Source organism: Kitasatospora sp. NPDC043950 (genome assembly GCF_056435345.1).
In genome coordinates this window covers 194,767-240,066 of the sequence record NZ_JBWKER010000001.1, presented here as the reverse complement: position 1 = coordinate 240,066, position 45,300 = coordinate 194,767, and the positions used below count along the sequence as shown (strand labels likewise).

The window sequence follows — 45,300 nt, the reverse complement described above, 5'->3', positions numbered from 1 at the left end:
ACGACGGGGTGGGGCGGGGGGAACCCGCCCCTTCCTCCTGTGGGTGGCGGGTGGGGCGGGCCCCCCTGGAACCCCACAGACTGTCCCGGGCCCGGGGAGGCGGCGTCGCCCCCCCGGCCCCGGGCTGCTCAGTCCCTGACCCCGGACAGCGCGAGCGGCAGGTGCCGGGGCCCGCGCAGGACGGGGCTGCGCCGGTACTCGGGCGGGTCCTGGAGCAGCCGGGGGCCGTCCAGGCGGTGGATGAGCGCGGTGAGCGCGAGCTGCGCCTCGACCCTGGCGAGCGGTGCGCCGAAGCAGCTGTGCACGCCGCTGCCGAAGCCGAGGTGCTGGTTGTCCTGGCGGTTCGGGTCGAAGCGGTCGGGCTCCTGGAACCGCAGAGGGTCCCGGTTGGCGGCGGCGAGCACCAGGATCAGCGGCGCGCCCTTGAGGACGGTGACCCCGGCGACGTCGATGTCGGTGAGCGCGGTGCGCTGCGGCAACAGCTGGACCGGGGGTTCGTAGCGCAGCAGTTCCTCCACCGCGCGCGGCATCAACTCCGGCTTGTCGCGCAGCAGTTCCAGGCTTTCCGGCTGGCGCAGCAGGGTGAGCACGCCGTTGGTGATCAGGTTGACGGTCGTCTCGTGCCCGGCGATGAGCAGCAGGACCGCGGTGGCCATCAGCTCCGTCTGGGTGAAGCCGCCCGACGGGCCGGGGTCGTTGACGAAGGCGGAGAGCATGTCGTCGGACGGCTTGCCCCGGCGGCTCTCGGCGAGTTCGCCGAGGTACAGCCCCATCTCCATCCGGGCCTGCGTGGCCGCGCGCTGGCGCTCGGTCGGATCGCTGTCGGGAGTGGGGTCGAAGCCCGCGATCAGCGTCTCGGACCAGGCGTGGAACCGCGGCTCGTCCTCGCGCGGCACGCCGAGCAGCCGGCAGATGACGGTGACCGGCAGCGGGTAGGCGAAGTCCTCGACCAGGTCGATCCGGTCGCGGCCCCGGAGCCCGTCGACCAGTTCCCCGGTGATCCGCGCGATCTCGTCGTGCATGGCGTCGACCCGGTCGGGCGCGTGGGGCGGGCCGAAGGGCCGCATGGCGATGTTGCGCAGCCGTTCGTGCTCGGGGTCGTCCCGGCCGATGAAGGCGACCGGGACGCTGCCCTGCATCTCGTCCGGGACGGTGCGGTTGCGGCGGTCCGAGCTGATCCGCGGGTCGTGCAGCAGCGCGGCGACCTCGTGGTAGGTGCCGACCAGGTAGCTGCCGTCGTCCTGGCGGGCCACGCCGTGGTCGCGGAGCTCGGCGTACAGGGGGTAGGGGTCGGCGCGGTTGGCGTAGTCGGTGATCCGGCGGAACAGGGTGTCGGCGGCGGCCATGCGCGGTGGCTCCTCGGAGGTGGCGGAGGTGGTGGTCCTCGACGGGCGGCGGGGCCCGGTGGGCGTGCGCCCGTCGAGCGGTGGCGGGTGGGCTCAGCCGCCCCAGCGCCGCAGGGTCAGCCGCCGGTCGGGCAGGTGGCCGGTGAGGGCGACGGTCGGGCCGTGCGAGAGCACCTTCGGGTCGGGCACGTCGGAGGGGACCGGGATGCGGGAGGCGGGCGGCTCCACGCCGGCCCAGTCGGGCGGGAACGGCGCGGCGGCCTCGATCAGCCGCTGGTAGTGCTCCAGCCACTTGGCCCGGTTCACGCTGACGGCGGCCGTGATCCGGCCCCGGTACCCGTAGACCGCGACGAGCCGGCGCTCCTCGACCGAGCCCTGGGCGAGGACCACGTGGTCGGAGAAGGTGGGCACGCCGACGGACTTGATGTTGAGCCCGAACTGGCTGGACCAGAAGGAGGGGACGCTCAGGTGCGGCCGCCGTTGCGGCCCCGGGCTGACCATGTTGTGCGCCGCCACCTCGGCCTGCGCGACCGCGTTGCCCCAGTGTTCGAGGGAGAGCAGCTGGTACTCGAAGAGGGGGTGCGGGAAGCGGGCGACGTCGCCCGCGACGAAGACGTCGTCGGTGACGATCCCGTACATGTTGAAGGCGCGGCAGCCCGCGTCGCAGGCCACCCCGCGCGGACCGGCGGCGAGCCCCGACTCGGCCAGCCATTCGGTGTTGCGGACGGCGCCCAGGGCGACCACGGCGACGTCCGCCTCGATCCGGGTGCCGTCGGAGAGCTCGGCGCCGGTGAGCCGGCCCGCTCGGCCGGTCAGCGCGGAGACGGTCACCCCGCAGCGCAGGTCGACGCCGTGGGCGAGCTGGACCTTGGCCGCGAGGGCGCCGAAGGCCCCGCCGAGGGCCCCGACCAGCGGGGCGGGGCCGCGCTCGGCGACGGTCACCGCCAGGCCGCGCTCCCGGCAGGCGGAGGCGATCTCGGAGCCGGTGAACCCGGCGCCGATCACCAGCACCCGCTTCGGGCCGGCGTCCAGCCGCTCGGCCAGGCCGGCCGCGTCCTCGGCGGTGCGCAGGGTGAACACCCCGTCGAGTGCGGCCTGCTCGGCCTTCGGCCAGGGCCTGGCCCGGGTGCCGGTGGCGATCAGCAGCCGGTCGTAGGGCAGCTGCTCGCCGTTCGCGAGCAGGACCTGCCTGCCGGCCCCGTCCACACCGGTGGCGCGGACGCCGAGCTTCCACTGCGCGTCCACTTCGCGGCGCCGGGGCAGCGCGGTCTCCTCGGCGCGCACCCGCCCGAGCAGCACCTGTTTGGACAGGGGCGGCCGGTCGTACGGGGGAAGGCGTTCCTCGCCGACCACGGTCAGCTGCCCGGCGAAGCCCTCGTCCCGTAGCGTCTCGGCGGCGCGCAGGCCGGCCAGCGAGGCGCCGACGATGACGATCCGGCCGTTCTTGAGGTCATCGGACATCGGACCGGCCCTCCTCCTCGACCAGGATGGCCTGCACCGGGCAGGCCGCGACGGCCCGTCGGACGCGGTCACGCTGGTCCTCGGCGGCCTGCGGGGTGTAGAGCAGGGCCTCCTCCCCGTGCAGCTCGAACACTCGGGGAGCGAGGAACGCGCATTGCGCGTAGCCCTGGCAGCGGTTGAGGTCGACGACGATCTTCACGGTCTCTCCTCCCGGGCACGTCTGTGTCCGTCCTACCGCCGCCGGAGCGGCCGCGCGCCCGGTACTGCTCCGTGGGAGCGGTCGCGGAGAGTGGCCGCCGGGGAACGCCGGGGGCCAGGAGAGCAGTTCGCCCGGCCGGACACGGCCTAGTTCGGCGACTCCAGCCCGAGGGCCCAGCGGTGGGTGGTGTAGCCGCCCATCCGGGTCGGGTGGCGCTCCACGAGCGTCACGGTCAGGCCGTCGGCCGTGCGGCGCAGCGTGCCGGTGAACCGGCGCAGGTCGTCGCCGGACAGCGGGAGCAACTCGGCGAGCACGGTGGCGTCGAGGTCGCGCCCGACGGCGCGCAGCACCCCCGCGTCCAGCACCAGGACGGTGCCGTCGGCCAGCACCACCGGCGCGGGGGCCTGCGGGTCGGCGAGCAGCGGGCCGTTCTCGATCCCCCCGCCGGGCAGCAGCCGCACCACCCGGCTCCCGGTCGGCCGGCGGCGGTCGGTCTCGACGACGCGCAGGCCGCCGCCGACCACGTAGTGGCCGTAGCTGCGCCAGGAGTCGACCAGGGTGGCGTCCCGGTCGTAGGCCCAGGTGTCGAAGGCGCCGTAGCCCTCCAGGCCGAGCACGAAGCGGCCGCCGCCCAGGGCCGTGCCGCGCTCGCCGCGCAGTTCGGCGACCAGGGCGCCGTCGTCGAGGTCCAGCAGCAGGGCCGGGCCGAGGTGGCCCCAGGCGGTGTACTCGAAGGAGTCGGTGGTGACCAGCGCCCGGCCGCCGGAGAGGTGGGCCGCGTTCGGGCGCCCCGCGCAGGGGCGGCGCCAGCGGACCAGGCCCTCGGCGTCGACGCAGCTGATCTCGCCGTCCCGCCCGTACAGCGCCAGGCCGCCGTGGCGGGCCAGCGGCCCCTGCGGGCGCCCCTGCGGCCGCCCGCCGCTGCGGCGGTGGTGGTCCTGGACGGTGACACGCCAACTCCCCATGATCCGGATGCTAACGGACCCCAGCGGGCCGTGGAGGGCGTTTGCGGAGGGTGCCCGGACGGCCGGGACGGCGGACAATCTCCCCAGGCGCAGAGGAGGAGGCCGCGGTGGAGTTCGAGGTGTTGATCGAGACCCCGCAGGGGTCGCGGAACAAGTACGTGATGGACTTCGCGGCGGGCCGGATCCGCCTCGACCGCACCCTGTTCACCGCCACCCGCTACCCCGCGGACTACGGCTACGTCGAGGGCACCCTCGGCGGCGACGCGGAGCCGCTGGACGCGCTGGTGCTCGGCGGCGAACCGGCCGTGCCGGGGTGCGTGATCACCTGCCGGGCGGTCGGCATGTGGGTGATGCGGGACGAACGCGGGCCGGACCAGAAGGTGCTGTGCGTCCCCGCCCACGACCCGCGCTACGGAGACCTGCGCGACATCGGCGACCTGCGCGAGTTCGACCTGCTGGAGATCACCCACTTCTTCCAGGTCTACAAGGACCTGGAGCGCGGCAAGTCGGTCGAGGGCTCGCACTGGGCGGACCGGGAGGCCGCGTACGCGCAGATCGCCGAGTCCCGGGCGCGCGCGGCGGGGACGCGCTTCGCCCGGCCGGTGTAGTAGCCGTCCCCGCCGTGCCCGGGGCTCAAGAACCGGGCGCGGCACCGGGGCTCAGAACCGGGCGTGGCGCAGGATCTCGCGGACCTGGTCGGCGATGGCGGCCTCGTTCTGCTCGAACTCCGGGGCGGTGAGGCGGTCCTGCTGGGCGGGCAGGCCGGTGAGCACGGGGGTGTGCAGGTGGCCGCCGGGGAGGTCGGGGGCGAGGTCGAGGCGCAGGCGGTTGGAGCGGTAGGCGACCTCGTTGGAGAGGTACCCGCCGCCGCCACCGGCGACGGCGCGGGAGCCGGGGGTGGGGCCGTCCGCGCGGTCGACGGGGTCGACGCCGCCCTCGGGGATCTCGGTGACGGTGGTGTTGAGGCGGACGGGGTAGGGCTGCTGGACGGCCGTCATGGCGTCGGTGGGCAGGGTGGTGCGGATGAACTCCGGGCCGTCGTCCAGGCCCGGGGCGGTGACCGGGTGCTGCCGGGTGCCGCCGGAGAGGGTGCCGGTGTTGTCGGTGGCGGGATCGGCGGAGCGGGCCCGCCCGGCCCAGGCCTCCAGGGTGAACAGGCCCGGGTAGCCCTGGCTGATGCTGGTGATCAGGTCGGCGGCCTGCGGGCCGGGGGTGAGGTGCGGGCCGAAGGCGCGCTCGACGACGCCGTCGTCGAAGTCGCCGTAGCGGACCGGCAGCAGGACGGCCCGGACTTCGGCGGGGCTGCCGTCGGCGAGGGTGATCCGCCGTCCGTGCAGTTGCAGCACGGCCGCGCCGGAGGGGTTGGCGCGGCGCGGCTCGGTGTCGAGGCCGTACGGGTCGAAGCCGCTGACGAAGATCCGCCGGACGCCGGGGGCGGCGGTGAAGCCGTCGTCGAGGCCCCGGGAGGCGTCCTCGAAGCGGGCTCGGAGGTCGGCCGGGTCGACGTCGAACCCGGGCTGCCAGCGGGCCAGTTGGACGGTCATCGCGAGCCTGGTCCAGTACAGCGGGCGGTCGTCGCGGGCGGGGAGTTCGCCGCTGGGCCGCCGGCCCTGGGCCCGGTCCACCCCGGCCTGCCAGAGCGCCCGGCCCCAGGCGCCCGCCACCCGTTCCGCCTGCCGGGTGTTCCGGGCGGCGCACAGGGCGGCGGGGAAGCCCCGGAGCAGGTCGCGCAGGCCGGAGCGCTCGGTGAAGGCGGTCGTCCGCTGGTCCTGGAGCCGGGCCTGTTCGGTGTCCACCGCGGCGGTGCCGACGACCTGGCAGGCGGCCGGGCCGGCCTGGGCGGCGGCCGGGGCGAGCAGGGCGGCGAGGGTGCCGGTGAGGGCGGCGGCCAGGGTGGCGGCGCGACGAAGGCGTGTCATGTTACCTGACAATAGGTCGGGAGCCGACACCCCGCCAGGGCACCCCGCCCGAGCGCCCCGGCCGGCAAGGCCGCGCCGCGGGCCTGTGGCCTGCTGGAACGTCCCGTCCAGTACTGACGGGAAGTCGGGAACCGGCGCGAGCTCTACAGCGTTGTCGTGGTCGAACAGCGGAAACAGCGGTAATTCGAACGGTTGCGGAGGAGTCCCATGAGTGTGGCCCTGACGAAGGGCGGCAACGTCTCCCTGGGCAAGCAGGCCCCCGGGCTGCGGGTCGTACGGGTCGGCCTCGGCTGGACGGCCGGCGCCGGGTACGACCTGGACGCCAGCGCCCTGCTCTGTGACGCCTCCGGGAAGGTCGTCTCGGACCAGCACTTCGTCTTCTTCAACAACCTGCAGAGCCCGGACGGTTCGGTCCGCCACCAGGGCGGCGCCGGTGGCGGCGACGACCAGGAGCGGATCGACGTCCGGCTCGCGGACGTCCCGGCCGGGGTGGAGAAGATCGTCTTCGCGGTCGCGGTCTACGACGCGGTGCAGCGGCGCCAGAGCTTCGGCCAGGTCCGCGGCGCGTACATCCGGCTCACCGACCCGGAGGGCGGCGCCGAGACGGCCCGCTACGACGTGGCGGCCGAGGCGGGCAGCGAGACGGCGATGGTGTTCGGCGAGCTGTACCGGCACGGTGCGGACTGGAAGTTCCGGGCCGTCGGGCAGGGGTACGCGTCGGGGCTCGCGGGCATCGCCGCCGACTTCGGGGTGGACGTCCTGCAACCGGCGCCCGCCGCCCCCGCGCCCGCCGCGCCCCCGCCGGCTCCGGTCGTGCCCGCCGCGCCGGCCATGGCGCCCGCCGTGCCTGCCGCGCCCGCCGTGCCCGCCGTGCCCGCCGTGGCGCCCGCTGTCCCGATGACCCAGCCAGGACCAGGAAGTTCCCCCGTGACGTGTTTCTTCGACCCCTCGCACGGCCTCGGCTCGACGGCGGTGCTGTGGTCGCCGCAGTGGGGCGTGCCGCGCCAGATCGAGACCTGCGCCGCCTGCGCCCAGCGGGTGCAGACCACCGTGCCGCCGTTCTACACCCCGCAGCAGGGCTACCCGCAGCCGGTCCAGCAGGGCTATCCGCAGCCGGTCCAGGGCCAGCCCGCTCAGGGCCAGCCGGGCCAGGGCGGGCGCCGCTTCGGCACCGGCGCGCTGATCGGCGCGGGCGCGGCCGGCCTGGTCGGCGGCGCGCTGCTCAACGAGGCGTTCAGCGACGACACGCCCGAGGTGGTTGTGAACAACTACTACGAGGGCGACGACGACAGCTTCTTCTAGGCCGCTCCCCGGGTCGCCCCCCGGACCGCCCGCCCTCCCGCCGGCCGCGCAGTTCGTCGAACTGCGCGGCCGGCGGCGTTCCCGGACGTTCTCGGGCGCCGTCAGACGCTCTCCCGCCGGTGCGCCCCCGCCCGGGCGGCCGCCTCGGCGGCGGCCGCGGCGCGGTCGGCGGCGGCCTCGTCGAGCGGCTCGGCGGTGGTGAGCATCCGGTAGTAGAGCGGCGCGGAGACGGCCCGGACCACCTCGAACGCGTCGGTGTCCGGCGGGAGTTCGCCGCGTTCGACGGCCTCGGCGACGCACGGCGCCCACTCCTCGACCCGGCGCAGGTAGAAGTGCCGCAGCGCCTCGGCGGCGTCAGGGTCGCAGGTGGCGGCGACGATCACCGCACGGAACAGCGCTCCCTGCCGGGGGTCGGCCAGCGTGCGCTGGACCAGCCGGGCGTTGGCCCGCAGGTCCTCGGCGAGGGAGCCGCTGCGGGTGCGCGGCAGTGACTGCTCGGCCATGTCCGCGAGCAGGTCGGCGACCAGCGCGCTGGTGGTGCCCCAGCGCCGGTAGACGGTGGTCCGGCCGACCTCGGCCCGCTGGGCGACGTCGCCGAGGTCGAGCCCGCTGAAGCCGCGCTCGACCAGGGCGTCCTCGGCGGCCCGCAGGACGGCGGTGCGGACCCGGGCGGTGCGGCCGCCGGGGCGCCGCGTCCCGGGCGTGGGGGTCTCCGGCGCGTCCGGAGTGTCCGGTGCGTCCGGTGCGTCCGGTGCGGAGGGCTCGGCAGTCATTAACGGGATTCCTGTTCCATTAGGTCGATGGGCCCTGCTAAGGTCGAACCATCCTAACGGAATGGGAGTCCCGTTAAGGGCTCCGAGGGGAGAACTGCCATGGAAAGCAGCACGACAACCAGCACGGCAACCAGCACGGCAACCGCCATGGAATACCGCCGACTCGGCTCGTCCGGCCTCAAGGTCCCCGCGCTCAGCCTCGGCACCGGCACCTTCGGCGGCCGTGGACCGCTGTTCGGCGCCTGGGGCACCACCGACGTCCAGGAGGCCCGCCGCCTGCTCGACATCGCCATCGACGCCGGAGTCACCCTCTTCGACACCGCCGACGTCTACTCCGACGGCGCCTCCGAAGAGGTCCTCGGCCAGGCCATCCGCGGCCGCCGCGACCAGGTGCTCGTCTCCACCAAGGCCGGCCTGCCGACCGGCGACGGCCCGCAGGACGCCGGCACCTCCCGGGCCCGCCTCACCAAGGCCGTGGACGACGCGCTGCGCCGCCTCGGCACCGACTACCTCGACCTCTTCCAACTGCACGCCTACGACGCCGGCACCCCGATCGAGGAGGTACTGGCCACCCTCGACGACCTCGTCCGGGCCGGCAAGCTCCGCTACACCGGCGTCTCCAACTTCTCCGGCTGGCAGCTGATGAAGTCCCTCGCCGTCGCCGAGCGCTACGGCCGCCCCCGCTACGCCGCCCACCAGGTTTACTACTCGCTGGTCGGCCGCGACTACGAGTGGGAGCTGATGCCGCTCGCCCAGGAGGAGGGCGTCGGCGCCCTGGTGTGGAGCCCGCTCGGCTGGGGCCGCCTCACCGGCCGGATCCGGCGCGGCCGGCCGCTCCCGGCCGACAGCCGGCTGCACGACACTGCCGACTACGGCCCGCCGGTCGAGGACGAACTGCTGTATCGGGTGGTCGACGCGCTCGACGGGATCGCCGCCGAGACCGGTCGCACCGTCCCGCAGATCGCCATCAACTGGCTGCTGCGCCGCCCGACCGTCTCCTCGGTCATCATCGGCGCCCGCAACGAGGAGCAGCTGCGGCAGAACCTCGGCGCGGTCGGCTGGTCGCTGACCGACGAGCAGGTCGCCCGGCTCGACGCGGCCAGCGCCCGCACCGCGCCGTACCCGTACTTCCCCTACCGCCGGCAGGAGGCCTTCGCCCGCCTCAACCCGCCGCTCGTGGGCTGAACCGGGTAATCCGCTTGCCGTGCCGCCCGGCCTGCGGCAAGGTCCGCACCATGTCCGAACTGCACGAACCCGAACTGCACGAACCCGAACTGCACGAACCCGAACTGCACGAACCCGAACTGCACGAACCCGAACTGCACGAACCCGAACTGCGCCGGCTCGGCTCCGACGACTGGGTGCTCTGGCGCGAGCTGCGCCTGGCCGCGCTGACCGAGGCGCCGTACGCCTTCGGCTCCACCCTGGCGGACTGGCAGGGCGCCGGCGACCACGAGGCCCGCTGGCGCTCCCGCCTGGAGATCCCCGGCGCCCTCGACCTGGTCGCGGTGCTGGACGGCCGCCCGGTCGCGATGGCCAGCGGAGTCCCGGCCGACGAGGGCGGGGCGGTCGCCGAGCTGATCTCCCTGTGGGTCGGCCCGGCGGCGCGCGGCCGGGGCGTGGGGGACCGGCTGATCGGCGCGATCGCCCGCTGGGCCGCCGAGCAGGGGTTCACCACCCTCAAGCTGGCGGTGAACCCCGACAACGACGCGGCCATCGCCCTCTACCACCGCAACGGGTTCGCCGAGACCGGCGAGCCCGGCGACCTGATGGCCGACGGCGTGCGGCGCGAACTGATCCTGGCGAGGAAGCCCTAGGTCCTGGCGGCGGCCTAGGTTCGCGCCGCGTCCTTCGAACGCGCGTGGGCCGGAAGGCCGTTGGCGAGGTCCTCGACCATCAGGCGCCAGGCGATGGCGGTCGCCGCGGTGCGCAGCTGGGGGCTGCGCGGGCGGCCGGCGTCGGCGTCCAGCCGGGCGTTGAGCCAGTCCGACCAGGCCTGGGCGAGGACGCGAACCTCCTGGGAGCCGGTCTCGGTGGGGGAGAGTCGGTCGCCGTCGCGGGTGAGGTAGCCCTCGGCGGCCATCCGGTCGAAGACCGGCTCCAGGACCTCGGGCGGCACCCGCTTGCGGGCGGCGATGAGGTCCAGGGAGGCCTGGCCGACGGCCTTGGTGTGGCCGGCGACCTCCATCAGCGCCCAGGCCCCGGCCAGGTCGACCCGGGTGTCGGCGTCGTCGACGATCGAGCGGACGGTGTCGAGGTCCACGCCGCGCACGAGCTTGCCGACGGCGTACTCCAGGTGCGGGTCGGAGTCGCTGGTGGTCGGCTGGGCGAAGCCCTCGCCCATGTCGGTGGAGCCGGCCCGGGCGGTGTCCCGCAGCTGCACCTGCTTGAGGAAGAGCGCGACCACGAACCCGACCAGGGCGACCGGCACCGTCCACAGGAACACGGTGTGCAGGGCGTCGGAGTAGGCCTGGACGATCGGGGCCGCCTGCGCGGCGGGCAGCCGGTGCAGGCCCTGCGGGCTCTCGGCGGCCCGGGTGAGCAGCGCCGGGTCCGCGCCGGTGAGGCGGGCCGAGGAGGCCACGCCCTGGGCGAGTTCGGTCTTGAGGCTGTTGGCGTAGATGGTGCCGAACACGGCGGTGCCGAAGGAGCTGCCGATGGTGCGGAAGAAGGTCACCCCGGAGGTGGCGGTGCCGAGGTCCGCGTAGTCGACGGTGTTCTGCACGGCGATGGTGAGCACCTGCATGCTCAGCCCGATGCCGACGCCGAGCACGAACATGTAGAGGGAGGCGAGCGCGGTGCCCGTGCCGGGTTCGAGCCGGGAGAGCAGGTAGAGGCCGACGGCCATCACCAGGGTGCCGACGATCGGGAACACCCGGTACCTGCCGGTCTTGCTGACGGCGTTGCCGCTGGCGATCGAGGCGAGCAGCAGCCCGATCACCATCGGCAGCGTCCGCACGCCGGAGACGGTCGCCGAGTCGCCGTCGACGTACTGCAGGAAGGTCGGCAGGAAGGTCAGCGCGCCGAGCATCGCGAAGCCGACGATGAAGCTGAGCACCGAGCAGACCGCGAACACCGGGTTCCGGAACAGCCGCATCGGCAGCATCGGTTCGACGGCCCTGCTCTCCACCCAGCAGAACAGCCCGAGGGCGACGGCGCCGCCGGCGAACAGGGTGATGATCACCCCGGAGCCCCAGGCGTACTCGTTGCCGCCCCAACTGGTCGCCAGGATCAGTGCGCTGGCGCCGATCGCGACCAGTGCGATCCCCAGGTAGTCGATCACCGGGCGCACTGCCGAGCGCACCGAGGGGATGGTCCGGGCGGCCGCGATCACCACCAGGATCGCGATCGGCACGTTGACGTAGAACGCCCAGCGCCAGGACAGGTGGTCGGTGAACAGCCCGCCCAGCAGCGGCCCGATCACCGTCGCCACGCCGAACACCGCGCCGATCGCGCCCTGGTACTTGCCGCGCTCGCGCAGCGGGATGACGTCCGCGATCAGCGCCATGGCCGTCACCATCAGGCCGCCCGCGCCGATGCCCTGGAGCGCCCGCCAGGCGATCAGCAGCGTCATGTTGGTCGCCAGGCCGCAGAAGAACGAGCCGGTGATGAAGACGACCGCCGAGATCTGGAAGAGCAGCTTGCGCCCGTACAGGTCACCGAACTTGCCGGCCAGCACGGTGGCCACCGTCTCGGCCAGCAGGTAGGCCGTCACCACCCACGACATGTGCGCGGCCCCGCCGAGGTCCGCGACGATGGTGGGCAGCGCGGTGCCGACGATGGTCTGGTCGAGCGCGGCCAGCAGCATGCCGAGCACGATGGTGCCGAAGACGACGTTGCGCTGCCGGGCGTCCAGCACCGGCGGGGCGGTCGGCGGGGTTTCGGTGGCGGCGTTCATGTCCTCAGCCTCCGGGGCGCCGGGGGAGGCCGCGATCGGGTTCGGCCGTCCGGGTGAGCGGCGGCGCGGGCGGCGCAGCCCGGCTGGCGGCTCCGGGGCCGCGCCGTCCACGATGGCCGTTCGGAGGGGGGCCGCGCGCGGCGGGCGGGCAGCCGGACCGGGATGCCGGACGACGGCCGGCCGCCGGACGCGAAGCCAGACGACCGCCGGACGCCCGGAAGGTGCTCCCATGACGGCCCAACCCCCGTGCAGCACCCCGGAACAGCAGCCCGGCGCCTCCGCCGCGGGCCGGCGGGCCGAGGCGCGGCGCTGGCGGGCGCTGACGGTCTGCCTGGTCGCCGGGTTCATGACGCTGCTGGACGTCAGCATCGTCAACGTCGCCCTGCCGACCGTGCGGGCCGGGCTGCACATGTCCGACAGCGGCCTGCAGTGGGTGCTCAGCGGCTACGCGCTCGCCTTCGGCCTGGTGCTGGTCCCGTCCGGGAGGCTCGGCGACGCCCGCAGCCGCCGGGCCGTCTTCCTCACCGGGCTCGCCCTGTTCACCGCGGCCAGCGCGCTGGCCGGGGCGGCGCAGAACCAGGAGTGGCTGGTGCTGGCCCGGCTGTTCCAGGGCGCGGCCGGCGGGGTGCTGGTGCCGCAGGTCTCCGGCTTCATCCAGGTCCTGTTCCAGGGGGCCGAACGCGGCCGGGCCTTCGGCGCGCTCGGCGCCACCATCGGTCTGTCCACCGCCGTCGGCCCGCTGCTGGGCGGCCTGCTGATCCACCTGTTCGGCCCGCAGAACGGCTGGCGCTGGGTGTTCCTGGTCAACCTGCCGATCGGCGTGGCCGCCCTGCCCATCGCCTACCGGCTGCTCCCGCCGCCCCCGCCGGCGGCCTCGCGGGCCGGGCACCGGGACTTCGACCCGGTCGGGGTGCTGCTGCTCGGTGCCGGGACGGTCGCGCTGCTGCTGCCGTTCGTCCAGGCGCAGCAGTGGCACGGCTCGACGCGCTGGCTGCTGCTGCCGCTGGCGGCGGTGCTGCTGGGGGCCTTCGTGGGCTGGGAGCGGTACTACGCGCGGGGCCGGGAGCCGCTGGTGAGCATGGCGCTGTTCGCGGTGCGCCCGTACGCGGCGGGAGTGGCGCTGTCGCTGGTGTACTTCGCCGGGTTCACCGCGATCTTCTTCATCTTCACGCTCTACCTCCAAGCGGGCCTGCACTACTCGGCGCTGACGGCGGGCCTGGCGGTCACGCCGTTCGCGGTGGGCTCGGGCGTGTCCGCGGCGATCGGCGGACGGCTGGTGCACCGGCTCGGCCGCCGGCTGGTGCTGCTCGGCCTGGTGCTGGTGCTGGTCGGCCTGCTGGCCTCGGCCCTGGCGGTGCAGCTGTGGTCGGGGTCGGCGATCGGCTGGGCGACGGTGGCGCCGCTGCTGGTCGCCGGGGTGGGCAGCGGGCTGGTGATCGCCCCGAACCAGACCCTGACCCTCCAGCGGGTGCCGATCGCCCGGGCGGGCAGCGCCGGCGGCGTCCTGCAGACCGCCCAGCGGGTCGGCTCGGCGGTCGGCATCGCCATCGTCGGCTCGGTCTTCTTCGCCCACGCCCAGGGCCCGCACCCGGACTGGGCGCTGGCCTTCCAGCTGGGCGTGACGGTCGCGGCGGGCCTGGTCCTGGCGGCGCTGCTGGTGGCGCTGGCGGATGTGGCGGCGGGCCGCCGCGACGGGTGAGCACCGCTCCCGGCGCCGGACGGCGGGTCAGTGGTCGCGGCGCTGGACGACGGCCACGGCGACCACCACCGAGGCGAGCGCCCAGAGCGCGAACGTGGCCCAGGATCCGGCGACGGTGGCCGGGTGCGCCGAGGGCAGCGAGTGGGTCAGGTCGACCTGGGCCAGCCGGCGCCAGGCCTGGAGCGGCATGGCGTGCAGGAGGTCGGCCGACCAGCGGTAGCGCTCGTTGAAGAACGCCGGCAGGAAGAACAGCACCAGGACGGTGCCCACCACGGCTCCGGCGGTGTGCCGGATCAGCGCGCCGAGGGCGAATCCGGCGAGGGCGCAGACCGGGGCGAACAGGGCGGCGGCCGCGACGAAGCGCAGCGCGGCGGGGTCGGTGACGGAGACGCCGATGTGCGTGTCGGCGAGGACCGCCTGGCAGGCGCCGAAGGAGACGCCCGCGGTGACGGCGCCGTAGCCGAGCATGACCGCGGTCAGTACGCAGGCCTTGGCGGCGATCACGGCCCGGCGGTCCGGGACGGCCACCAGCGTGGTGCGGATCAGCCCGCTCGCGTACTCGCCGACCAGGACGAGCGCGCCGACGCTGCCCGCGACGATCATCACGACGTCGGCGGCGATCATGGTGAAGGAGTCGCCGAGCGCGACCTGCAGCATGGTCGCCGGATCGCCGTCGCCGACGGTGTAGTGGTCGTAGGTGTACCGGGCCGCCTTGAGGTTGGCGGCGATGACGAACAGGGCGCTCAGGCCCAGCACCCAGACGGTCGAACGCAGGGACCAGAACTTGATCCACTCGGCGGCGAGCAGGTCGCCGAAGCGGGCGCGCGGCCGGGGGAGGGGCCGGGGACGGGACTGGGGGTGGGGGCGGGACTGGGGGGCGGTGGTCGCGGTGCTCATCGGGGCTCTCCGGCCTGGTAGTCGACGCTGTCGGCGGTCAGTTCCATGAACGCCTCCTCCAGGGAGGCGGCACGGGTGGTCAGGGTGTGCAGCAACAGGCGCTGCTCCAGGGCGAGTTCGCCGATCCGGGTGGCGTCCAGGCCGGTCACGGCGAGCGCGCCGTCCGGGCCGGGGCGGACGGTGGCGCCCGCGGCGGTCAACACGGCCGCCAGCCGGTCGGGTTCGGCCGCCCGGACGGTGACGCCGGTGCGGTCGGCCCGGGCGGAGAACTCCGCCAGGCTCTCGTCCGCGATCAGCCGGCCCCGGCCGATCACCACCAGCCGGTCGGCGGTGTGCTCCATCTCGGCCATCATGTGGCTGGAGACGAAGACCGTCCGTCCCTCCTCGGCGAGGCGGCGGAACAGGCCGCGCACCCACAGCACGCCCTCCGGGTCGAGGCCGTTGAGCGGCTCGTCGAACAGCAGCACCGGCGGGTCGCCGAGCAGCGCGCCGGCGATGCCGAGCCGCTGCTTCATGCCCAGCGAGTAGCCGCCGATCCGGCGCCCGGCGGCCTTGGTGAGCCCGACTTCGTGCAGCACCTCCTCGACCCGCGCGGCCGGGATCGCGTTGGCGCGGGCCAGCGCCCGCAGGTGGGCCGCGCCGGTGCGCCCGCCGTGGACGTCGCCCGCGTCGAGCAGGGCGCCGACGTCGCGCAGGCCGCGCGTCCGCGCCCGGAACGGGCGGCCGTCGACGGTGGCGGTGCCGCCGGTCGGGTCGTTGAGGCCGAGGATCAGCCGCAGGGTGGTGGACTTGCCCGCGCCGTTCGGGCCCAGGAAGCCGGTCACATGGCCGGGCCGGACGGTGAAGGTGAGGCGTTCGACGGCGGTGGTGCGGCCGTAGCGCTTGGTCAGCTCGGTGACTTCGATCATGGGCTCCACGGTGCCGGGCGGGGCCGGGCCGCCGCATCGGACCGGCGCTGACACCGCGGGCCCCGGCTGTCACCCCCGGTCGTACAACCACGGTCCGATGACGGCGATTCAGGCCGCCGATACGATCTTCGTATGCTTGCGACGCCCTCTCCGCCCCTGTTCCGGCGCATTCCGCCCGAGGTCTGGGTCGGGCTCGCCTGGTGCGTGGCCGCCGCCTACCCCGCCGTCCTGCTCGGCGGCAACGCCCGGTACCACGGCGGGGCCGCCGCCCACGGCGGACTGGCCTTCACCCTGGCCACCACGGTGGTGGCCTTCGCCGGCGCCGCGCTGGTGCGCCGCCTTCCGGTGCTCGCGGTCGCCCTGCTGTTCGTCGCCGCCTTCACGGAGACCGACGGCTGGGCCGCCGACACCCAGGTGCCGCCGGCCTCCCTGCTGGCCGTGGACGTCGCGCTCTGCCTGATCACCGCCACCCGGCCGCGCCGCAGCTCGCGGACCGCGTTCGCGCTGGTGATGAGCCTGCTCGTGCTGCACATCGGCCTGGTGCACGGCAACACCGTCGGCATCTTCACCGGCACCCACATCGGCTCCGCCGACGGCGCCGCGCTGCTCGCCCTGGTCGCCTGGCTGGTCGGCCGCTCGATGCGGCAGAACCGCGAGCACGCCCGGGCGTTGAGCACCCGGGCGGCCACCGAGGCCGTCACCGCCGAACGGCTGCGGATCGCCCGCGAGATGCACGACACCGTCGCCCACACCATCGGCATCGTCGCGCTCCAGGCCGGCGCCGCCCGCCGGGTCATCGACACCCGCCCGGAACGGGCCAAGCAGGCGCTCGGCGAGATCGAGAACGCCGGCCGGGACACCCTGGCCGGGCTGCGCCGGATGCTCGTCGTGCTGCGCCAGGCCGACGGCGAGACGTCGGCGACCACCCCTCAAGGTCTGGCGAACCTCGACCGGCTGGCCGCCGCGACCACCGCCGCCGGCGTCCGGGTCGAGGTCCGGCGGCGGGGCGAACAGGGCCCGCTGCCACCGGAGATCGACCTCTCGGCGTTCCGCGTCATCCAGGAGTCCGTCACCAACGTGGTGCGGCACGCGGACACCCGCTCCTGCGAGGTCCTGGTCGACCGCCGCACAGCGGGTGAGGTGGCCGTGGAGATCACCGACCGGGGCCGCGGCACCGGCACCGACCGGGGCGGGGGCTTCGGCCTGGCCGGGCTGCGCGAACGGGTCGGCCTGCTGGACGGCGAGTTCGAGGCCGGGCCGCGCCCCGAGGGCGGCTTCCGGGTCGCCGTCCGACTGCCGATCCCCGGGGAGGTGACCGCATGACCCGCGTCCTGCTGGTCGACGACCAGCCGCTGGTCCGGGCCGCGCTGGAGATGGTCATCACCGAGACCGCCGACGTCGAGGTGGTCGGCGAGGCCGGCACCGGTGCCGAGGCCGTCCGGCTGGCCGGTGAACTGCGGCCCGACGTCGTCGTGATGGACCTGCGGATGCCCGGTATGGACGGCATCGAGGCCACCCGCCTGATCACCGGCGGCGGTGGGCCGACCAGGGTCGTCGTGCTCACCACCTTCGACGACGACGACCACGTGTACGCGGCGCTGCGCGCCGGGGCGTCCGGCTTCCTGGTCAAGGACATGGCGCTGGACGACATCCTCGCCGCCGTCCGGGTGGTGGCCGCCGGGGACGCCCTGATCGCACCGAGCGTCACCCGCCGGCTGATCTCCTCCTTCGCGGACCAGCGGCCGGCCCCGGGCCCGGCGGCGGCTTCGGGCCCGGCCGCCGCGTCACCGACCGCCGCGTCACCGACCGGTGCGCCGGTGCAGGCCCCCGCGCCGACACCGGCCGCCCGGCGGCTGGGCGCGATCACCGGCCGGGAGCGGGAGATCCTCACCCTGGTCGGCCGGGGCCTGTCCAACACCGAGATCGCCGCCGAACTGGTCCTCAGCATCGCGACCGTGAAGACCTACATGACCCGGCTGCTCGCCAAGCTCGACGCCCGCGACCGGGTCCACCTCGTCATCCTGGCCTACGAGGCGGGCCTGGTCGTCGTCCCCGGCTGACGTCGGCAGGCTCAGCGCTTGATCGCCACGCCCGCGTACATCGCGATGTCCTGGTCGCGGATCGGCGCGGCCCCGGCGTCCGGGCGCCAGTGGTGGACCAGGGTGACGCCGGGGTCGAGGAGGTCGTAGCCGTCGAAGAAGGCCGCGGTCTCCTTCTGGTCGCGGATCTGCAGCGGGATGCCGCGCGCGTTGTACTCCCGGCCGACGCCGCCCACGCCCACCGGGTCGGTGTCCCCGGTGAACACGGTCAGGGCGAGGAAGCTGCCCGGTGCCAGGGCGTCCATGAAGCGGCGCACGATGCCCTGCGGGTCGTCCTCGTCGAGCACGAAGTGGACGATGGCGATCAGCGACAGCGCCACCGGCTGGGAGAAGTCGAGGACCTCGCGCAGCCGGGGGTTCTGGATGATCGACTCCGGGTCGCGGAAGTCGGCGTCCACGTAACAGGTGCGGCCCTGCGACGTGCTGGACATCAGGGCCCGCGCGTGGGTGAGCACGATCGGGTCGTTGTCGACGTAGGCGACCCGCGCGTCCGGGGCGATCGACTGGGCGATCTCGTGGACGTTGGGCGAGGTGGGGATGCCGGTGCCGATGTCCAGGAACTGCCGGACGCCGTACTCCTCGGTGAGGTGGCGGACGGCGCGCTGCATGAAGTCGCGGGTGGTGCGCATGGAGATCGGCAGCGACGGCCAGGCCTGCACCGAGGCGTGCGCGGCGACGCGGTCCGCCTCGAAGTTGGTCTTGCCGCCGATGAGGTAGTCGTAGACCCGCGCCGAGTGCGGTACGTCCATCCGCAGATCCACCGACGGGTACTCCTCCTGCGGACCGCGCCCTGCCCGGACCTCGTTCGACATGCTCGTCCTCCCGTTGCTGGGGTTCCGTCACCGGCCGCCCTGGTGGCGGGCCTTGGTGCGCATGGTAACGGTGTTTCGGGACGACAAGATGACTATCTCTTGGGGTTAAGGTCCCCTTGAGGACGCATCCTAGGGCTGGGCCGCCGGGCTGCCGGTGGCCGGGGAGCCGCTCTGCCCCGGGAGGAGCGGATGGTGTCCGTACGATCGACCGGCGGCGGCGAGTTCGAGCGCGGCGCCGGTCCAGGCGGCACCGAAGGCCCAGGTCGAGAACCACTCGCACAGGTACAGCGGGCGGACGGCCCAGTCCGTGCCGACGCCGGCCACCCCGGCGACGACGGCGAGCAGCAGGAGCACCAGGATCAGCACCCCGGCCGCCAGGTAGGCCCGGCTGACCCAGGACGGCTGGGTGGAGCGCGGGTTGCGGAAGGAGTAGACGCAGAACATCGCCAGCACGAAGAGCAGCAGTCCGGCGAAGGCGTAGTGCAGCAGGCCGACCGCGCTCTGGAACGCGGTGGCGCCCTGCGGCGCGGTCGGGCACAGGGCGACCCCGAGCGCGAACACGCCGGCGGCGGTGCTCCAGCGGTCGTCCCGGCGGTCGAAGCGGTAGCAGATCAGGAACACCCCGAGCGCGCACAGGCCGCCCACGAAGAGGTTCCGGGTGCTGGTGTAGTACGAGCCGCTCATCGAGGCCGGCCAGAATCCCGCCGTGCTCTGGCCCCTGAGCTCGGCGAACAGCCAGTTCCCCAGGGGTAGTGCGAGCGGCAGCAGGATGCCGATCAGTCCGACGCCGAGTCGTAGGAAGGTGATGGTCCGTTCGTCCTGGTTGGTGCCTCCCCGGGCGTCGACCGCGTCGCGCTCCGGGTCTTCCGCCGTCCGCCGTTCGTGGGTCACGGACGCCTCCTTGCCCTCTGCACTTATGAGCAGCTGTCAGCTGGTGTACCCACGGTGCGGCCCCTGTCCACACCACCGGAACGGGCGGTTTGAAGACGGGCCCCAGCGGCGTGACGGGGGTCAGCCGGTGGGACTGGCGGACCTGGCGATGAGGGAGTTGAGCAGGGCCGCGCCGCGCTCGGCGTCGTCGACGCTCACGGCGAACTCGCGCCCGCGCCGGGTGCGGACCACCAGGCAGACGCCGCGGCGCAGCATCACGGTGGTGCCGAGGCCGTTGACGCGGTAGCCCCAGCCACCGGCCTGGGCGGGGGTGCGCAGCTCGGCGCGGGCCGAGTCGAGGTCGGCGGGGGACCAGCGCCGGCTGGGCCAGCCGAACGGGCCGAAGCCGACGGACAGGCCCTGCGCGGTCACCCGGGCCTTGACCGAGGCCGAGCACAGGACGATGGGGGAGGTGGTGACGAACGGCACGACCGTCGCCCAGCTGAACCCCATCAGCCCGCTGGCCGGGGCCAGCACGCCGACCAGCGCGCCCAGGGCGAGGACGGAGGCGCCCAGTTGCAGCCACGGGTTGGCGGCCTGGGAGAGCCAGACCAGCTGCTCGCCCGGCGCGGTCGCCGGCGCCGGGATCCGGGCCGCCGGGCTCGCCCCGGTCGGGGAGTCGATGCGCGGGCGGACGGCCAGCCAGGTCAGCAGGCCGGCCAGGCCCGCCGCCACGACCAGGACGACCACCTCGAAGCCCATCGGCGCGGCCTCCTGCCAGCGCGTGCGGTCCAGGTTGGCGTGCACGATGGAGGTCTGTGCCCCCGTCAGGAGCACCCCGACGGCCGCCAGTGCCGCCCCGGTGGCGCCGCCCGCCGTCCCGGCCCGGAACCGGCGGGCGGCCGCGGCGGCCAGCACCAGCACCAGCCAGACCCCCGCCGGGAACAGCGCGGACGCCGTCAACGACATGGAGCCGTCCGGGTCCTGTCCGCTCCAGTGGGTGGCGAGCGGGTCCGGCAGCCGGTGGCGCGCGGCCCACGGCAGCGCGATCAGCAGGGCCAGGACGCCCGCCGACCAGGCCACCGCGCCCCAGAGCGCGCCGCGCCCCGCCCCGGGCTCCCGGCGCTCCTTCGCTATGAGCTTCCCGTCCGTCACGACATCCCCCTGATCATGTCCACGAGATCGTTCCTGCTGTAGCCGGCCCGGGCGGCATCGGCGACCAACTGCCTTACCCGATCGGCGAGTTCGGAGCGCGCGTCGGCGCCTTCGGCGACCGTGACGCCACGGCCCCGGCGGAACTCCAGCACGCCCTCGTCGCGCAGCGTGCGCAGCCCGCGCAGGACGGTGTTGGTGTTCACGCCCAGTGCCCGGGAGAGCTCTCGGGCCGGTGGCAGCCTGTCGCCGGGGGCGCACTCGCCCTCGGCGACGGCCCGCCTGATCGCGCCCGCCACCTGCTCGTGCAGGGGGCGGGCGTCGCCGGTGTCCAGCTTCAGCAACATGGTGCTAATGACGATAGCACCATCCGGATCTTGCGGCGGTCCCCTCGTGCCCCCCGGCACCCGCCGGAGCGCCCGTCCCCTCGCGCACCCCGGCGTCCCGGCGGAGCATGGACACCGAGGAGGTGGCGGCACGGCGGTGAGCGGACGACTGCGGGTGTTCCTGGGGGCTGCGCCGGGGGTCGGCAAGACGTGCGCCATGCTCGCCGAGGGCCGGCGGCTGCGCGACGACGAAGCCCTCGACGTCGTCGTCGGACTGGTCGAGACCTACGGCCGCCGGGGCACCGAGCACCAGCTCGGGGACCTGCCCGTGCTGCCCCGCCGCACCGTCGGCCACCGCGGCACCACCCTCACCGAACTCGACGTCGACGCCCTGCTCGCCCGCCGCCCGCAGCTCGCGCTCGTCGACGAACTCGCCCACACCAACGCCCCCGGCGGCCGCCACCCCAAACGCTGGCAGGACGTCCGGGAACTCCTCGACGCCGGCGTCGACGTGGCGACCACCGTCAACATCCAGCACCTGGAGAGCCTCAACGACGTCGTCGAACAGATCACCGGCGTCGCCCAGCGCGAGCGGATCCCCGACGAGGTGGTCCGCGCCGCCGACCGGATCGAACTCGTCGACCTCAGCCCGCAGGCCCTGCGCACCCGGATGGCCCAGGGCGCGATCTACCCGCCCGACCGGATCGACATCGCCCTGGACCACTACTTCCGGGCCGGCAACCTCGGCGCCCTGCGCGAACTCGCCCTGCTCTGGCTGGCCGACCGGGTCGAGGAGGAACTCGCCGACTACCGCGCCCGGCACGGCATCCGGGCGCCCTGGGAGACCAAGGAACGCATCGTCGTCGCCCTCAACGGGGCCCCGCAGGGAGAGCACCTGATCCGCCGCGGCGCCCGCACCGCCACCCGGGTGCACGGCGACCTGATCGGCGTGCACGTCCGGCCCGACGACGGCGCCACCGTCCACGAACCGCCCGCCCTCGCCGGCCAGCGCGCACTGCTGCACGAACTCCACGGCGGCTACATCGAGGTCGACGGCAACGACGCCGCCCGCGCCCTGGTGGACTTCGCCCACGCCGAGAGCGCCACCCAGATCCTGCTCGGCCCGACCAGCCGCAGCCGCCTGCGCGAACTGGTCTCCGGCTCGGTGATCAACCGCGTCATCCGGATGGCCGGCCCGATCGACGTCCGGGTCGTCCCCCCGCCCCAACCCGGCCTGCTGGCCGTCCCGCCCGCACCCCGGCGCCGCCGCCCGGCCGCCGTCCCGCCGCGCCGCCGGCGCCTGGCCTGGCTGGCCGGCCCGGCCGCAACGGCCGCCCTGGCCTGGGCGCTCTCCCCGCTGCGCGACTCGCTCGCCCTCCCCGGCGCCCTGCTCTGCCTGCTGCTGGCCGTCGCCGCCACCGCCCGGCTCGGCGGCCTGCCGCCCGCCGCCGCCAGCACCGCCGCCGGGGCGCTCGCCGCCGACTACTTCTTCACCGCGCCCTGGCACAGCCTCGCCGTCACCCGGGGCGCCGACCTCGCCGCGCTGCTGCTCTTCCTCGCCGTCGCCGGGATCATCGCCCACCTCATCGACGGCCTCACCCGCCGCTCCCAGCAGGCCGACCGGGCCCGCGCCGAAGCGGCGGTGCTGGCCCGGCTGGCCGGGGCGGCGGTCGAATCCGGCGCCCGCGCAGTGCCCGACCTGGTCGCCGACCTGCGCCAGGTGTTCGGCCTGGAGGGCGCCGTCGTCCTGGTCCGCACCGGCCAGCTGTGGCGCCCCGCCGCCGCGTCCGGCACCGCCCTCCCGCAGCGCCCCGAAGAGGCCTCGCTCGCCGTCGACCTCGGCCCGGACGCCGTCCTGGCCCTGCGCGGACCGGCGCTCACCGAGCAGGACACCCGACTGCTCGGCCCCTACGTCACGCAGCTGCGACTGGCCCGGGAACGCGAACGGCTGGCCGCCCAGGCCGCCGCCGCCGAGACCCTCGCCCACACCGACGCCCTGCACACCGCGCTGCTGGAGGCCGTCGGACAGGACCTGCGCGCCCCGCTCGCCGCGCTGCGTCGCGAGGCCGCCGACCTGCCGGGGCCGCCGGGGCGGCGGATCGCCGCCGAGGTGCGGCGGATGGAAGGCCTGGTCGCCGACCTGCTGGACCTCGACCGGCTGCGGGCCGGCGAGCAACCGGTGCTGCTGCGTCCGACCGCGCTGGCCCCGGTGCTCGCCGCCGCGCTGGCCGCCCTGCCCGCCGAGCAGAGCGGCGAGCAGCGCGACGTGCGCCTCGCCCTCCCGGACGGCCTGCCGCCCGTGCTCGCCGACGCCGGCCTGCTGGAACGCGCCCTCGCGGACGTCCTGGCGGGGGCCGCCGGGCCCGCCCTGGTGGACGCGGGCGCGGTGGGCGGGCGGATCCACCTCCGGGTGAGGGCCCCGGGCCCGGCCGCCGACGGCACCGGCCTCACCGTGGCGCGGGGCTTCGTCGAGGCGATGAACGGCGAGCTCACCGTCGAACCGTCTCCCGCCGGCGGCACCGCCTACACCCTCGACCTCGCCCGCGCCCCGGCCTGACGTTACGGCTGATCGCCCGTGATCCGGTATCCGGGGTACCGCGTCGCCTCCCGGTTCCTGTCTCCTGCCTCCCGGCTCCCGTCCGCCGAACGGGTGAAACCAGGTGCCGGCGGGAGGCAGGCGTATGGAGCGCGTTGGGAAGGCGGCCCGGCGCGTCAGGAAGGCGTCAAGGGCGGGCGGCGGCCGGCCGGCGCGGCGGTTGGGTGGAGGACGACACACCAGGTGACGCGCCAGGTGACACACCGGGCGACACGCCGGGTACCGGAACGACGACGCGAGGACGGACCATGCACGGCAACGGGCGGCACCAGGGCAGCGGCACCGGCAGGGTGGTGGTCGGGGTCAGCGGATCGCTCGGCAGCCTCGCGGCCCTGCACCGCGGCGTGGCGGAAGCCCGCGGCCGTGGCGCCGAACTCGTCCCGGTACTCGCCTGGGAGCCGCCCGGCGGTGAGTTCGGGTATCGCCGGTCGCCGTGCCCGCCGCTGCTCGCGGCGGTGCGGGAGGCGGCCGAACAGCGGCTGCGGGACGCCCTCGACGCGGCGTTCGGCGGCGCCGACCCCGGCGTGCCGCTGCGCCCGCTGGTGATCAGGGGCGAGACCGGGCCCGCCCTCGTCCAGGCCGCCGGCCGGCCGGACGACCTGCTGGTCCTCGGCCGGAGCGGCGGCCTGCTGCGCCGCCGGCTGCGGCGCTCGGTCACGGCGCACTGCGCGCGCGAGGCGGGCTGCCCGGTGCTGACCGTCCCGGTGCCCGAGCTGCTGCACGAGCTGGAGGCGCTGCACCGGCGCACCCGGTGGCACCTGCCGGTCGGCCCGGCGCCCGAACTCGTCGCCGCGAAGGGGTAGGGCGTGCGGATGTACGCGGCCCGGCCGGGCGGACGGCGCTACCACCCGGTCCTGGAGCGGCTCTCCGCCCCGACCTCGGGCACGGTGGCGCTGCTCGCCGGCGGCGTCCTGGCGATGGGCCTCGGCGGGCTCGGCGAACTGCACTCCGGCGGACTCGCCTACGTCGCCTACCTCGGCCTGTGCGCGATGCTCGGCGCCTTCTCCCGGCCCCGGGCGGCGCCGCTGATCGGACTGGCGGCCTGGCTGTGCTGCAACGCTTTCGCCGAGCACCGGCACGGCGAACTGGGCTGGGCCGGGACCTGGCCGGAGGGCTCGCACTTCGCGATGTTCACCGCCACCGCCCTGCTGGTGGCCCTGCCCACCACCCTGCCGCGCCGGACGGTCCGGGTGGCGCGGCTGCGCCTCGACCAACTCGGGTGAAACCCCACAGACGGTCCCTCACCGGCCTTCGGGTCGGCGGGCGGACCACGCCGAGACCAGGGCTCCGGCCGGTACTCCGGAGCCCTCGGCAACCGGTGGAAAACAGGTAGGAGGCGCGCGGCGCCGTGGCGGCGGAGCGGTCGCCGTTCGGACAGCGGGCCCGCCGAGCCAGGCGGGCACCGCCGCGACCGCACCACGGCCCGCGCCGCGCGTCGTCCGTCCAGCCCAGCAGCCCAGCAGCCCAGCAGCCCGGCAGCCCGGCAGCCCGGCAGCCCGGCAGCCCGGCAGCCCAGCGGCCCAGCGGCCCGGAAGTCCTGCCCCCGGGCCGCCCGCCGAGGGCGGCGTTACGCTGAGACGACCAGATCCGTCCTCGCGGCCCCCGCTGCGCACTCAAGGGGGTGGGGCCAGTGCCGGCGTCCCCGACCAGCCCCCCGACCGGCGGTCCCCGTGACCGTCCGACGGGTTCCGGGGCGGGCGAGAAGGGCCTGAAGAGCGGCGCCCTGGGCCTGCTGTCCTCGGTGTGCATCGGCCTCGCCTCCACCGCCCCCGCCTACAGCCTCGCCGCGACCCTCGGCATCGTCGTGGTCGGGGTCGGCCTCCAGGCACCCGTCGTCACCGTCCTGGCGTTCATCCCGATGCTGCTGATCGCCTACGCCTACAAGGAGCTCAACGCCGCCGACCCGGACTGCGGCACCACCTTCACCTGGGCCGCCCGGGCGTTCGGCCCGCGCACCGGCTGGATGGGCGGCTGGGGCATCGTCGTCGCCGACGTCATCGTGATGGCCAACCTGGCGCAGATCGCCGGGGTGTACGGCTTCCGGCTGGTCGGCCTGGACTCGCTCGCGGACAGCCGGGTGTGGACGGCCACCGCCGGGGTGGTCTGGATCGTCCTGATGACCGCGATCTGTTACGTCGGCATCGAGCTGTCCGCGACCCTGCAACGCCGGCTGCTGGCCGTCGAGGTGGTGATGCTGGTCGCCTTCTCGGTCACCGCGCTCGTCAAGGCGTACGGCTCCGCCGCGCCCCCGACCGCCATCCCCGTCGACGCGTCCTGGTTCAACCCGTTCAACGTGCCCTCGACCTCGGCGTTCACCGCCGGCATGCTGGCCGCGGTCTTCATCTACTGGGGCTGGGACACCGCCGTGTCCGTCAACGAGGAGACCGCCGACTCCGCGCGCACGCCCGGCCGCGCGGCCGTCATCTCCACCGTGCTGCTGCTCCTCATCTACGTCCTGGTCGCCACCTCGGCGCAGTCCTTCGCCGGGGTCGGCGCGGACGGCATCGGGCTCGGCAACCCGGCGCACTCGGGGGACGTGCTGTCCGGCCTCGGTGACGCGGTGTTCGGCACCACCGGGATCGGCGCGGTGCTCAGCCGGCTGCTGATCCTGATGGTGCTGACCTCGGCCGCCGCCTCCACCCAGACGACGATCCTGCCCACCGCCCGCACCACCTTCTCGATGGCCACCCACCGGGCCATCCCGACCGGCTTCGCCCGGGTGCACCCGCGCCACCGGACCCCGACCTGGTCGACGGTCGCCATGGGCCTGGCGTCGATCGCCTTCTACGTCCTGCTCACCGCGATCAGCGGCAACGTGCTGGCCGACTCGATCGCCTCGGTCGGCCTGGGCATCGCCTTCTACTACGGCCTGACCGGCTTCGCCTGCGTCTGGTACTACCGCCGGGTCCTCACCCGCAGCGTCCGGGACTTCGTCTTCAAGGGCGTGCTCCCGCTGGTCGGCGGCCTGATGCTGCTGTACTTCTTCGCCTACGGCGCCTTCGACGTCTACGCCGATCCGGACTACGGCGCCACCTCGATCGACCTGCCGGGCGTCGGCCGGGTCGGCGGGGTGACGGTGATCGGGCTGGGCGCGCTGCTGCTCGGCGCGGTGCTGATGCTGGTGCAGCGGGTGGTGCAGGGGTCCTGGTTCCGCCACCCGGACGTCCCGGTGAGCGCCGCCGACCCGGCCTCCGCGCCCTGAGTTGCCGGTGCCCCGAACCGGCTGGTTCTGACGTTTCCTTGACGCGCAGTCACGTGTAAAGGACTAGCAAAGCAGGCATATAGTTCGGGCAAAGCATCGTGGTGGGAGGGGCCGGATGGAGACGACGCTGGAACCGGACTGGCGCACGCTCGGCGTCCTGGGCGCGGCCCGGGGCGCGCGCGGCGGGGGCGACGGCCGCCTCGGGACGGAACACCTGCTGGCCGCCGTCGCCGGGGCGAAGGGCCCGGCCGGCGAGGCCCTGACGGCCGCCGGGGCGACCGCGACCGCTCTGCTCGCCGTCCTGCGCGACCGCCAGGGCGGGGCCGACGCGACACGCTGGGACTCGGACGACGGGGCCGGTGCGAGCGTGCCGGCCCGCGACGCGCTCGGCCCGACCGGGGAGCGCGGCGTGCTGCTCAGCGGCGCCGCCGCCCGCGCCCTGACCGGTGCCATGGAGCGGGCCCGACAGGACGGCGAGCGGAAGTTCAGCGCCGAACACCTGTTGCGCGCCCTGCTCGCCGATCCGCGCGCCCGGGCCGCCGAACTGCTGCGCGCGGCGGGCGTCGCGCCGGGAGCGGTGCTGGAGCGACTGGCGGCGCCCGCCGGCCCCGACGCGCCGGACGGTCCCGGTGCCCCGGGCGCCCCCGACGACCGCGACGACCTCGACCCGCTGCTGCGCCCCACCCGGGACGCGCTGCTCGGCCGCACGCCGTACCGGCTGCCGCGCTGGAAGCGGCTGCTGGTACCCGGCTTCGCCAAGGTGAACATCGCGGCCGCGCCGATGGCCTGGGTCCGGCTGGAGGCCGACGGGCAGGCGCAGCGCCTCGGCCGCCGTGCGCCCGGCACCGAACACGTGCTGCTGGCCGTTCTCGCCGTGCACGAAGTCGCCTGCCGGCACCCGCAGTTGGCCGGCGAGGGCGGCGTCGACCCGGCCGAGCGGCACGCGGGCGGGGTGCGGCTGGCCCGGCTCGGCCTGGACTACGCCCGGGCCCACGCCGCGCTCACCGCCGGGCGGGTGCCGCTCGCGGCCGACCCGCGGGCGGTCGAGGCCTACCTGTCCGGCGCGGCGGACAGGCAGGGAACCGGGCCGTTGGTGGAGACGCTGCTCTCGGAGGAGACCCGGGCCCGGCGGCTGGTCGAGGCCCTGCGCGGCGACCGGCCCGATCACCCCTGATTGCTGTAACTGAACGGCGTTGGGACTAGGGCGTGTTTCATAATTCGCGTCGGATCAGCGCGCGGCGTTGGGCGCCCGGCTGGGCGTGCCGGCGAAGCGTCCTCGTACTGGGCCGTACTTGGACGTTTCGCCGGTGCGTCCAGGCGGGATGCCCGGCGTCGCGCGCCCGGCGGGAATTATGAAACACGCCCTAGACCGCGGGGACCATCCCGAGCAGCTCGCTCAGGCGGCGGACCGTGGCGGGCGACTCGCGGTGCAGGCCGGCGACGTCGAGGCCCTCGTCTCCCAGGATCATCAGCAGCGCCTGCTCCCCGATCGCCAGCACCACGACGTAGCCGCTGTTGCAGCGGGTGACCACGTCACGCAGGCCGCCCACGCCGACCTCGGCCGCGGTGCGCCGGCCGAGGCCGAGCATGGCGGCCGACAGGGCGGCGGCCGACTCGGGGTGGACGGCGGCCGTGTCGGCGGCCACCAACAGGCCGTCGGTGGTGGAGATGACACTCTCCGAGATGCCCATGACCCGGTCGCGGAGGGACTTCAACTCGTCGACCAGTACGGCGGTCGGTGTCTGGCTGCTCATGGTGCGCTCTTCTCACTCTGCTCGGTCGTCTCGGTACGCGCGGTGTGCTCGGCGCGGTGTGCGTTCGGTGGGCCGTCGGAAGCCGCCGCCGCTCCCTCGGATCGGGCGGGCCGGCCGCCGGGGCCGCCCGGACCACCCGCGCCGCGTCCGCTGCGGACGCGGCGCGGCAGCGGCCCGGTGTCGGCCGGCGGCGGTTCGCTCGTCGCTATGCGCGGGGCCACGCTCGGTGCCAGGGGAGCCGGGTGCGCCGGTTCCCGGTGGAGCAGGTGCCGGGCGTCCATCCGTACGACGTCGAGGAGTACCGCGAACACACCGCGTCCCAGGGCGAAGCCGAGGTCGCGCGCGGTGCGGCGGCCGGTGGCGGCGGCCAGGATCTCCCGGTAGCGGACCGGGATCCGCAGCGCGCCGGATTCGGCCCGGGCGGCAGGACGGATCCGGATGCGGGCCAGTTCGCCGGGCGGTCCCCAGAGGCGGGTCAGCAGGGCTGTCCGCCGGGCGGTCTCCGTGAAGAGCCGCTCCGGCTCGATGCCCGGGCGCAGCGCGATCCTGGCAGGCGGCGCAGCCTCGGCCGTCTCCCAACTGCCGGGCGGGCTCAGCACCAGGGCGAAGGCCCCGTCGAAGGCGGCGGCGGCGCAGACGGCTTCGAGCTCGGCGGCGCCGATCGACCCCTGAGCCACCAGGGCCGCGCCGAGGTCGCCGCCCCAGGTCGGGGGAGCGTCGGTCGGTCGGCCGACGGACGCGGCCACCTCGGCGGACGCCCACTCCTCCTCGCCGACGCGCCGGGACTTCAGCAGCAGGGTCGCGGCGGTCGGGGCCCCGGGGGTCTCGATCGCGGTGACCAGACCCTGCTCCAGGTGGATCGTGCCGCCCGGTGCGCTGGAGACGGTGACCGAGCCGGTGAACTCCGTCCGGCGCAGCGCGAGCAGCAGCGCGGGCACGTTGCGCGCGGTGGGCGGAGCCGGCGTCGTGGGAGCTGCGGGGATGGCGGGCGGCGCCGTGTCGTGGGACGGGTCGGTCATGCCAGCAAGTCCTGCGCGCGGTCGGCGGTCTGGCGGACGGCCAGCGCCAGGTTGGTCCGTTCCCGGTCCAGCACGGTGGCCAGCAGCAGGGGGTCGCCCTTCCGGGACACCACCTGGACGACCTGGTGATGGCGGGTGCTGGTGACCACCAGGCTCTCCAACTCGCTCTCCGCCCCTGCCTCGTACAGCCGCTCGCCGATCAGGTTGGTCAGCTCGGCGAGTTCGGCCCCGGTCCCGAGCAGCCGGTGGTCCCCGGCGGACTGGTAGCTGAGACCTGTGACGGCGTCGACGAGCGCGGCACCGACCACTCCGGGGGAGCCGAGCACATCGGAGAGGGAAGCTTCGAGTGCGCGCACCAGTACCCCTTCACGTTCTGAACCCCGGTAGCGTACTTTATTCCATCATTTTCACGAGGCGACCACAACCGGTGACTTCTTGCTATTTTGTTCCTGCACACGGGAGTTCTGCCCGGAAGTCACGCAAAGGACGAACAGCGCATGAACATTGACGACGCACTCAAGGACGCGATGGCCATCGAGGGGGCCATCGGAGTGGCTGTGGCCGACTACGATAGCGGCATGTCGCTCGGGTTCCTCGGCGGGGGGCAGCAGCTCGACCTGGAGATTGCGGCCGCCGCCAACACCGAGGTCGTTCGTGCGAAGATACGCGCCTTGGCCGCGCTGTCGATCGACGATGTCATCGAGGACATCCTGATCACCCTCGGCACCCAGTACCACCTGATCCGCCCGCTGACCCGCAGTCACGGCTCGCTCTTCCTCTACCTGGCGCTGGACCGCTCGCGCGCCAACCTCGCGCTCGCCCGGCACGGTCTCAAGCGCATCGAGGCCGCTCTCGACGTCTAGCCGAGGCGGCCGACGGCCAGGGTGTCCGCGCCCCGTCCGGAAGGCCTGCGCGGAAGCCCTGCCTGAAGGACTGCCCGAAGGCCCGCCCGGAGGGCCCGCGCGGGCCGCGTGTCGCGCGTGGAATTCCGGGCGGAGCGAATGCGGGACGTGACGAACCGGCTACGGAGATCCGTCCGTGGGAATCGGGCCTCGAATATCGCCGGTGTGCGCCGACCATGAAAATGCGTGACTTTCCGATGACTGCGCGTCATATTCGCCCCGGCTGTTCCGGCCGGCGCCGGAGCGCCGGAATACCGTGGTCGAACCGCCGGAGCGCCGGTGTTTCGGCGGTGCCGCGGAATCGGCTCGACCACGCCGCGCGCGGCACGAAGGCGCGCCGCCGAGATCCGGCGGCGGGAGCGTCCCCGGACGCGGACGACGGGTGTGTGTGTCCGCGCTGGCCCCAGGTGCGGGCGCGCGGCGGCGTCATCGCGAACCCGGCCTCGTTCTCGAAGACGATTCAGGCGGGCAGCCTCACAGGACGGCGACCGCCAGTGTGATCGCGGCCAGCACCATCAGCAGCCCGAGCGCCACGAAGCCGTACTCCAGGGGTCTGCGCTCGCGGCCTTCCACCAGGACCTGCCGGGGGTCGGCCGGGTCGTAGCGGACCTGCACGTGGCCGCCGTCCGGCAGCGGGTGGCGCGGGGTGGACGGGACGGGGGAGAAGACCTCCACCACCCGGCCGTCCTCGGTCTCGAACTGCAGCAGCGGGCGCGGCGGCAGCGCGCGGTCCTCCGGGGCGGGGACGCGGGCGCGCACCAGGGCCAGGGCCGGGACGCCGACCCGGCGCAGCCGCCGGAGGTCGCGTAGGCCGACCACCCCGGCGAGGTAGGCGACCACGCCGCCCAGGCCGCCGAACACCACCACGGCGAATCCGGCCGTCCCGCCCACCGCGCCTCCCTGTCCGAATCGCCCCCGGACACCCCAGTATTGCCGACCGCAGGGACTCCTGACGCCTGGAACCCGCCCAGTTCACGGCGGAGCCCCGCCACTCCGGAAAAAGGGGTGACGGGGCCCTCAGGGCATCGCGCGTACGTCAGACGTCGCCGAACTCGCCGGTACGGACGGCGGCAACGAAGGCCGCGAAGCCATCGGGGGAGAAGGCGAGGGCCGGGCCCTCGGGGTCCTTCGAGTCGCGGACGGGGACAACACCGGGGACGTTGGCGGCCACCTCTACGCAAGCGCCGCCGTTGTCGCTGTACGAAGACTTGAACCGCTGAGGCTCGGTGGTCGCGGTAGATCCTCTCTTGGTTTCCTGCCTGTGTTGAAACACCAGGATGAGACCAGGGTGGCCTACGACGGGATCGTCGAGCTCTGTGCGTTGATGTTCACTGGCCGACGGTCCAGAAGAAGTTGATCAGCGTGACGGCCGCTCCGCACAGGATCGCGGCACCGTACGGTCTTGCCCGGGACGCGCGGTTGGGGTCAGTATCGATCACGGCTTGGTCCTCCTGTCGGCGTGTGGACGTGGCTCGTCCGACAGACAGGTGCACCGACCGAGTCCCTCCGCGACCGCAGACGGCGACCCCATCGGGACGGGGCGATGCGCCGGAGGTCGGGAATGGCCGCGACATACCATCGCAGTGAATACGAAGCGCCAGGCCGAGATTCCGGCACCGGTGTGAGGGAGGGCCAGGATGTTCGGTTCGCAGAAGAAGCTCAACGATCTGATGGCGCAGCTCAGGCCCGACCTGAGTCGGGAATCGCTCGGTGTCGGGCCCGACTTCCCGGGCGTCGCCCCGAACCCGTTCCTGAGCAGTGATGCACGGAAGCGCAACGCGGAACTGCGTACGGGGGCGCTTGCGCTCGGCGTTCTCGTCGACTGGCGGGAGGTCAACAGCAGTCCGCGCGTGGTCCTGATGCTCGACGTGGAGACCGCCGACGGCATCTCGTTCCGCGGTATCGCGGACGAAGGCCTCACGATCACCGAGCTCACCCGACTCGCCCCAGGACAGACGTTTCCCGTGCGCTACCGGCCGGCCGTCATGGACCACTACGTCGCCCTTGCCCGGGACGCGGACCCCGTCCACGTGCAGCAGCTCGCTGACGAGATCGCGAGCCGCAAGCGGACCTGACCCGAAGCCATTGGCCGGATCCCTGGAAGCCTCTTGAAGATCCTGCTCTGGCTGCCCGACTCACTCCGGATCGCCGGTAAGTGTCGATCAGGTCGAACTGGTACAGGCCGGGCGTGCTTTCAACAGCTTCATCAGGGAGCGGTCGGCCAGGAGACCCCGCCACTCCGGAAAGGGGTGGCGGGGTCCCAGGGCAGCGCGCGTACGTCAGACGTCGCCGAGCGGGGTGTCCGGGTCGGCCAGCGCCTTCGGGTCCACCACCCGCCTGGAGCGCACCAGTTCGCGGATCGGGTCGGTGACGTCCCAGACGTTGACGTTCATCCCCGCCAGCACCCGGCCGTCGGCCAGCCAGAAGGCGATGAACTCGCGGGTGGCCGGGTCGCCCCGGAACACCACCTGGTCGTAGCCGTCCGGTTCGACGTAGCCGACGTACTCCAGGCCGAGGTCGTACTGGTCGCTGAAGAAGTACGGGATCCGGTCGTACACCGCGTCCGGGTGCCCGAGCATCGCGCGGGCGGCGGTCTGCGGCTGGTTGACGGCGTTGGCCCAGTGTTCGACCCGCAGGTGCGTGTCGAACAGCGGGTGGTAGGCGTTGGCGACGTCGCCGGACGCGTAGACGTCCGGGTCGGAAGTGCGCAGCTGCTGGTCGGTCTTGACGCCGTTGTCGATCTCCAGCCCGGCGGCCTCGGCCAGGCCGGTCGCCGGGGTGATGCCGATGCCGACCACCACCGCGTCGGCCGGCACCGTCGTGCCGTCGCCCAGCCGCACGCCGCTCACCGCGCCGCCGGAGCCGGTCAGTTCGGTGACCTCGACGCCGAACCGCAGCTGGACGCCGTGGTCGCGGTGCAGATCGGCGAAGACCTGCGCCACCTCCCGGCCCAGCACCCGCAGCAGCGGCAGTTCGGCGGCCTCCAGCACCGTCACCTCGGCGCCGGCCTCCCGGGCGGCGGCCGCCACCTCCAGGCCGATCCAGCCCGCGCCGATCACCGCGACCCGCGCGCCCGGGCGCAGCACGGCCTTGATCCGGTCGCTGTCCTCGACCCGGCGCAGGTAGAGCACGCCGTCCTGGTCCGCGCCCGGCACCGGCAGCCGGCGCGGGGTCGAGCCGGTGGTGAGCAGCAGCTTGGCGTACTCGATCCGGCCGTCGTCGGTGAGCGTCACGGTGTGTCCGGCCGGGTCGATCGCGGCCACCGCCGTGCCCAGCCGCAGCGTGACGTCCTGCTCCCCGTACCACTGCGGCGGGTGGACGTAGATCTTCTCCCGGGGCGTCTTGCCGAGCAGGTACCCCTTCGACAGCGGCGGCCGCTCGTACGGGCGCTCGTGTTCGTCGCCGATCAGGACGATGCCGCCCCGGTACCCGGCCTCGCGCAGCGCCTGGGCGGCCTTCGCGCCTCCCAGGGACGCCCCGACGATCACGATCGGCCGCTCGCGCCCGCCGTCCTCCGCCGTTCCCGCCGTGCCCGTGCCCATGCTGAACTCCTCGCTCTCCGGCCGGAATCAGGGGCCAGCCTGCCGCCGTCCGGATGGCGTGTCGAGGGCGTGCCGGGCGCGCCGCGCCATGCTCCCCCTTACGGGTGAACGCGAACCGCTACGGGCGCGGTCAAGGAATTCGCTACGGGGTCATGGCCTCCCGGACCAGCGCGGTGTCGGCGAACTGCTCGAAGCGGACGATCCGGCCGCCGCGCACCGTGAAGTGGTGCGCGACCCGCACCGCGAGCGGCTTTCCGGTGATCTTGTGGACGGCCGTGTAGCGGGCCAGCACCACCACGTTCTCGCCGTCGACCACGTAGGTGTCGTCGTGCGCCGTCCAGTTCTCCCAGGCGGCGGCCAGGCGCTCCATGACGTTGGCGGTGACGCCCTTCGGGGTGCGGTAGGTGCCGGCCAGCGGGAAGCCGGCCATCTCGGTCCACTCCACGTCGTCGGCGAGCGTGGCGCGCAGCGCGGCCAGGTCGCCGTGGGCGGAGGCCAGGTACTGGCGGCGGACCACGTCGGCCGGGGCGGAGGACTCGGCGAACGAGGCGGTGTCCCTCGGGATCTCGATCATCGTCGCTCAGCCCCAGGCCATCTCGCCCATGGCGACCTTGGTGCCGAGGTCGACGGCGATCTTCAGCCCCAGGTCGGGGAAGCGCCGTTCCAGCGCCTCCTTCGCGGCGGTCGCGTCCGGGGCCCGGCCGATCTCGGTCTCGAAGGCGCGCAGGTAGTCCCGGGTGTGACGGACGGAGGTGAGGTCGGTGGCCGCGCCGGCGGTGCGGTGGCCGGCCGCGACGAACTCCGGTTCGAGTGCCTCGATCCCGTCCAACAGGTCGATCCAGGCGGCGCGTTGGGCCGGTTCGGGGGTGTCGGCCGTCCACACGTGCAGGCCCTCGAAGAGCAGCACGCCGCCGAGCACGGCGCGGTGGTGGTGCTGCCAGAGGTAGTGCCGGTCGGGCAGGTGGAAGTCGGCGCCGCGCAGCTCGAACCGGTGCCCCTCGAAGACGAGTTCGTCCCCGTGCAGCAGCTCGGGCCGGACCAGCCGGGTGGGCAGCTCCGGGCCGAGGTGGGCCCAGGCCTTGAGCTTGCCCTCGAACGTCTCCTGGATGTGCTCGACGGTGGAGGCGGTGGCCAGGAACCGTGCCTGGGGGAAGGCGTCCTGGACCTCCTGGGCGCCGAAGTAGAAGTCCGGGTCCCCGTGGCTGACGAAGACCGCGGCCAGCCGCTTGCCGGCGGCGCGGATCCGCTCCACCAGCCGGCGGCCGTCGGAGCGGGTGAACCCGGCGTCCACCAGCAGGGCGTCCTTCGGGCCGGTGACCAGGACGGAGGTCTTGTTGAGCGAGCTGTCGGGGCTGTCGATGATCTCGAAGTCGAGAGCACTCATGGGTCTGTTGTCCTTCCTGCTGCCGGGCACGCCTCGCGGCCAGCATCGGCCTTGCGGGTGCGCTCCGCATCCGGAGGAGGGGCGGGGCCGGGCCCGATCCGACCCGCGCCGTGGGCGTCAGGTCCTCGGGGCCAGTCGCAGCACCGCGAGCGCCCCCAGCAGGGTCGCCCCGGCCAGCACCGGCCACAGCACCCCCGGACCGGCCGCGAGCAGCGCCATCAGCGCCGCCGGCGCCGCCGCCCGGCCCACGCCCGAGGACAGCTCCCAGCGCGCCAGCGCCCGCCCCAGCAGGTGCGGCGGGGCGGCGGCCGTCACCAGGGCCGTCCCCGCACCGGTGTAGAGGATCTCGCCCAGCGTGAACACCACCGAGACCGCCGCGACGCCCGCCGCGCCCGCCGTGCCGCCCAGCGACCCGACCGCCCAGTACCCCAGGTAGGCCAGGGCCAGCGTCACCCCCGAGGCGGCCAGCACCGCCCGCCGCGAACGGTCCGCGAGCCGCAGCACCAGCACCAGCTGCAGCGCGATCACCAGCACCGTGTTGCCCACGAACACGCCCGACGACCACGCCGGGGAGGCGTGCAGGTGCAGCACCAGCAGCGCCGGCAGCGCCACCTCCAGCACGTCGAAGCAGAACGCGTACGGCAGGTTGGCGAGGCTCAGCAGGCTGATCCGCCGCAGCGACTCGCCCTGCTCCCGCACGTCCACCGCCCGGTCGGCGGCCCGCTGCGGCGCGCGCACCCGCAGCGACAGCACCAGCGCGGCGGCGGCCAGGCAGGCCGCGCCCGTCACCCCGGCCAGCACCCGGATCGCGCCCGCCCCGCCGGTCACCACCAGCGTGGCCAGCAGCGCCCCCGCGCCCAGTCCCGCGTTGCGCAGCGACCGCCCGGCCGCCAGCGCGGCGTCCCGCAGGCGGCCCTCGGTCAGCGTGCTGACCACCGCCGCGTGCGTGGTCGGCCAGGACTGGCTGCCCACCCCGATCAGCACCGACGCCGCCACGAACCCCGGCAGGCCGTCCGAGACCAGCAGCGCCAGCGCGCCCGCCGCCCGCACCGCCAACGTGGCCGCCGCCGGCAGGGTCCGGGCGCCGCGGTCGATCCACCGGCCGGTCAGCGGCACCACCAGCAGGCCCGCCACCATCCCCGCCGACATCGTCAGCCCCGCCGCCGCCGCGCCCAGGTGCAGCACCCCGATCCCGTACAGCAGCAGGAACGGCCGCAGCAGGCCGGAGCCCACCGCGTCCACCACCAGCGCGGCCGCGTACCGGGGCCCGCCCGCTGCGGTCAGCAGCCGCAGCAGCGTGGACGGGCCCCCGCGGCTCGCACCGATCGGCGGGGCCGGCGGCACGCCGTCGCGGACGGCGGCGTGGTCATGGACGGACTTCTCCTGGATCAGGCTCATGGCCGGTACCGTCCGCCCTGCCCGGCCCGCCGGGCACGTCGATTGACGCTAACCGTCAATCGACGCGGGAGCGGATCCGGGCGGGTGGCAGGATCGCCGTCGTGAGCGAACCGATCATCGAGAGGCGCGGGTGGGCGAACGCCCCTGCCGGGAGGAGCACGGCGGGCGCATGAGCGTGACCATCGACATCACCGGCCTGCCGGACGAGCGCCTGCTCTTCACACCGTCCCCGCTGGGCGAGCTGACCGCGATGCTGGACGTCCTCGCCGAGCCCGCGCACCACCCCGCGCTGCACGGCTGGGCGTCCAGCACCGCCGCGACGATCCCGCCGGAGCTGTCCGAGCGGCTGCTGGAGGCCGACTTCCTCTGGCGCTCCTCCCGTGCCGACTTCCTCGTCCCCGGCCTGCCCGGCGCCACCCTGGCCGCCGAGCTCGACGCCGTCGACCGGATGGACGACGAGCTGTACGTCGCCGCCGCCCTCGTCACCACCTGCGGCGCCTCCCGGCCGGCCCGCCGGGCGCCCTCCCCGCTCACCGACCCGGTGGCCAACGAACGGGCCCGCGAACTCGCGCTCGCCCGGGGCCCCCGGCAGGCCGCCTTCGCGGACCGGCTGCTCGCCGACCCGCCCGCCGTGCGGGCCCTCGTCCGGCGGATGCTGGAGGACTGCGAGTCCGCGTTCTTCGCCGACGCCTGGCAGCGCGTCCTGCCCGCCCTCGCCGCCGACGCCCGGCGCAAGGCCGATCTGCTGGCCCGGCGCGGCCCCGCCGAGGCGCTGGCCGCGGTCTCACCCTCCGTCACCCTCGACCAGAGCGCCGACGGGCGGCGGCGGATCGTCATCGACAAGCTCCAGGACAACGCCACCAGCGGCACCGAGGGCGGCGGCGTCACCCTCATCCCCACCGCCTTCGGCCGGCCCCACCTCGTGGTGGTGTACACCCCCGGCTGGCGTCCCGTCCTCCAGTACCCCGTCGCCGAGGCGGGCATCCCCGAACCCGTCTCGCTGGCCCTCGTCCAGCAGCGGCTGGAAGCCCTCGCCCACCCCGTCCGGCTGCGCCTGGCCCGCACCATGGCCCGCGGCGCGCACACCACCGGCGAACTCGCCTCCACCTGGCAGCTCAGCGCGCCGGAGGTGTCCCGGCACCTGGCCGTCCTGCGCAAGGCGGGGCTGCTCATCACCCAGCGGCGCGGGCGGTACATGCTCTACCAGCTCGACCTGTCCGGCAGCGCCCGGCTCGGCTCGGACTTCCTGGAGGCGTTGCTGCGGTGACCGGTGTCGTGGTGACCGGCGGGCCGGCGGACCGGCAACGGGTGAGCGGCAACGGGTGAGCGGGAACAGGTGAGCGGGAACAGGTGAGCGGGAACAGCGGGGGAGCGGAACGCGTTCGTCCGGGCATGACCGACGACGCCTCACCCCGCATCCTGCGCTACGCCGCCTTCACCACCCGCCCCGAGGGCGGCAACCCGGCGGGCGTCGTACTCGACGCCGCAGGCCTGACCGACGAGCGGATGCTCGCCATCGCCGCCGAGCTCGGCTACTCCGAGACGGCCTTCCTGACCGCGGGAGCGACCGAAGGCGCCTACGGAGTCCGGTACTTCAGCCCGCTCACCGAGGTGCCGTTCTGCGGCCACGCCACGGTCGCCTCCGCCGTCGCGCTCGCCGCCCGCACCGGCCCCGGGCAGTACGTCTTCACGACGGCCGCGGGCGAAGTCCCCGTCCAGGTCGACCAGGACGCGGAGGGCGTGCTGCGCGCCACCCTGACCAGTGTCGAGCCGCAGGTGGAGGACGTGACCGAGGCCGACGTCGACGAAGTCCTCGCCCTGCTCGGCTGGGCCCGCACCGACCTGGACCCGACCCTGCCGCCCCGGATCGCCTACGCCGGCGCCCGTCACCTCGTCCTCGCCGCCGCCACCCGTGACCGCCTGGCCCGCCTCGACTACGACTTCGACGGCCTCGCCGCCTACACCCGGGCCCGCGACCTGGTGACCCTCCAACTCGTCTGGCGCGAGGCCGCGGACGTCTTCCACGTCCGCAACCCCTTCCCGGTCGGCGGCGTCGTCGAGGACCCGGCCACCGGCGCTGCCGCGGCCGCCTTCGGCGCCTACCTGCGGGAGCAGGGCGCGGCGGCGGCCCCGGCGGTGCTGACCCTCCACCAGGGCGAGGACCTGGGCCGCCCGGGCGTGCTCCACGTGGAACTGCGGACGGCGGACAGCCGGATCCGGGTGTCCGGCGCGGCGGTGGCGATCCCGTAGCGCGAACGCGATCGGCCCGGTCCCGGCCCGAGGCGTCCGGAAATTCGCTCGCGTACCGGGCCCGGGTGGGCGAAGCTGCCCGGATGCAGCGAGCGAGCGAACGCACCGTCACGGTCCATCTCACCCACGGGGCCGAGTACTTCGGCGCCGTGGGCCCGTTCCAGGCGGCGGGCGGGTGGTGGTCGTCGGTGGACGGGGTGGGGGCGCGGACGGCCGAACTCGCCGGGGTGCCGGTGCTGGTGCTGCGGCTGGTGGAGGGGCGGGGCGAGCAGGGCGGGCGCGGCGGGCACGGTGGGCAGGTGTGGTACCACGCCGAGGCGCTGGAGCGGCCGACGGCCGTCGAGGCCCGGCCGCTGGACGCCGGGACGGCCGCGCTGCTCGGCCCCGCCGAGCGCCGCGCGGCCTGGGCCACGCCGGCCGGGTTGGGGGAGGCGCTGGCCTGGGCGGAGGCGGAGCTGGCCGGGGCGGGCCGTCCGGTCGCCGGCCCGGCGCGGCAGATCCGGACCTGGAACCTGTCGGGCCTCCTCCGCCTCCCGACGGCCACCGGCCGTGACGCCTGGCTGAAGACCACGACGCCCGCCTTCAACGCCCGGGAGGGCGAGGTGATCGCGCTGCTCGGCGGCGTCGACCCGGGCCTCGTGCCGCCGGTGCTGGCCGCCGACCCGGCGGGCGGATGGCTGCTGCTGGACCACGTGCCCGGCGAGGACTGCTGGTCGCCGTCCCTTGACACCGTCGAGGAGGTGGTGCCCCGGCTGGTCGCCGCCCAGGCGGCGCTGGCCGCCGACGGGCGAGCGGCGAAGGCCGGGCTTCGCGACCGGACGCCCCGCGCCCTGCTCGCCCAGGCGCAGGCGCTGCTCGACCGGCTCCCCGGCGAGACCGACCTGACGCCCGGGGAACTGGCCGACGTCCGCCGACTGGTCGCCGAACTGCCGGCGCTGCTGGAGGAGTTGGCGGCCTGCGGCCTCCCCGAGACCCTGGTGCACGGCGACTTCCACCCCGGCAACTGGCGCTCAGACGGCGAGCGTCCGGTGGTCGTCGACTACGCCGACTCCTGCCTCGGCCACCCCGCCCTGGACGGGCTGCGCCCGCGCGCCTACCTCGCGCCGGAGCGCTGGCAGCACCTCGTCGAGGTCTGGCTGAAGGCCTGGAGCGAGCACGCGCCCGGATCCCGGCCGTGGCGCGCGCTGGAGCTGGTCGAGCCGCTGTACCACCTGTCCTACGCGCTGCGCTACCAGGAGTTCCTGGACCACATCGAGGAGAGCGAACGCCCGTACCACGCCGGCGACCCGGCCGCCGAGCTGCGCGCGGCACTGGCCTGCGGCGTTCCCGACCTCACAGGTCGGAACACCTAGACTGCCGGGGTGGATCGGACGACGCCAGGCCCCGTGCTCCCGGAGCTGCCGCTCCAGGAACTGGAGTGCTTCTCCGTCCTGGTGCGCCAGTTGCACTTCGGGCGGACGGCGCAGCTCCTGGGCGTCTCGCAGGGCCGGGTCTCCCAGCTGATCAAGCGGCTGGAGGGCCGGGTCGGCGCCCCGGTGTTCGAACGCACCAGCCGGCGGGTCGAGTTGACCGAGCTGGGGCGCGAGCTGGCCGAGCAGGTGGTGCCCGCCGTCGACCGGCTCCGGGAGGGCTTCGAGGCGACCCGCGCCCGGGCCGCCTCGACGGACCGGCCGCTGCGCCTGGGGTTCCAGTGCGCCGTGTACGAGCCGGTGGCCAGGGCGATCGCGGGCCTTGCGGAGGGGGCGGCCCAGCTCGTCGAACTGTCCTGGGGCGATCCGTTCTCCCACCTGGGCCGGGGCGAGGTCGACCTGGCCATCGTGCTGTCCCCGTGCCGGGAGGACGGCCTGCGGGTGCTGCTGGAGTTCTCGCGGCAGCCGATGTATGTCGCCCTCTCCGCCGGGCACCGCCTGGCCGGGGCCGCGAGCGTCTCGGCGGACGAACTGGCCGGGCTGGCGCTGATCGAACCGCGTGGGCCCGCCCCGGACTACTGGCGCCGGGCGAACGCCCCGCGGCGGACGCCGGACGGGCGGGAGCTGGCCTACCCGGCGGGCGCGGCCACGCTCCAGGAGGGGCTGTCGACGGTGGCCAGCACCCGCCTGGGGCTGCTGCTGTGCGAGGCGAGCACGGCGTACGTCCAGCGGCCGGACATCCGCTATCTGCCGGTGCCGGGCCTGGAGCCGTCCACGCTGCTGGTGGTGCAGGGCGAGCGGCCGCCGCACCCGCTGGCCGGGGCCTTCGTGCGGGCGCTCACCGCCGTGGGCGCGTGACGGCGGCGAGCAGCAGTCCGGCCGCCGTGATCAGCGACGCCGTGAGGAGCACGGCGTGGGTCCCGGCCCGGTCGATGACCAGGCCGCCGGCGAGCGAGCCCAGCGCGATGCTCGCGTTGAACACGCCCGCCCACAGCGCCGCCGAGGCCTCGATCCGGGTGGGGTCGGCGATCCGGACCCAGGTCTGGGTGGAGATCGAGACCCCGCCGTACGAGGCGCCCCAGACGACGAGCGCGATCAGCACCGCCACCACGCTCCCGGTGAGGAGCGGCAGGAGGGCGGTGGCGAGCGCGACGCCCGCGAGGGCGGTGGTCACGGCCGCCTTGGGGCGCCGGCCGGCCGCCGGGCCGAGGGTGAAGTTCCCGGCGACGCCGGCCAGTCCGTAGACCAGCAGGCAGGCGGCGATGACGCCGCTGCTGAGGCCCGCGTCGAGTTCGAGCACCGGCCGTACGTACGTGTAGCCGGTGAAGTGGCCGAGCACGACCAGCGCCGTGACGGCGAGTCCGGCGGCGACTCCCCGGCTGCGCAGCGCGTCCGCGATCCGGTCGAGCCGGCCGCGCTCGTGGACGGGGAGGGCGGGGAGCGTGCGGGCGAGGACGGCGGCGGACACCGCGCCGAGCAGGGCGAGGGCCCAGAACGCGGAGCGCCAGCCGAGCAGCGCCGCGAGGTAGGTGCCAAGGGGGACGCCGAGCACCGAGGCGATGGAGACGCCGGAGAAGATCAGCGTGGTGGCGAGCGCGATCCGCGGCCCGTCGGCGAGGCGTGGGCCCAGCCCCGCGGTGATGCCCCACACGACGCCCATCGCGAGGCCGAGCAGGACACGGCCGGCGGCCAGCACGGGGTAGTCGGGGGCGAGCGCGGTGAGCGCGTTGGCCAGCGACAGCAGCAGCATGAAGGCGACCAGCACGTGCTTGCGGTCCCGGAGCCCGATGAGCGCGGGAACGAACGGGGACAGGGCGGCGGCGAGGAGCCCGGTGATGGTCAGGGAGAGCCCGGTGACGCCGTCGGAGACGCCGAGGGTCTTCGAGACGGGGGTCAGCAGCCCCACGGGCATCATCTCGGCGGAGACCACGGTGAAGGTGGCGAGGGCCACGGCGGTGATCGGTGCCCAGCGGGGCGGGCTGCCGGGGGCGGTCGGGGGCGCGAGGGTGTCGGCGTCGGTCATGGAGCCAGCCCATCAGCCGCGCCGAGGGCGGAACAAGATCGATGAGCTCATCCGTCGATTAGCCTGGCTCATCGATCCAGGGATGCCCCCGGCGCCGCCGGCCGTGGTGCGGCAGGCGGCGCCGGGGCGCGGTCACTCCGGCGGGGCGATCCGGTAGCCGCCCGCGGCCGAGTAGAGGGTCAGCGCCTCGACCGGGCAGAAGTCGACCGCGTCGGCCAGTGCCTCCGTCAGCTCGGCACCGTCGGCCGCGTAGTCGGCCACCGGCTCGGCCAGCCCGTCGGCGCCGAGTGCCAGCGAGCCGGGGGCGCTCAGGGCGCACATCCCGGAGCCGATGCAGCGGTCCCGGTCGACCCGGACGACCACCGCGTCGGCGCCCGTCCCCGGGGTAGCCGTCACCAGGCGACCTGGAGGGTCTCGGGGCTGCGGGTGAGCAGGCCCTTCCGCCAGTCGATCTCCTCGACGGGCCCGGTCAGGCGCAGCGAGGGCAGCCGGCGGGCCAGGCGGTGCAGGGCGAGTTCGAGCTCCATCCGGGCCAGCCAGGCGCCCAGGCAGTGGTGCGGCCCGGCCCCGAAGGTCAGCATCGGCGCGGCCAGCGGGGAGAACAGCTCGGTGAGCAGGTCCCCGGTGAAGACCGACGGGTCGTGGTTGGCGGCGCCGGTGTCGGCGGCGACGACGCTGCCGGCCGGGATGACCACCCCGCCGATCTCGACGTCCTCGATGGTGCGGCGCAACAGGCCGGGCAGGTGCTTGGCGTCGCCGAGCGGGACGGCGCGCAGGATCTGCTCGGTCGCGGCGGTCGCGCTGGCCTCGTCGGCGGCGAGCCGCTGCCAGGCCTCGCGGCCGTCGGCGAGCAGGTAGACGAGCGCGTTGCCAAGGCTGGTCATGGTGGTCTCGTGGCCGGCCACGACGAGGCCGATGACCAGCGTGACCAGCTGCCGCTCGGTGATCGATCCGTCCTCGGCGGCGGCCGCGAGCAGGCTGCTGACCAGGTCCTCGCCGGGGTCGGCGCGGCGCTCGGCGATCACGGCGGCGCCGAAGCCGGCGAACTCGGCCATGGCGGTGGCGATCTCCTCGGCCGTGTAGGCGGTGGCGGAGAGCGCGTGGTCGCTCCAGTGCGCGAGCTTCTTGCCGTCCAGGTTGTCCAGCCCCATCAGCCGGCTGATCACGTGGACCGGTAGCGGCCGGGTGTAGCCGGCCACGATGTCGGCGGGGGAGCCGTGGTCGATCAGCTCGTCGATCAGGGCCTCGACCACCGAGGCGACCCAGGGCCGCCAGCGGGCGATCGCGCGCGGGGTGAAGGCCCGCTGCACGGTGCGGCGCAGCCGCTGGTGCTCGGTGCCGTCGATGTTCAGCAGGCCCTGCGGGTCGTCGAGGATGTTGGGGATGGCGGTGATCGGCGGCGCGTCCGGCTCGTACAGCGGGGCGCGGCCCAGGCGCGGGTCGGTCAGCACCTGCCGCACGTCCGCGTGGCGGCTGACCAGCCAGACGGGCGTGCCGGTGGGCAGCGCGGCGAGCCGGGGCGGGCCGGGCTCCAGGCTGCGCAGGCAGTGCAGCGGGATGAGCGGGACGGTGCCGGTTCCGGCACCGGTCGCACTGTTCTCGGCGGACATCCGTACTCCAGACTCCAGGGCGGGGGGCCGCGCGTGACGGCCCGACGGGGGGTGGAACCGGGATGGTGCGGGGACGGGTGGGGCGGGCCGGCGGGCGGCTCGGCCCGGGCCGGGTCCGGCGGACCGGGACGAACGGCGGATCGGGTGGGACGAACGGCGGATCGAAGGCGGAAGCGAAGGCGAACGCGGACCGGAACGGGGGATGGCGCGAATCGTGCGACGGCGTACGGTCGGTACGCCTCGGCGCGGACGGCGCGCGGTGGCGCACCGTCGGGTGGGGCGGATGTGCTGAGCGTGGTCGCGTGGACCGCTTCTGCTACGACCGTACGTGGGCGGTGGCGCGCGCGTCAGCGGCACTTCCAGCCAACGGCGCTCCTTTCCGGGCACTTCGAGGCACGCTGACGGGCGCTCGGCGCCGCCCGCGCGCCCTGCCCTGCGGGCCGCGCCGGGGGCCCGGCGGATATCTCGACGGCATATGACGCCCGCGCGGCAGGTGCGGTGAGCCGGATCACCGGGCCCGCCCCGTCGGTGCCCGTCGCTACGGGCGCTACGCTTCGTGGGCAGTCGTTTGTCGCAGGTCACGCCGGTGCAGAGCCGCATCGGCCGACGGAGGTGGAATCGGATGGCCCAGCAGGTCAAGGCAGTCATCGCGCGCGCCAAGGGCGCGCCCGTGGAGGTGACCACGATCGTGGTGCCGGACCCGGGGCCGGGCGAGGCGGTGGTCAAAATCCAGGCCTGCGGGGTCTGCCACACCGACCTCCACTACCGCGAGGGCGGCATCAACGACGAGTTCCCGTTCCTGCTCGGGCACGAGGCGGCGGGCGTCGTCGAGTCGGTCGGCGAGGGCGTCACCGAGGTCGAGCCGGGCGACTTCGTCGTCCTCAACTGGCGCGCGGTGTGCGGCCAGTGTCGCGCCTGCCGGCGCGGCCGCGCGCAGTACTGCTTCAACACCCACAACGCCAAGCAGAAGATGACGCTGCTGGACGGCACCGAGCTGTCCCCGGCGCTGGGGATCGGCGCGTTCGCCGAGAAGACCCTGGTCGCGGCCGGCCAGTGCACCAAGGTCGACCCGGCGGTCTCGCCGGCCGTCGCCGGCCTGCTGGGCTGCGGTGTGATGGCGGGCATCGGCGCCGCCATCAACACCGGGGGCGTCGGCCGCGGCGACTCGGTCGCGGTGATCGGCTGCGGCGGCGTCGGCGGCGCGGCGGTGATGGGCTCGCGGCTGGCGGGCGCGGCGAAGATCATCGCCGTCGACATCGACGACCGCAAGCTGGAGACGGCCCGCAAGCTCGGCGCCACCCACACCGTCAACTCCCGCAGCACCGACCCGGTCGAGGCGATCCGGGAGCTGACCGGCGGCAACGGCGCGGACGTGGTGGTCGAGGCGGTCGGCCGCCCGGAGACCTACAAGCAGGCCTTCTACGCCCGCGACCTCGCCGGCACCGTCGTCCTGGTCGGCGTGCCCACGCCGGAGATGACGCTGGAGCTGCCGCTGCTCGACGTGTTCGGCCGCGGCGGCGCGCTGAAGTCCTCCTGGTACGGCGACTGCCTGCCCTCGCGGGACTTCCCGATGCTGATCGACCTC

Annotated in this window: 44 protein-coding genes and 1 pseudogene (1 of these 45 only partly in view); 19 read left to right on the top strand and 26 right to left on the bottom strand. The window is 74.7% G+C overall.

The annotated features are described in order from the left end of the window. Window positions 1-128: 128 nt before the first annotated feature. From AC07BF_RS00940 to AC07BF_RS00925, 4 genes are all read right to left on the bottom strand, one after another. Window positions 129-1,346 (bottom strand): cytochrome P450, encoded by a 1,218-nt coding sequence (locus AC07BF_RS00940; RefSeq protein ID WP_478332696.1) that lies wholly within the window; start codon window positions 1,344-1,346, stop codon window positions 129-131. Window positions 1,347-1,439: 93 nt separating this feature from the next. Next, window positions 1,440-2,807 (bottom strand): NAD(P)/FAD-dependent oxidoreductase, encoded by a 1,368-nt coding sequence (locus tag AC07BF_RS00935; protein ID WP_400985081.1) that lies wholly within the window; start codon window positions 2,805-2,807, stop codon window positions 1,440-1,442. Continuing rightward, window positions 2,797-3,006 (bottom strand): ferredoxin, encoded by a 210-nt coding sequence (locus AC07BF_RS00930; protein WP_363630578.1) that lies wholly within the window; start codon window positions 3,004-3,006, stop codon window positions 2,797-2,799. The genes AC07BF_RS00935 and AC07BF_RS00930 overlap by 11 nt, the downstream gene beginning before the upstream one ends. A gap of 146 nt (window positions 3,007-3,152) precedes the next feature. Beyond that, entirely contained in the window at window positions 3,153-3,971 is an 819-nt protein-coding gene (locus AC07BF_RS00925; protein ID WP_478332695.1) for a hypothetical protein, read from the bottom strand. Window positions 3,972-4,078: 107 nt separating this feature from the next. On the opposite strand from AC07BF_RS00925, the gene AC07BF_RS00920 reads away from it, so the two are divergent. Continuing rightward, complete coding sequence (locus AC07BF_RS00920; RefSeq protein WP_363589614.1) at window positions 4,079-4,579, top strand: inorganic diphosphatase; 501 nt, start codon at window positions 4,079-4,081, stop codon at window positions 4,577-4,579. Between the two features lie 51 nt (window positions 4,580-4,630). Here the strand turns inward: AC07BF_RS00920 and AC07BF_RS00915 are convergent, their stop codons facing one another. Next, window positions 4,631-5,890, bottom strand: coding sequence for a pyroglutamyl-peptidase I (locus AC07BF_RS00915; protein WP_363589612.1), 1,260 nt, complete (start codon window positions 5,888-5,890; stop codon window positions 4,631-4,633). 207 nt (window positions 5,891-6,097) lie between these two features. Between AC07BF_RS00915 and AC07BF_RS00910 the strand changes: the two genes are divergently transcribed. Further along, the gene (locus AC07BF_RS00910; protein ID WP_400806061.1) at window positions 6,098-7,192 is read left to right on the top strand and encodes a TerD family protein; all 1,095 of its coding nucleotides are present in this window, start codon (window positions 6,098-6,100) and stop codon (window positions 7,190-7,192) included. A gap of 101 nt (window positions 7,193-7,293) precedes the next feature. Here AC07BF_RS00910 and AC07BF_RS00905 read toward each other — a convergent pair whose 3' ends face one another. Then, the gene (locus AC07BF_RS00905) at window positions 7,294-7,965 is read right to left on the bottom strand and encodes a TetR/AcrR family transcriptional regulator (protein ID WP_363589099.1); all 672 of its coding nucleotides are present in this window, start codon (window positions 7,963-7,965) and stop codon (window positions 7,294-7,296) included. Window positions 7,966-8,112: 147 nt separating this feature from the next. On the opposite strand from AC07BF_RS00905, the gene AC07BF_RS00900 reads away from it, so the two are divergent. After that, window positions 8,113-9,150 carry an aldo/keto reductase gene (locus AC07BF_RS00900; protein WP_363589133.1) on the top strand — a complete coding sequence of 346 codons (1,038 nt, stop codon included), beginning with the start codon at window positions 8,113-8,115 and terminating at the stop codon, window positions 9,148-9,150. A 50-nt stretch (window positions 9,151-9,200) separates the two neighbouring features. Then, window positions 9,201-9,782, top strand: a complete 582-nt coding sequence (locus AC07BF_RS00895; protein ID WP_478332694.1) for an N-acetyltransferase family protein — start codon at window positions 9,201-9,203, stop codon at window positions 9,780-9,782. A 14-nt stretch (window positions 9,783-9,796) separates the two neighbouring features. Here the strand turns inward: AC07BF_RS00895 and AC07BF_RS00890 are convergent, their stop codons facing one another. Continuing rightward, window positions 9,797-11,863: an MDR family MFS transporter gene (locus AC07BF_RS00890; RefSeq protein WP_478317579.1), complete on the bottom strand. Its 2,067-nt coding sequence runs from the start codon at window positions 11,861-11,863 to the stop codon at window positions 9,797-9,799. Window positions 11,864-12,092: 229 nt separating this feature from the next. Between AC07BF_RS00890 and AC07BF_RS00885 the strand changes: the two genes are divergently transcribed. After that, window positions 12,093-13,562 carry an MFS transporter gene (locus AC07BF_RS00885; protein WP_363630566.1) on the top strand — a complete coding sequence of 490 codons (1,470 nt, stop codon included), beginning with the start codon at window positions 12,093-12,095 and terminating at the stop codon, window positions 13,560-13,562. 27 nt (window positions 13,563-13,589) lie between these two features. Here the strand turns inward: AC07BF_RS00885 and AC07BF_RS00880 are convergent, their stop codons facing one another. Beyond that, window positions 13,590-14,459, bottom strand: a complete 870-nt coding sequence (locus AC07BF_RS00880) for an ABC-2 transporter permease (protein WP_478317580.1) — start codon at window positions 14,457-14,459, stop codon at window positions 13,590-13,592. Beyond that, a complete protein-coding gene (locus tag AC07BF_RS00875) occupies window positions 14,456-15,367 on the bottom strand; it encodes an ABC transporter ATP-binding protein (protein WP_363589109.1) in 912 nt (303 codons plus the stop codon). The genes AC07BF_RS00880 and AC07BF_RS00875 overlap by 4 nt, the downstream gene beginning before the upstream one ends. Window positions 15,368-15,499: 132 nt before the next feature. On the opposite strand from AC07BF_RS00875, the gene AC07BF_RS00870 reads away from it, so the two are divergent. Together AC07BF_RS00870 and AC07BF_RS00865 are read left to right on the top strand one after the other, a co-directional pair. After that, the gene (locus AC07BF_RS00870) at window positions 15,500-16,690 is read left to right on the top strand and encodes a sensor histidine kinase (protein ID WP_478317581.1); all 1,191 of its coding nucleotides are present in this window, start codon (window positions 15,500-15,502) and stop codon (window positions 16,688-16,690) included. Then, the gene (locus AC07BF_RS00865; RefSeq protein ID WP_363630561.1) at window positions 16,687-17,427 is read left to right on the top strand and encodes a response regulator transcription factor; all 741 of its coding nucleotides are present in this window, start codon (window positions 16,687-16,689) and stop codon (window positions 17,425-17,427) included. The genes AC07BF_RS00870 and AC07BF_RS00865 overlap by 4 nt, the downstream gene beginning before the upstream one ends. Window positions 17,428-17,438: 11 nt before the next feature. Here the strand turns inward: AC07BF_RS00865 and AC07BF_RS00860 are convergent, their stop codons facing one another. The 4 genes from AC07BF_RS00860 to AC07BF_RS00845 form a co-directional block, all read right to left on the bottom strand. After that, window positions 17,439-18,278, bottom strand: coding sequence for an SAM-dependent methyltransferase (locus tag AC07BF_RS00860; protein WP_363589115.1), 840 nt, complete (start codon window positions 18,276-18,278; stop codon window positions 17,439-17,441). 129 nt (window positions 18,279-18,407) lie between these two features. Then, window positions 18,408-19,169 (bottom strand): hypothetical protein, encoded by a 762-nt coding sequence (locus AC07BF_RS00855; protein ID WP_363589117.1) that lies wholly within the window; start codon window positions 19,167-19,169, stop codon window positions 18,408-18,410. A gap of 120 nt (window positions 19,170-19,289) precedes the next feature. Further along, complete coding sequence (locus AC07BF_RS00850) at window positions 19,290-20,303, bottom strand: DUF1648 domain-containing protein (protein ID WP_363589119.1); 1,014 nt, start codon at window positions 20,301-20,303, stop codon at window positions 19,290-19,292. After that, entirely contained in the window at window positions 20,300-20,647 is a 348-nt protein-coding gene (locus AC07BF_RS00845) for a GntR family transcriptional regulator (RefSeq protein ID WP_363589121.1), read from the bottom strand. Before AC07BF_RS00845 ends, AC07BF_RS00850 begins: the two co-directional genes overlap by 4 nt. A gap of 136 nt (window positions 20,648-20,783) precedes the next feature. Here AC07BF_RS00845 and AC07BF_RS00840 point away from each other — a divergent pair, with 136 nt between their 5' ends. From AC07BF_RS00840 to AC07BF_RS00820, 5 genes are all read left to right on the top strand, one after another. Beyond that, window positions 20,784-23,183, top strand: coding sequence for a sensor histidine kinase (locus AC07BF_RS00840; protein WP_478332693.1), 2,400 nt, complete (start codon window positions 20,784-20,786; stop codon window positions 23,181-23,183). A 287-nt stretch (window positions 23,184-23,470) separates the two neighbouring features. Further along, entirely contained in the window at window positions 23,471-24,025 is a 555-nt protein-coding gene (locus AC07BF_RS00835; RefSeq protein ID WP_400806037.1) for a universal stress protein, read from the top strand. Between the two features lie 3 nt (window positions 24,026-24,028). Further along, window positions 24,029-24,445: a hypothetical protein gene (locus AC07BF_RS00830; protein WP_363631936.1), complete on the top strand. Its 417-nt coding sequence runs from the start codon at window positions 24,029-24,031 to the stop codon at window positions 24,443-24,445. Between the two features lie 407 nt (window positions 24,446-24,852). Further along, complete coding sequence (locus AC07BF_RS00825; RefSeq protein WP_400985074.1) at window positions 24,853-26,424, top strand: APC family permease; 1,572 nt, start codon at window positions 24,853-24,855, stop codon at window positions 26,422-26,424. 115 nt (window positions 26,425-26,539) lie between these two features. Continuing rightward, window positions 26,540-27,598 (top strand): Clp protease N-terminal domain-containing protein, encoded by a 1,059-nt coding sequence (locus AC07BF_RS00820; RefSeq protein ID WP_478317584.1) that lies wholly within the window; start codon window positions 26,540-26,542, stop codon window positions 27,596-27,598. Between the two features lie 190 nt (window positions 27,599-27,788). Here the strand turns inward: AC07BF_RS00820 and AC07BF_RS00815 are convergent, their stop codons facing one another. Genes AC07BF_RS00815 through AC07BF_RS00805 form a run of 3 tightly spaced genes read right to left on the bottom strand, consistent with a single transcriptional unit; the run spans window position 27,789 to window position 29,553 of the window. Continuing rightward, window positions 27,789-28,178 carry a roadblock/LC7 domain-containing protein gene (locus tag AC07BF_RS00815; protein WP_063350516.1) on the bottom strand — a complete coding sequence of 130 codons (390 nt, stop codon included), beginning with the start codon at window positions 28,176-28,178 and terminating at the stop codon, window positions 27,789-27,791. Continuing rightward, window positions 28,175-29,197, bottom strand: a complete 1,023-nt coding sequence (locus tag AC07BF_RS00810) for a DUF4388 domain-containing protein (RefSeq protein ID WP_363587513.1) — start codon at window positions 29,195-29,197, stop codon at window positions 28,175-28,177. The genes AC07BF_RS00815 and AC07BF_RS00810 overlap by 4 nt, the downstream gene beginning before the upstream one ends. After that, window positions 29,194-29,553 (bottom strand): hypothetical protein, encoded by a 360-nt coding sequence (locus AC07BF_RS00805; RefSeq protein ID WP_363587515.1) that lies wholly within the window; start codon window positions 29,551-29,553, stop codon window positions 29,194-29,196. Before AC07BF_RS00805 ends, AC07BF_RS00810 begins: the two co-directional genes overlap by 4 nt. 141 nt (window positions 29,554-29,694) lie before the next feature. On the opposite strand from AC07BF_RS00805, the gene AC07BF_RS00800 reads away from it, so the two are divergent. Continuing rightward, window positions 29,695-30,060, top strand: a complete 366-nt coding sequence (locus tag AC07BF_RS00800) for a hypothetical protein (RefSeq protein WP_363587517.1) — start codon at window positions 29,695-29,697, stop codon at window positions 30,058-30,060. A 368-nt stretch (window positions 30,061-30,428) separates the two neighbouring features. On the opposite strand, the pseudogene AC07BF_RS00795 reads toward AC07BF_RS00800, so the two are convergent. From AC07BF_RS00795 to AC07BF_RS00785, 3 genes and pseudogenes are all read right to left on the bottom strand, one after another. Then, a pseudogene (locus AC07BF_RS00795) lies at window positions 30,429-30,559 on the bottom strand (IS630 family transposase); the annotation flags it as partial. Window positions 30,560-30,573: 14 nt separating this feature from the next. After that, window positions 30,574-30,990 (bottom strand): DUF3592 domain-containing protein, encoded by a 417-nt coding sequence (locus AC07BF_RS00790; RefSeq protein ID WP_363587519.1) that lies wholly within the window; start codon window positions 30,988-30,990, stop codon window positions 30,574-30,576. Window positions 30,991-31,135: 145 nt separating this feature from the next. Next, a complete protein-coding gene (locus AC07BF_RS00785) occupies window positions 31,136-31,372 on the bottom strand; it encodes a DUF397 domain-containing protein (protein ID WP_363587521.1) in 237 nt (78 codons plus the stop codon). 364 nt (window positions 31,373-31,736) lie between these two features. Here AC07BF_RS00785 and AC07BF_RS00780 point away from each other — a divergent pair, with 364 nt between their 5' ends. Next, window positions 31,737-32,174: a hypothetical protein gene (locus tag AC07BF_RS00780; protein WP_363587523.1), complete on the top strand. Its 438-nt coding sequence runs from the start codon at window positions 31,737-31,739 to the stop codon at window positions 32,172-32,174. A 204-nt stretch (window positions 32,175-32,378) separates the two neighbouring features. Here the strand turns inward: AC07BF_RS00780 and AC07BF_RS00775 are convergent, their stop codons facing one another. The 4 genes from AC07BF_RS00775 to AC07BF_RS00760 all read right to left on the bottom strand — a co-directional run bounded on the left by AC07BF_RS00775 (window position 32,379) and on the right by AC07BF_RS00760 (window position 36,423). Continuing rightward, window positions 32,379-33,641, bottom strand: coding sequence for an NAD(P)/FAD-dependent oxidoreductase (locus tag AC07BF_RS00775; protein WP_363587525.1), 1,263 nt, complete (start codon window positions 33,639-33,641; stop codon window positions 32,379-32,381). A gap of 142 nt (window positions 33,642-33,783) precedes the next feature. Further along, window positions 33,784-34,215 carry a nuclear transport factor 2 family protein gene (locus AC07BF_RS00770; RefSeq protein ID WP_363587527.1) on the bottom strand — a complete coding sequence of 144 codons (432 nt, stop codon included), beginning with the start codon at window positions 34,213-34,215 and terminating at the stop codon, window positions 33,784-33,786. Window positions 34,216-34,221: 6 nt separating this feature from the next. Continuing rightward, the gene (locus AC07BF_RS00765; RefSeq protein ID WP_363587529.1) at window positions 34,222-35,025 is read right to left on the bottom strand and encodes an MBL fold metallo-hydrolase; all 804 of its coding nucleotides are present in this window, start codon (window positions 35,023-35,025) and stop codon (window positions 34,222-34,224) included. Between the two features lie 117 nt (window positions 35,026-35,142). Then, entirely contained in the window at window positions 35,143-36,423 is a 1,281-nt protein-coding gene (locus AC07BF_RS00760) for an MFS transporter (RefSeq protein WP_363587531.1), read from the bottom strand. A 169-nt stretch (window positions 36,424-36,592) separates the two neighbouring features. Here AC07BF_RS00760 and AC07BF_RS00755 point away from each other — a divergent pair, with 169 nt between their 5' ends. The 4 genes from AC07BF_RS00755 (at window position 36,593) to AC07BF_RS00740 (ending at window position 40,940) form a co-directional block, all read left to right on the top strand. Further along, window positions 36,593-37,690, top strand: a complete 1,098-nt coding sequence (locus AC07BF_RS00755; RefSeq protein ID WP_363587533.1) for a DUF5937 family protein — start codon at window positions 36,593-36,595, stop codon at window positions 37,688-37,690. Between the two features lie 125 nt (window positions 37,691-37,815). Further along, a complete protein-coding gene (locus AC07BF_RS00750; RefSeq protein WP_363631950.1) occupies window positions 37,816-38,673 on the top strand; it encodes a PhzF family phenazine biosynthesis protein in 858 nt (285 codons plus the stop codon). Between the two features lie 83 nt (window positions 38,674-38,756). Next, window positions 38,757-40,025, top strand: coding sequence for a phosphotransferase (locus AC07BF_RS00745; protein WP_478332692.1), 1,269 nt, complete (start codon window positions 38,757-38,759; stop codon window positions 40,023-40,025). A gap of 9 nt (window positions 40,026-40,034) precedes the next feature. Then, window positions 40,035-40,940, top strand: a complete 906-nt coding sequence (locus AC07BF_RS00740) for a LysR family transcriptional regulator (protein ID WP_478332691.1) — start codon at window positions 40,035-40,037, stop codon at window positions 40,938-40,940. Here the strand turns inward: AC07BF_RS00740 and AC07BF_RS00735 are convergent. The 3 genes from AC07BF_RS00735 to AC07BF_RS00725 form a co-directional block, all read right to left on the bottom strand. Continuing rightward, on the bottom strand, window positions 40,921-42,105 hold the full coding sequence (locus AC07BF_RS00735; RefSeq protein ID WP_478317589.1) for an MFS transporter: 1,185 nt from the start codon (window positions 42,103-42,105) through the stop codon (window positions 40,921-40,923). The genes AC07BF_RS00740 and AC07BF_RS00735 overlap by 20 nt on opposite strands. Window positions 42,106-42,237: 132 nt before the next feature. Beyond that, the gene (locus AC07BF_RS00730) at window positions 42,238-42,501 is read right to left on the bottom strand and encodes a ferredoxin (protein ID WP_363587543.1); all 264 of its coding nucleotides are present in this window, start codon (window positions 42,499-42,501) and stop codon (window positions 42,238-42,240) included. Further along, window positions 42,498-43,715 carry a cytochrome P450 gene (locus AC07BF_RS00725; protein ID WP_363587545.1) on the bottom strand — a complete coding sequence of 406 codons (1,218 nt, stop codon included), beginning with the start codon at window positions 43,713-43,715 and terminating at the stop codon, window positions 42,498-42,500. Before AC07BF_RS00725 ends, AC07BF_RS00730 begins: the two co-directional genes overlap by 4 nt. Before the next feature lie 622 nt (window positions 43,716-44,337). Here AC07BF_RS00725 and AC07BF_RS00720 point away from each other — a divergent pair. After that, window positions 44,338-45,300 carry the 5' portion of an S-(hydroxymethyl)mycothiol dehydrogenase gene (locus AC07BF_RS00720; RefSeq protein WP_363587547.1) on the top strand. Its footprint extends 123 nt past the window's final position, so only the first 963 of its 1,086 coding nucleotides appear in the window; its start codon is at window positions 44,338-44,340; the stop codon falls past the right edge of the window.

Excerpts from the sequence above, each read along its gene's own strand:
- AC07BF_RS00940 (WP_478332696.1), bottom strand. The coding sequence starts at position 1,346 with ATGGCCGCCGCCGACACCCTGTTCCGCCGGATCACCGACTACGCCAAC.
- AC07BF_RS00935 (WP_400985081.1), bottom strand. The coding sequence starts at position 2,807 with ATGTCCGATGACCTCAAGAACGGCCGGATCGTCATCGTCGGCGCCTCG.
- AC07BF_RS00925 (WP_478332695.1), bottom strand. The coding sequence starts at position 3,971 with ATGGGGAGTTGGCGTGTCACCGTCCAGGACCACCACCGCCGCAGCGGC.
- AC07BF_RS00915 (WP_363589612.1), bottom strand. The coding sequence starts at position 5,890 with ATGACACGCCTTCGTCGCGCCGCCACCCTGGCCGCCGCCCTCACCGGC.
- AC07BF_RS00910 (WP_400806061.1), top strand. The coding sequence starts at position 6,098 with ATGAGTGTGGCCCTGACGAAGGGCGGCAACGTCTCCCTGGGCAAGCAG.
- AC07BF_RS00905 (WP_363589099.1), bottom strand. The coding sequence starts at position 7,965 with ATGACTGCCGAGCCCTCCGCACCGGACGCACCGGACGCACCGGACACT.
- AC07BF_RS00900 (WP_363589133.1), top strand. The coding sequence starts at position 8,113 with ATGGAATACCGCCGACTCGGCTCGTCCGGCCTCAAGGTCCCCGCGCTC.
- AC07BF_RS00895 (WP_478332694.1), top strand. The coding sequence starts at position 9,201 with ATGTCCGAACTGCACGAACCCGAACTGCACGAACCCGAACTGCACGAA.
- AC07BF_RS00890 (WP_478317579.1), bottom strand. The coding sequence starts at position 11,863 with ATGAACGCCGCCACCGAAACCCCGCCGACCGCCCCGCCGGTGCTGGAC.
- AC07BF_RS00885 (WP_363630566.1), top strand. The coding sequence starts at position 12,093 with ATGACGGCCCAACCCCCGTGCAGCACCCCGGAACAGCAGCCCGGCGCC.
- AC07BF_RS00880 (WP_478317580.1), bottom strand. The coding sequence starts at position 14,459 with ATGAGCACCGCGACCACCGCCCCCCAGTCCCGCCCCCACCCCCAGTCC.
- AC07BF_RS00875 (WP_363589109.1), bottom strand. The coding sequence starts at position 15,367 with ATGATCGAAGTCACCGAGCTGACCAAGCGCTACGGCCGCACCACCGCC.
- AC07BF_RS00870 (WP_478317581.1), top strand. The coding sequence starts at position 15,500 with ATGCTTGCGACGCCCTCTCCGCCCCTGTTCCGGCGCATTCCGCCCGAG.
- AC07BF_RS00865 (WP_363630561.1), top strand. The coding sequence starts at position 16,687 with ATGACCCGCGTCCTGCTGGTCGACGACCAGCCGCTGGTCCGGGCCGCG.
- AC07BF_RS00860 (WP_363589115.1), bottom strand. The coding sequence starts at position 18,278 with ATGTCGAACGAGGTCCGGGCAGGGCGCGGTCCGCAGGAGGAGTACCCG.
- AC07BF_RS00845 (WP_363589121.1), bottom strand. The coding sequence starts at position 20,647 with ATGTTGCTGAAGCTGGACACCGGCGACGCCCGCCCCCTGCACGAGCAG.
- AC07BF_RS00835 (WP_400806037.1), top strand. The coding sequence starts at position 23,471 with ATGCACGGCAACGGGCGGCACCAGGGCAGCGGCACCGGCAGGGTGGTG.
- AC07BF_RS00820 (WP_478317584.1), top strand. The coding sequence starts at position 26,540 with ATGGAGACGACGCTGGAACCGGACTGGCGCACGCTCGGCGTCCTGGGC.
- AC07BF_RS00815 (WP_063350516.1), bottom strand. The coding sequence starts at position 28,178 with ATGAGCAGCCAGACACCGACCGCCGTACTGGTCGACGAGTTGAAGTCC.
- AC07BF_RS00810 (WP_363587513.1), bottom strand. The coding sequence starts at position 29,197 with ATGACCGACCCGTCCCACGACACGGCGCCGCCCGCCATCCCCGCAGCT.
- AC07BF_RS00800 (WP_363587517.1), top strand. The coding sequence starts at position 29,695 with ATGAACATTGACGACGCACTCAAGGACGCGATGGCCATCGAGGGGGCC.
- AC07BF_RS00780 (WP_363587523.1), top strand. The coding sequence starts at position 31,737 with ATGTTCGGTTCGCAGAAGAAGCTCAACGATCTGATGGCGCAGCTCAGG.
- AC07BF_RS00775 (WP_363587525.1), bottom strand. The coding sequence starts at position 33,641 with ATGGGCACGGGCACGGCGGGAACGGCGGAGGACGGCGGGCGCGAGCGG.
- AC07BF_RS00770 (WP_363587527.1), bottom strand. The coding sequence starts at position 34,215 with ATGATCGAGATCCCGAGGGACACCGCCTCGTTCGCCGAGTCCTCCGCC.
- AC07BF_RS00765 (WP_363587529.1), bottom strand. The coding sequence starts at position 35,025 with ATGAGTGCTCTCGACTTCGAGATCATCGACAGCCCCGACAGCTCGCTC.
- AC07BF_RS00760 (WP_363587531.1), bottom strand. The coding sequence starts at position 36,423 with ATGAGCCTGATCCAGGAGAAGTCCGTCCATGACCACGCCGCCGTCCGC.
- AC07BF_RS00755 (WP_363587533.1), top strand. The coding sequence starts at position 36,593 with ATGAGCGTGACCATCGACATCACCGGCCTGCCGGACGAGCGCCTGCTC.
- AC07BF_RS00750 (WP_363631950.1), top strand. The coding sequence starts at position 37,816 with ATGACCGACGACGCCTCACCCCGCATCCTGCGCTACGCCGCCTTCACC.
- AC07BF_RS00745 (WP_478332692.1), top strand. The coding sequence starts at position 38,757 with ATGCAGCGAGCGAGCGAACGCACCGTCACGGTCCATCTCACCCACGGG.
- AC07BF_RS00735 (WP_478317589.1), bottom strand. The coding sequence starts at position 42,105 with ATGACCGACGCCGACACCCTCGCGCCCCCGACCGCCCCCGGCAGCCCG.
- AC07BF_RS00725 (WP_363587545.1), bottom strand. The coding sequence starts at position 43,715 with ATGTCCGCCGAGAACAGTGCGACCGGTGCCGGAACCGGCACCGTCCCG.